This is a genomic window from Nocardia sp. NPDC102475, assembly GCF_055584605.1.
Map to the genome: position 1 here is coordinate 172,878 of NZ_JBVJLS010000012.1, position 54,785 is coordinate 227,662.

At 66.0% G+C, this 54,785-nt stretch carries 59 protein-coding genes and 1 tRNA gene (1 of these 60 only partly in view); 24 read left to right on the forward strand and 36 right to left on the reverse strand.

Going from position 1 to position 54,785, the window contains the following annotated elements; all coding sequences use genetic code 11:
- The 4 genes from ACZ60G_RS22600 to ACZ60G_RS22615 form a co-directional block, all read right to left on the reverse strand.
- Positions 1-222, reverse strand: the start of a protein-coding gene (locus tag ACZ60G_RS22600) for a ferritin (RefSeq protein ID WP_465811993.1). It extends 327 nt beyond the left edge of the window; 222 of the gene's 549 nt are visible here — the first part of the coding sequence; it begins with the start codon at positions 220-222; its stop codon lies beyond the left edge, outside the window.
- Positions 223-232: 10 nt separating this feature from the next.
- Complete coding sequence (locus tag ACZ60G_RS22605) at positions 233-1,621, reverse strand: LCP family protein (RefSeq protein WP_465811994.1); 1,389 nt, start codon at positions 1,619-1,621, stop codon at positions 233-235.
- A 109-nt stretch (positions 1,622-1,730) separates the two neighbouring features.
- Complete coding sequence (locus ACZ60G_RS22610) at positions 1,731-2,513, reverse strand: CPBP family intramembrane glutamic endopeptidase (RefSeq protein WP_465811995.1); 783 nt, start codon at positions 2,511-2,513, stop codon at positions 1,731-1,733.
- A 46-nt stretch (positions 2,514-2,559) separates the two neighbouring features.
- The gene (locus tag ACZ60G_RS22615; RefSeq protein WP_465811996.1) at positions 2,560-3,321 is read right to left on the reverse strand and encodes a DUF2470 domain-containing protein; all 762 of its coding nucleotides are present in this window, start codon (positions 3,319-3,321) and stop codon (positions 2,560-2,562) included.
- Between the two features lie 364 nt (positions 3,322-3,685).
- On the opposite strand from ACZ60G_RS22615, the gene ACZ60G_RS22620 reads away from it, so the two are divergent.
- The 3 genes from ACZ60G_RS22620 to ACZ60G_RS22630 are packed head-to-tail and all read left to right on the forward strand — an operon-like array spanning position 3,686 to position 5,710.
- Positions 3,686-4,126: a hypothetical protein gene (locus ACZ60G_RS22620; protein ID WP_465811997.1), complete on the forward strand. Its 441-nt coding sequence runs from the start codon at positions 3,686-3,688 to the stop codon at positions 4,124-4,126.
- A 10-nt stretch (positions 4,127-4,136) separates the two neighbouring features.
- On the forward strand, positions 4,137-5,051 hold the full coding sequence (gene pheA, locus ACZ60G_RS22625; RefSeq protein ID WP_465811998.1) for a prephenate dehydratase: 915 nt from the start codon (positions 4,137-4,139) through the stop codon (positions 5,049-5,051).
- Positions 5,048-5,710 carry a histidine phosphatase family protein gene (locus ACZ60G_RS22630; protein ID WP_465811999.1) on the forward strand — a complete coding sequence of 221 codons (663 nt, stop codon included), beginning with the start codon at positions 5,048-5,050 and terminating at the stop codon, positions 5,708-5,710. The genes pheA and ACZ60G_RS22630 overlap by 4 nt, the downstream gene beginning before the upstream one ends.
- A 32-nt stretch (positions 5,711-5,742) precedes the next feature.
- On the opposite strand, the gene ACZ60G_RS22635 is transcribed toward ACZ60G_RS22630, so the two are convergent.
- The 6 genes from ACZ60G_RS22635 to ACZ60G_RS22660 all read right to left on the reverse strand — a co-directional run bounded on the left by ACZ60G_RS22635 (position 5,743) and on the right by ACZ60G_RS22660 (position 11,520).
- A complete protein-coding gene (locus ACZ60G_RS22635) occupies positions 5,743-6,573 on the reverse strand; it encodes an ESX secretion-associated protein EspG (protein ID WP_465812000.1) in 831 nt (276 codons plus the stop codon).
- Entirely contained in the window at positions 6,570-7,718 is a 1,149-nt protein-coding gene (locus ACZ60G_RS22640) for a PPE domain-containing protein (RefSeq protein ID WP_465812001.1), read from the reverse strand. The genes ACZ60G_RS22635 and ACZ60G_RS22640 overlap by 4 nt, the downstream gene beginning before the upstream one ends.
- A 51-nt stretch (positions 7,719-7,769) precedes the next feature.
- Positions 7,770-8,081, reverse strand: a complete 312-nt coding sequence (locus ACZ60G_RS22645; RefSeq protein ID WP_465812002.1) for a PE family protein — start codon at positions 8,079-8,081, stop codon at positions 7,770-7,772.
- Positions 8,082-8,249: 168 nt separating this feature from the next.
- Complete coding sequence (locus ACZ60G_RS22650; protein WP_465812003.1) at positions 8,250-8,600, reverse strand: metallopeptidase family protein; 351 nt, start codon at positions 8,598-8,600, stop codon at positions 8,250-8,252.
- Positions 8,600-9,739 carry a septum formation family protein gene (locus tag ACZ60G_RS22655; protein ID WP_465812004.1) on the reverse strand — a complete coding sequence of 380 codons (1,140 nt, stop codon included), beginning with the start codon at positions 9,737-9,739 and terminating at the stop codon, positions 8,600-8,602. The genes ACZ60G_RS22650 and ACZ60G_RS22655 overlap by 1 nt, the downstream gene beginning before the upstream one ends.
- A gap of 89 nt (positions 9,740-9,828) precedes the next feature.
- A complete protein-coding gene (locus ACZ60G_RS22660) occupies positions 9,829-11,520 on the reverse strand; it encodes an aldehyde dehydrogenase family protein (RefSeq protein WP_465812005.1) in 1,692 nt (563 codons plus the stop codon).
- A 92-nt stretch (positions 11,521-11,612) separates the two neighbouring features.
- On the opposite strand from ACZ60G_RS22660, the gene serS reads away from it, so the two are divergent.
- The 3 genes from serS to ACZ60G_RS22675 all read left to right on the forward strand — a co-directional run bounded on the left by serS (position 11,613) and on the right by ACZ60G_RS22675 (position 16,392).
- Complete coding sequence (serS, locus tag ACZ60G_RS22665) at positions 11,613-12,875, forward strand: serine--tRNA ligase (RefSeq protein ID WP_465812006.1); 1,263 nt, start codon at positions 11,613-11,615, stop codon at positions 12,873-12,875.
- Positions 12,876-12,990: 115 nt separating this feature from the next.
- Positions 12,991-14,853 carry a putative bifunctional diguanylate cyclase/phosphodiesterase gene (locus ACZ60G_RS22670; RefSeq protein ID WP_465812007.1) on the forward strand — a complete coding sequence of 621 codons (1,863 nt, stop codon included), beginning with the start codon at positions 12,991-12,993 and terminating at the stop codon, positions 14,851-14,853.
- 111 nt (positions 14,854-14,964) lie between these two features.
- Entirely contained in the window at positions 14,965-16,392 is a 1,428-nt protein-coding gene (locus ACZ60G_RS22675; protein WP_465812008.1) for an MFS transporter, read from the forward strand.
- A 49-nt stretch (positions 16,393-16,441) separates the two neighbouring features.
- Here ACZ60G_RS22675 and ACZ60G_RS22680 read toward each other — a convergent pair whose 3' ends face one another.
- On the reverse strand, positions 16,442-17,086 hold the full coding sequence (locus tag ACZ60G_RS22680) for a TetR/AcrR family transcriptional regulator (protein WP_465812009.1): 645 nt from the start codon (positions 17,084-17,086) through the stop codon (positions 16,442-16,444).
- A 109-nt stretch (positions 17,087-17,195) separates the two neighbouring features.
- Between ACZ60G_RS22680 and ACZ60G_RS22685 the strand changes: the two genes are divergently transcribed.
- Positions 17,196-18,449, forward strand: a complete 1,254-nt coding sequence (locus ACZ60G_RS22685; RefSeq protein WP_465812010.1) for an oxygenase MpaB family protein — start codon at positions 17,196-17,198, stop codon at positions 18,447-18,449.
- Between the two features lie 828 nt (positions 18,450-19,277).
- Positions 19,278-20,234 carry a DMT family transporter gene (locus tag ACZ60G_RS22690; protein WP_465812011.1) on the forward strand — a complete coding sequence of 319 codons (957 nt, stop codon included), beginning with the start codon at positions 19,278-19,280 and terminating at the stop codon, positions 20,232-20,234.
- A 489-nt stretch (positions 20,235-20,723) separates the two neighbouring features.
- On the opposite strand, the gene ACZ60G_RS22695 is transcribed toward ACZ60G_RS22690, so the two are convergent.
- The 3 genes from ACZ60G_RS22695 to ACZ60G_RS22705 all read right to left on the reverse strand — a co-directional run bounded on the left by ACZ60G_RS22695 (position 20,724) and on the right by ACZ60G_RS22705 (position 23,749).
- On the reverse strand, positions 20,724-21,122 hold the full coding sequence (locus ACZ60G_RS22695; RefSeq protein ID WP_465812012.1) for a hypothetical protein: 399 nt from the start codon (positions 21,120-21,122) through the stop codon (positions 20,724-20,726).
- Positions 21,123-21,250: 128 nt separating this feature from the next.
- Positions 21,251-22,789 carry a Rieske 2Fe-2S domain-containing protein gene (locus ACZ60G_RS22700; protein ID WP_465812159.1) on the reverse strand — a complete coding sequence of 513 codons (1,539 nt, stop codon included), beginning with the start codon at positions 22,787-22,789 and terminating at the stop codon, positions 21,251-21,253.
- A gap of 42 nt (positions 22,790-22,831) precedes the next feature.
- Positions 22,832-23,749, reverse strand: a complete 918-nt coding sequence (locus ACZ60G_RS22705; RefSeq protein WP_465812013.1) for a hypothetical protein — start codon at positions 23,747-23,749, stop codon at positions 22,832-22,834.
- Between the two features lie 100 nt (positions 23,750-23,849).
- Here ACZ60G_RS22705 and ACZ60G_RS22710 point away from each other — a divergent pair, with 100 nt between their 5' ends.
- Together ACZ60G_RS22710 and ACZ60G_RS22715 are read left to right on the forward strand one after the other, a co-directional pair.
- The gene (locus tag ACZ60G_RS22710) at positions 23,850-24,602 is read left to right on the forward strand and encodes a lysophospholipid acyltransferase family protein (protein WP_465812014.1); all 753 of its coding nucleotides are present in this window, start codon (positions 23,850-23,852) and stop codon (positions 24,600-24,602) included.
- Between the two features lie 8 nt (positions 24,603-24,610).
- On the forward strand, positions 24,611-25,363 hold the full coding sequence (locus tag ACZ60G_RS22715; RefSeq protein WP_465812015.1) for a lysophospholipid acyltransferase family protein: 753 nt from the start codon (positions 24,611-24,613) through the stop codon (positions 25,361-25,363).
- A 5-nt stretch (positions 25,364-25,368) separates the two neighbouring features.
- Here the strand turns inward: ACZ60G_RS22715 and ACZ60G_RS22720 are convergent, their stop codons facing one another.
- Positions 25,369-26,142 carry a helix-turn-helix domain-containing protein gene (locus ACZ60G_RS22720; RefSeq protein ID WP_465812160.1) on the reverse strand — a complete coding sequence of 258 codons (774 nt, stop codon included), beginning with the start codon at positions 26,140-26,142 and terminating at the stop codon, positions 25,369-25,371.
- A 99-nt stretch (positions 26,143-26,241) separates the two neighbouring features.
- On the opposite strand from ACZ60G_RS22720, the gene ACZ60G_RS22725 reads away from it, so the two are divergent.
- The 4 genes from ACZ60G_RS22725 to ACZ60G_RS22740 all read left to right on the forward strand — a co-directional run bounded on the left by ACZ60G_RS22725 (position 26,242) and on the right by ACZ60G_RS22740 (position 27,853).
- Positions 26,242-27,108: an NAD(P)H-binding protein gene (locus ACZ60G_RS22725; RefSeq protein ID WP_465812016.1), complete on the forward strand. Its 867-nt coding sequence runs from the start codon at positions 26,242-26,244 to the stop codon at positions 27,106-27,108.
- 99 nt (positions 27,109-27,207) lie between these two features.
- Positions 27,208-27,283, forward strand: a tRNA-Gly gene (locus ACZ60G_RS22730).
- 123 nt (positions 27,284-27,406) lie between these two features.
- Positions 27,407-27,637 (forward strand): hypothetical protein, encoded by a 231-nt coding sequence (locus tag ACZ60G_RS22735; protein WP_465812017.1) that lies wholly within the window; start codon positions 27,407-27,409, stop codon positions 27,635-27,637.
- A complete protein-coding gene (locus ACZ60G_RS22740; protein ID WP_465812018.1) occupies positions 27,638-27,853 on the forward strand; it encodes a hypothetical protein in 216 nt (71 codons plus the stop codon).
- A gap of 193 nt (positions 27,854-28,046) precedes the next feature.
- Here ACZ60G_RS22740 and ACZ60G_RS22745 read toward each other — a convergent pair whose 3' ends face one another.
- Entirely contained in the window at positions 28,047-28,202 is a 156-nt protein-coding gene (locus tag ACZ60G_RS22745) for a hypothetical protein (RefSeq protein ID WP_465812019.1), read from the reverse strand.
- On the reverse strand, positions 28,199-28,492 hold the full coding sequence (locus tag ACZ60G_RS22750; protein ID WP_433730158.1) for a hypothetical protein: 294 nt from the start codon (positions 28,490-28,492) through the stop codon (positions 28,199-28,201). Before ACZ60G_RS22750 ends, ACZ60G_RS22745 begins: the two co-directional genes overlap by 4 nt.
- 170 nt (positions 28,493-28,662) lie before the next feature.
- On the opposite strand from ACZ60G_RS22750, the gene ACZ60G_RS22755 reads away from it, so the two are divergent.
- Positions 28,663-29,811: a helix-turn-helix domain-containing protein gene (locus tag ACZ60G_RS22755; protein WP_465812020.1), complete on the forward strand. Its 1,149-nt coding sequence runs from the start codon at positions 28,663-28,665 to the stop codon at positions 29,809-29,811.
- Between the two features lie 278 nt (positions 29,812-30,089).
- Positions 30,090-30,350 carry a hypothetical protein gene (locus tag ACZ60G_RS22760; protein ID WP_465812021.1) on the forward strand — a complete coding sequence of 87 codons (261 nt, stop codon included), beginning with the start codon at positions 30,090-30,092 and terminating at the stop codon, positions 30,348-30,350.
- A gap of 300 nt (positions 30,351-30,650) precedes the next feature.
- On the opposite strand, the gene ACZ60G_RS22765 is transcribed toward ACZ60G_RS22760, so the two are convergent.
- From ACZ60G_RS22765 to ACZ60G_RS22775, 3 genes are all read right to left on the reverse strand, one after another.
- On the reverse strand, positions 30,651-30,932 hold the full coding sequence (locus ACZ60G_RS22765) for an ArsR/SmtB family transcription factor (RefSeq protein WP_465812022.1): 282 nt from the start codon (positions 30,930-30,932) through the stop codon (positions 30,651-30,653).
- A gap of 47 nt (positions 30,933-30,979) precedes the next feature.
- Positions 30,980-31,945 carry a ketopantoate reductase family protein gene (locus ACZ60G_RS22770; protein ID WP_465812023.1) on the reverse strand — a complete coding sequence of 322 codons (966 nt, stop codon included), beginning with the start codon at positions 31,943-31,945 and terminating at the stop codon, positions 30,980-30,982.
- Between the two features lie 823 nt (positions 31,946-32,768).
- On the reverse strand, positions 32,769-33,671 hold the full coding sequence (locus ACZ60G_RS22775; protein WP_465812024.1) for a LysR family transcriptional regulator: 903 nt from the start codon (positions 33,669-33,671) through the stop codon (positions 32,769-32,771).
- Positions 33,672-33,821: 150 nt separating this feature from the next.
- Here ACZ60G_RS22775 and ACZ60G_RS22780 point away from each other — a divergent pair, with 150 nt between their 5' ends.
- Positions 33,822-34,133: an EthD family reductase gene (locus tag ACZ60G_RS22780; RefSeq protein ID WP_465812025.1), complete on the forward strand. Its 312-nt coding sequence runs from the start codon at positions 33,822-33,824 to the stop codon at positions 34,131-34,133.
- Positions 34,134-34,468: 335 nt separating this feature from the next.
- Here the strand turns inward: ACZ60G_RS22780 and ACZ60G_RS22785 are convergent, their stop codons facing one another.
- Complete coding sequence (locus ACZ60G_RS22785; protein ID WP_465812026.1) at positions 34,469-35,494, reverse strand: GlxA family transcriptional regulator; 1,026 nt, start codon at positions 35,492-35,494, stop codon at positions 34,469-34,471.
- 74 nt (positions 35,495-35,568) lie between these two features.
- Between ACZ60G_RS22785 and ACZ60G_RS22790 the strand changes: the two genes are divergently transcribed.
- Positions 35,569-36,408 carry a dienelactone hydrolase family protein gene (locus ACZ60G_RS22790; protein WP_465812027.1) on the forward strand — a complete coding sequence of 280 codons (840 nt, stop codon included), beginning with the start codon at positions 35,569-35,571 and terminating at the stop codon, positions 36,406-36,408.
- Between the two features lie 485 nt (positions 36,409-36,893).
- Here the strand turns inward: ACZ60G_RS22790 and ACZ60G_RS22795 are convergent, their stop codons facing one another.
- The gene (locus tag ACZ60G_RS22795) at positions 36,894-37,448 is read right to left on the reverse strand and encodes a hypothetical protein (RefSeq protein ID WP_465812028.1); all 555 of its coding nucleotides are present in this window, start codon (positions 37,446-37,448) and stop codon (positions 36,894-36,896) included.
- A 7-nt stretch (positions 37,449-37,455) separates the two neighbouring features.
- Positions 37,456-38,121, reverse strand: coding sequence for a DUF6973 domain-containing protein (locus ACZ60G_RS22800; RefSeq protein ID WP_465812029.1), 666 nt, complete (start codon positions 38,119-38,121; stop codon positions 37,456-37,458).
- On the opposite strand from ACZ60G_RS22800, the gene ACZ60G_RS22805 reads away from it, so the two are divergent.
- Entirely contained in the window at positions 38,099-38,680 is a 582-nt protein-coding gene (locus ACZ60G_RS22805) for a hypothetical protein (protein ID WP_465812030.1), read from the forward strand. The genes ACZ60G_RS22800 and ACZ60G_RS22805 overlap by 23 nt on opposite strands.
- Here the strand turns inward: ACZ60G_RS22805 and ACZ60G_RS22810 are convergent.
- From ACZ60G_RS22810 to ACZ60G_RS22840, 7 genes are all read right to left on the reverse strand, one after another.
- Positions 38,677-38,970, reverse strand: a complete 294-nt coding sequence (locus tag ACZ60G_RS22810; RefSeq protein WP_465812031.1) for a type VII secretion target — start codon at positions 38,968-38,970, stop codon at positions 38,677-38,679. The genes ACZ60G_RS22805 and ACZ60G_RS22810 overlap by 4 nt on opposite strands.
- A complete protein-coding gene (locus tag ACZ60G_RS22815; RefSeq protein ID WP_465812032.1) occupies positions 38,967-39,224 on the reverse strand; it encodes a YbaB/EbfC family nucleoid-associated protein in 258 nt (85 codons plus the stop codon). The genes ACZ60G_RS22810 and ACZ60G_RS22815 overlap by 4 nt, the downstream gene beginning before the upstream one ends.
- A 439-nt stretch (positions 39,225-39,663) precedes the next feature.
- Positions 39,664-40,101 carry a DoxX family protein gene (locus ACZ60G_RS22820; protein ID WP_465812033.1) on the reverse strand — a complete coding sequence of 146 codons (438 nt, stop codon included), beginning with the start codon at positions 40,099-40,101 and terminating at the stop codon, positions 39,664-39,666.
- Positions 40,102-41,301: 1,200 nt separating this feature from the next.
- Positions 41,302-41,868, reverse strand: a complete 567-nt coding sequence (locus ACZ60G_RS22825) for a hypothetical protein (RefSeq protein ID WP_465812034.1) — start codon at positions 41,866-41,868, stop codon at positions 41,302-41,304.
- Positions 41,869-41,934: 66 nt separating this feature from the next.
- A complete protein-coding gene (locus ACZ60G_RS22830; protein WP_465812035.1) occupies positions 41,935-42,360 on the reverse strand; it encodes a DUF2871 domain-containing protein in 426 nt (141 codons plus the stop codon).
- A 48-nt stretch (positions 42,361-42,408) separates the two neighbouring features.
- Positions 42,409-42,834 carry a DUF4267 domain-containing protein gene (locus tag ACZ60G_RS22835; RefSeq protein ID WP_465812036.1) on the reverse strand — a complete coding sequence of 142 codons (426 nt, stop codon included), beginning with the start codon at positions 42,832-42,834 and terminating at the stop codon, positions 42,409-42,411.
- A 309-nt stretch (positions 42,835-43,143) separates the two neighbouring features.
- Complete coding sequence (locus tag ACZ60G_RS22840) at positions 43,144-43,503, reverse strand: antibiotic biosynthesis monooxygenase family protein (protein ID WP_465812037.1); 360 nt, start codon at positions 43,501-43,503, stop codon at positions 43,144-43,146.
- Between the two features lie 78 nt (positions 43,504-43,581).
- Here ACZ60G_RS22840 and ACZ60G_RS22845 point away from each other — a divergent pair, with 78 nt between their 5' ends.
- Entirely contained in the window at positions 43,582-44,070 is a 489-nt protein-coding gene (locus ACZ60G_RS22845; protein ID WP_465812039.1) for a MarR family winged helix-turn-helix transcriptional regulator, read from the forward strand.
- A gap of 409 nt (positions 44,071-44,479) precedes the next feature.
- On the opposite strand, the gene ACZ60G_RS22850 is transcribed toward ACZ60G_RS22845, so the two are convergent.
- The 4 genes from ACZ60G_RS22850 to ACZ60G_RS22865 form a co-directional block, all read right to left on the reverse strand.
- Positions 44,480-44,902, reverse strand: a complete 423-nt coding sequence (locus ACZ60G_RS22850; protein ID WP_465812041.1) for an NUDIX domain-containing protein — start codon at positions 44,900-44,902, stop codon at positions 44,480-44,482.
- Positions 44,903-44,933: 31 nt separating this feature from the next.
- Positions 44,934-45,767, reverse strand: a complete 834-nt coding sequence (locus ACZ60G_RS22855; RefSeq protein WP_465812043.1) for a class I SAM-dependent methyltransferase — start codon at positions 45,765-45,767, stop codon at positions 44,934-44,936.
- A 359-nt stretch (positions 45,768-46,126) separates the two neighbouring features.
- A complete protein-coding gene (locus tag ACZ60G_RS22860) occupies positions 46,127-46,858 on the reverse strand; it encodes a MerR family transcriptional regulator (RefSeq protein WP_465812045.1) in 732 nt (243 codons plus the stop codon).
- A 43-nt stretch (positions 46,859-46,901) separates the two neighbouring features.
- Entirely contained in the window at positions 46,902-48,269 is a 1,368-nt protein-coding gene (locus ACZ60G_RS22865) for a serine hydrolase domain-containing protein (protein ID WP_465812047.1), read from the reverse strand.
- Between the two features lie 387 nt (positions 48,270-48,656).
- Here ACZ60G_RS22865 and ACZ60G_RS22870 point away from each other — a divergent pair, with 387 nt between their 5' ends.
- The gene (locus ACZ60G_RS22870) at positions 48,657-49,811 is read left to right on the forward strand and encodes a hypothetical protein (RefSeq protein WP_465812049.1); all 1,155 of its coding nucleotides are present in this window, start codon (positions 48,657-48,659) and stop codon (positions 49,809-49,811) included.
- Positions 49,812-50,253: 442 nt separating this feature from the next.
- Positions 50,254-50,571, forward strand: a complete 318-nt coding sequence (locus ACZ60G_RS22875) for a DUF222 domain-containing protein (protein ID WP_465812050.1) — start codon at positions 50,254-50,256, stop codon at positions 50,569-50,571.
- Positions 50,572-50,860: 289 nt separating this feature from the next.
- On the opposite strand, the gene ACZ60G_RS22880 is transcribed toward ACZ60G_RS22875, so the two are convergent.
- A complete protein-coding gene (locus ACZ60G_RS22880; protein WP_465812052.1) occupies positions 50,861-51,973 on the reverse strand; it encodes an FAD-dependent oxidoreductase in 1,113 nt (370 codons plus the stop codon).
- Positions 51,974-52,060: 87 nt separating this feature from the next.
- Here ACZ60G_RS22880 and ACZ60G_RS22885 point away from each other — a divergent pair, with 87 nt between their 5' ends.
- On the forward strand, positions 52,061-52,783 hold the full coding sequence (locus tag ACZ60G_RS22885; RefSeq protein ID WP_465812054.1) for a TetR/AcrR family transcriptional regulator: 723 nt from the start codon (positions 52,061-52,063) through the stop codon (positions 52,781-52,783).
- A gap of 312 nt (positions 52,784-53,095) precedes the next feature.
- Here the strand turns inward: ACZ60G_RS22885 and ACZ60G_RS22890 are convergent, their stop codons facing one another.
- Positions 53,096-53,710 carry a GNAT family N-acetyltransferase gene (locus ACZ60G_RS22890; protein ID WP_465812056.1) on the reverse strand — a complete coding sequence of 205 codons (615 nt, stop codon included), beginning with the start codon at positions 53,708-53,710 and terminating at the stop codon, positions 53,096-53,098.
- 250 nt (positions 53,711-53,960) lie between these two features.
- On the opposite strand from ACZ60G_RS22890, the gene ACZ60G_RS22895 reads away from it, so the two are divergent.
- Complete coding sequence (locus tag ACZ60G_RS22895) at positions 53,961-54,779, forward strand: TetR/AcrR family transcriptional regulator (protein WP_465812058.1); 819 nt, start codon at positions 53,961-53,963, stop codon at positions 54,777-54,779.
- The last annotated feature ends 6 nt before the right edge of the window (positions 54,780-54,785 follow it).

The following is a 54,785-nucleotide window of genomic DNA, read 5'->3' on the forward strand; positions in this document are numbered from 1 at the left end:
TACCTGCACTTGTAGATTGCGGTCCAGCAGGTACTGCACCATGCGCAGGGCGTGTGAGCGGTGCTCGGCGGATTTGCCGTAGCTGTGTCTGGCCAACTGCGGCAGGCGATTCGAATCGAAGTAGACCGCCGCCGCCAGATACTGCTGTGAGGCGGTGAAGCCACGACGGATCTGGTCGCGCAGTAGGTCCGGGAACGGCTCGTCGGCATCGGTATCGGGCATAGGCCCGACGCTACCTCGTCAGCAGATCGTCCGGGATCGGTTGGTCCTTCGCGAGGTCGTCGAAGAATTGACCCGCACGTTGCTTATCCCACAGCAACACATTTCCGCTATCGGTATCGGTGAAGCCGCCGATCGGGACGGTGGTCGCCACGGTATCGCCGCGCATCGCCCAGCCGAGCTGGCCGAGATTCCAGATGTGATCGCCCTTGTCGACCTTCAACGATTTCGCGGTATCGCCGGCCAGTGGCCACAGCGTGAACGGATTGACCAGCGTGCCCGCGCTGGTCGCCTTCTTCAGCAGGGCCGCCATGAACAGGCGCTGGTTGTTCATCCGGTCGATATCCGCGAGGGCGGTCGCCCGGCTGCGGACGAAACCCAATGCCTGCGGGCCGTCCAGGGTTTGGCAGCCGGCGGCCAGATTGATGCCCGCGAGCGGATCGTCGATGGCCTTGGGTACGCAGACATCGATGCCGCCGAGGGTATCGACGATGCCGGCGAAGCCGCCGAATCCGATCTGCGCGTAGTGATCGATGTGCACGCCGGTCGCGGTTTCGACGGTCTGCACCAGCAGCGGCGCGCCGCCGAAGGCGAAGGCGGCGTTGAGTTTGTCCTTGCCGTGGCCCGGAATGCTCACATACGAGTCACGTGGCAGGCTGACCAGCGTGGTCGCACCCGATTTCGGAATGTGCACCAGCATGATCGTGTCGGTGCGCTCGGGGCCGACCTCACCGCCGGTGGCGAGTTCCTGTTCCTGATCGGCCGTGAGTCCGGCCCGGCCGTCGGAGCCGACGAGCAGCCAGTTCGTTCCCGGGGTATCGCCGACGCGGTCGGAGTAGTTGGCGAGTGCGTCGATCCGGCTGAGCGAACCGTCGAGTTTGATGACGGCGCCGACCACCGCGAGGACCAGCACCACCAACAGCACGAGGAACCAGCGGAAAAGGTGCAGTTTGCGGCGACGGCGCGGTGGGCGGGGTGCGCGGTCGCGGCGCGACGACGGCGGCAGTGATGGCGGCGGCGGGGGTCCCTCGCGGCGCGGGCGCAGGTGTCGCGCGTCCTGGTAGGGAACCGGCTGCTGGGGTGGCGCATAGCCGGGGACACCGCGAGGCTGGGGTTCGTGATACGGGTGCGGCTGCTGCGTCGGTGCATGGGGTGGCCGGGAATTGCGCGGCGGCATTCGTGTTTCGGGCGGTACCTGCGAATATGCCAATGGCGGTGCGTGATTCGACCCATCGCGGCGGATGACCTTGGTGGGGTCGATGTGCCTCGGGTCCGGCCCGGGTCCGCGACGACCCGGCGGATGGGGGTCGCGGCGCTGCGGCATTGATGGTGCACCGGGATTTCCGAAGGGTTGCGGCTCCCGGCGCGTCCGGTCGTAGCGCTGGGGGTCGTAGCCGTTCATCACACAGACTCTACTGTTCGAGGGCCGTCGGGGGGCTTGACGAGCGGCCGGAAGTTGGTGCGCTCGAGTGAGCGCTCGTCGATAAATTCGCCGCAGGGACCGGCGGGTGTTACGGCAACCAGGAAACGTGACCGCGTAGCAATGGATAGCCGATATAGGCGACCGCATCGATCGTCGCGTGCGCCAGCACCAGCGGCCACAGCCGGTTTGTGCGCTGCCAGAATCGGCCGAAAATCACACCCATGACCAGATTGCCGAGCCCGCCGCCCAAGCCCTGATACAGGTGATAGCTCCCGCGCAACAGTGCCGAAGCGAACAGTGACCGGTTCTCCGACCAGCCGAGCCTGCGCAGTCGGGTGATGAGATAGGCCACAACCAGGATTTCCTCGGCCGCCGCATTCGCACAGGCGGATATGATGAGTGCGGGCAACCGCCACCAGTGGTCACCGAGCGAACTCGGCACGATCGTCACGCTGAACCCCAGCGCATGCGCGGCCAAGTAGAGCCCGAGCCCGGGCAGTCCGATGACCGCCGCGAGGATCAGCCCCGGCAGCACATCGGAACGCCAACGGACCCTGGCCAATCCGATCATCCGCGGCCCTATTCCACTGCGCCACAACAGATACAGCCCGAGCGCACCCCACCCGGCCAGCCGCAACGCACTGAGCAGCTGGAAGAGCAGGTCGATGGTCGATTGCGCCGCCCGCGTCGGATTCAGCGCAACGGTCTGCCCGCCCACCCCGCCCGGCGACAGCGCGCTCTCGAGCAACGACAGCGCCGCATTCAACCCACTCAGCCCGAACGTCACCACCAGCACGACCAGGATCTCGAGCCGAATCCCCAGCCGCTCGCGATCGGTCAGCTCGGGCTCGTCCCCGGTCTCAGCGCGCATGCGTCCGAATCTATTGCCCGCGCGGCTCCGACGTGCGCTGGGCGCGTCAGATGCGGCGGAGGCCGTTCAGGAAGGGGCAGCCTGCGAGGGTGCGGACGGCGCGGCCGAGGGATTCGATGTCGTCGGCAGGGGCGGTGAAGGGGAGGCGGAAGTCGTGGTCGCCGTCGTGGCCTTCGATGCGCAGGGTTACGCCGTAGCGGTCGATGGCCAGTGGGTGCACCGCACCGGTCTGCAGGCGCGGCGGGAGGTGGCGGGCGAGTTGGGCGATGATGTCGGCGTGGTCGGCATCCATATGCTGCAGCCAGGCGGATTCCAGTGCGCAGAACGGATCCGGTTGCGCCAGTCGGAGTTCGTCGACGCAGACGGATTCGGCGCCGGTCGAGTCGGCCACCACCGCGGAGTTGATGACCACGCGCAACAGGGTCGCACCGTGGCCGACATCGAGCAGGTCGGGATGCGGATGATCCTTGGCGACCTGGGTGGCCAGTGCCCGCAGCGCCTGCGTCGGTACCGCCCGCACCGACCCGCGCAGCCACACCAGCGCCCGCACCGGTTCCCGCAGCGGCAGCGGCGCATGATCGGTGAGCTCCAGCACCGCCGGTGCACCGCTCTCACCCGAATTCCCGGCCAATACCGCGGCCATGGACGCGGTCGGCACTGCGATCACCGCATCCCCGCACTGCCGCACGTGATGCACCGAAATCGGCGTCGGATCAATACCTGGCATCGCCAACACCGCCTGCTCCGCATGGGCGCACGCACTCCGAACCCGCTCAGCGGTTGACGGTGCAACAGTCGGCTTCAGCATGCAGGCCTCCATACGAGTCACGCGGTGCAATTAGGTTACCCTAAGCTAAGTCACGACTCTCGGTTTCCGCAACCGTTCCCCGCACCCGAATCCGACAATTCCCCGCCCGCGAGCCTCGATTTGCGGCAGGACCGGCGGCGCGCGGCCCAACCCTTGCCGCCATCCTTCGCGAGCAGGCGGAATGCGCGTGTCGAAGCCAGCGGGCGAAGGTGGCACTGAGGCGAGTGCGGGCCATCGGGCGACCCGGTGCCAGCGGGTGGAGGCGCGTCGGGTGGCCGACCGCCGTGAGCGGGCGGGGATTGGGCAGGTGGCCCCGCGAGCCCAGGCGAGTGGGGCCGTCAGCGGGCGTGGCTACGGTGGACGTATGGCGGATGGAGTGCGGGCGGCGCATGGCGTGGCGGGGGAGCCGGTGTTGCTTTCGTTGGCGGCGCCGTCGGCGGCGCGGCGGAGTTTGGAGGAGGGGCTGGTGCGGGCGGTGGGGACCGGGGCGGCCGGCGTTCGGGTTCTCGACGCGGACGTGAGCGATGCGGAGATCGCCGGTTTTCTGGTCGAGGTCGCGCACTCGGATGGCGGATTCATCGCGCGCACCTCCGATGGGCAGCGGGCGCTGGCTATTGTCGCGGGAACGGTTGCGGCGTTGTGCGGTGAGGATATTCGGGCGGCGTTGGCTCGGCCCGATATCGCCTTTCTGACCTCGTTGAAGCCGCCTGCGGTCGAGGCTGCGCGCAGCGTGTTGCTGGCGATCGAATCCGATGCACCCGACGATCTAGCTGGAACTCTGAGCATCCTCCGCGCACGCAAGTAATGTCGTAACCGTGCCGCGAATCGCGTACTTCGGGCCGTCCGGAACCTTTACCGAGATGGCCCTCGCCGAGCTCGAGTCCTCGCAAGCCTTCGACGGACCGGTCGAGCGGATTGCCGCGCCCAGTCAAGGTGCGGCGCTGGACCTGATCCGGTCCGGTGATGTCGAGGGTGCCGTCGTGCCGATCGAGAGTTCGGTCGAGGGCTCCATCTCGTCGACCCTGGATTCGCTGGCCATCGGTCCGCGGCTGCAGATCATCGCCGAAACCGAGCTCGAGGTGAGCTTTGCGATCCTGGCCAGGCCGGGGACGGAGCTGGCGGATGTTCGCACCCTGGCCGCCTATCCGGTCGCCGGGGCACAGGTGCGGCTGTGGATATCGCGCACGCTGCCGAATGTCGAGATGTACACCTCGGCCTCGAATGCGGCTGCCGCCGAGGATGTCGCGGCCGGTCATGCCGACGCCGCGGTCTCCACCGCGCTGGCCGGAGAACGCCTCGGTCTGACGGCCCTGGCGTCGGGTGTCGCCGACCACGAGCAGGCGATTACCCGTTTCGTGCTGGTCACCCGTCCCCGAGTCGCGCCGCCCGCAACCGGTGCGGACCGCACCTCGATCGTGCTCGAGCTACCCAACAAACCGGGCTCGCTCATGCGCGCGTTCGCCGAATTCGCCACCCGCGGCATCGATCTCACCAGAATCGAATCTCGGCCCACGCGAACAGGTATGGGCACCTATCGCTTCTACCTCGACTGCGTCGGGCATATCGACGACACCGCGGTCGCCGAGGCACTCAAGGCATTGCACCGCACCGCGCGGATCCGTTTCCTCGGTTCCTGGCCTGCGACCTCGGCGACCGGAACCCCACCGCCCTCGGATGAACCGGCCGCCGAGTGGATGACCCAATTGCGTAAGGGGGTGGCCGACCTATGACCGGCAGACTGATCCTCGTTCGCCACGGCGAGACCGAAGGCAACGTAGCCAAAATCTTGGACACCCGTATCCCCGGCCTACCGCTCACCGAACGCGGTGCGGCCCAAGCGAAAACATTCGGCTCGAATCTGTTGAGGCCGCCGAAGGCGCTGTTCTGCTCGGCCGCGCTGCGCGCCCGCCAGACCGCCGGATACATCGAGGCGGCAACCGGCGTACCGGTCGAGGTGCTCGATGACATCCACGAAGTTCAGGTCGGCGAGATGGAGGGTCTGAACACCGAGGAAGCCCACGCGTACTTCCAGCGGATCTACCGCGCCTGGCACGAAGGCGATCTCGCCGAACGCGTCCCCGGCGGCGAATCCGGATACGACGTCCTGGCCCGCTTCCTACCGGTCGTCGAGGAACTGCGCGCCAAATATCTGGCCGACGGCAGCGACGGCGACATCTTGGTGGTCAGCCACGGCGCCGCCATGCGCTTGGTCTCCCGGAATCTCAGTGGTGTGGCACCGCCTTTCACCACCAACAACCACCTCGACAACACCGAAACCATCGAACTCGTCCCCCGCCCCGTGGGCGGCTGGGAATGCATCCGCTGGGGCCGCTTCACGCCACCCTTCGCCTACGAAGTGGCCCCAACCGCCGACGACCCTATGGGCTGAATCCCTTTGGGGCACAGCGCCCCGCTCAGCCCTCAGGCCAACGTCGGACTCCTCGAAAACTCTTCCCGCTCCGGCAAGGAATGGATCAGATCCTCCACGGCGGCGCGCAGGCGGGCGGGAGTACCGCTGGCCAGTGACGACCACTCGGTGCCGTCGTCGGCGACGCTCGCCGTCGAGATGAATCGCCCGTTGCGGGTGTTGAATACGGCGATGTGCTTGTCGACGATGTCGCGGGTGCCGTCTCCGTACAGCACGGCGCTGATCTGCGCATGCGAATGGATTTCGACCACGGCCGAGGCGAGGGTTTGCGCGTCCTGCGCGGGATTGCCGACCTTTGCCAGTCGTTCGGCGGTGGCAGTGGCATCGCCCAGGTCCTCGAAGATCGTGGCAAGCTCCTCGGTCGGTGCGTTCATGCCGTAGAGCTCGAGTGGCGGGGCCGTGCCGAGCGCCGCTATCACGGTGCCGGCCAGGTCGATTCCCACTTCGTCGATCACATACGAGTCCTGCCCGCGAAGGGCGACGACGGAAAGGTCGTCGCTCTTCGCCAGACAGAAACGACTCACGTACCCCTCGACGATCAGCCGCATGGTGACAATCCAGTGCGGGCGGTTCAGCACCCGCAGCCGGTCCTCCAAGTCGGGCTGAACCATGTTGTCGATCAGCAGATCCCGTTGTTCGAGCGACTCGGCCGCGTCGGCCATTGCCGCCTGATGTGCGGGCACACTGTCGAACCGGGCGTATGCGTTCAGCACAACCGGAAGGTCATCGAGATCCAGCTTCTCGCGGAGAAACTGGACCTCGTCGAGCGACAGCACAACCGCCTCGAGTGCGGAGGGCCCACCACTGGTACCGAGGACGGTCACCCAACCGTCCCGGGGTGGGCGCCGATCACCCCGTCGGCGGCGAAGCGGCCGTCGGTGAAGTGATCAGACCGCAGGTCGACCTTGCTGTCGTGCTCGTCCTCGTCGTCCTCGTCGCCGCGGGCCTGGTTCCCCAGCAGCGGGTTGCCCGCGCTGCTGTTGCTCGACCGGGCCGGTGCGGCTTCGACAGATGCGACCGTCTCGGGTGCCACTGTCGCGGTGTTGCCGCCGATCACGCTGCCCGTACCCCAGCCTTCCGGCAGTTTGAGCTGGGTGCCGCCCGCCGCGGCCGAAGTTCCGGAGAACGAGACCGCACGGGTCGCGGCCGCGCTGCCCGCCGCGGCCATCGCGCCACCCATCGTCATCGGTGCCATGGTGGACATCGGCGTGCTTGCCGCGGCGGTGACCGCATTGGTCGCCACACTGCCGACCGTCGACACACCGGTGCTGACCACCGAACCGACTGCCTGTGCGGCCTGCGTGGCGGCACTGGCCACACCCGGGTTGGATACGAACGCCTGCACGGCGGCCACCGCCGTCGAGATCGGGTCGGTGGGCGCTTCGAACGCGGCGTCGGCATTCCCGCTCGGATTGGCCTGGCCCGCGCCCGCAGCGATCGGCGGCGGCATCAGGAACTCGGCGGGTGTGGCCAACATCGCCGAGGTCGCCGCCTCATAGGTTTCCATCACCAGCGCCGCGCGGATATCCATGGCATTCCTGGCGACCTCGGCGGCCTCCATGGCACCGGTGACGGCGCCGGCCGGGTTGGTCGAAGCGGCCAACGCGGCATTGACAGCCGCGATTTCGGGCGGGCTCGGCATCGCGAGCGCGGCAACGCCGTAAGCGATGACGTTCGCCGCGGCCTTACCACCCATCGCCGCGGCCTGCACGCCCTGCTGTTCGGACCAGCCGAGGAATCCGGTCAGCTTGCCGAGCGCGGCGAGACCGTTGATGCCCTGCATGCCGACACCGAGCTCGGCCATGACGCGTGCGACGGTGGTCGTCGCGTCGACCCAGGCGGCCGTGAGCCCGCCCCACGCGGTAGCGGCGGCCGAAATCGGGATCGCGTGTGCGCCCGCGTGAAGGGTGGCCGAGTTGACTTCGGATGGCCGGGCGATCCAGACGACCCCGGTAACTCCTGCAACCATGCTTGTAACTCCCCTGAATGTCTGAATGGTGGTTGAGGACAGCGGTGTGGGCTAGACCTGAATTGCGTTGACTCCGGCGGCGCGCACGACGTCGCCGGCGATGTGCTGAGCCAGCTGCATTCGCAGTGTCTGGGCAGCATGGTGCAGTTCGAGAATGCCCTGGGCGATGGCATGATCGTGGCTCACCGCGCCCTGGTTGAAGTGGCTAGCGGATACGAACGACACCTCTTCGGCGCCGGATGGAATCACGTGCGTCGCCGGCGCGGTGATCATGGACGCTGCGGAAAGCCGCTCGGCGACCAGATCGAGTTCGGCCGCCGCGGCGAGAATGGCTTCGGGCGAGATCAGTACATGTCCAACCATGACTCGACTCCTTCTAGTGGCTGTGGGGCGGAACCACGAGAATTCCCCCTTCGAGTGATAGGACGCGACAGCAACGCGATCGGTTCCATCGAATCCCCAAGTTTCTTCCGGTCATCCGTGCTGGTTTCGCGCTCGACGAGCCGAGCCCGAAATACAGCTTGGATAAGACTAGCCCCATCCCAACTCATGCAACCGGTCTTCGTCAATGCCGAAATAGTGTGCAATCTCATGGATCACAGTGATCGCGACCTCCTCGACGACCTCGCGCTCATCACCGCAGACAGCGAGAATCGCCTCGCGATAGATGGTTACCGTGTCGGGTAGCGAGCCGCCGTAATGACTGTCGCGTTCGGTCAACGCGATCCCGTGATACAGCCCGAGCAGATGTGGATCCTCCGGATTGCGCGGTTCGATCAGCACGACCACATTGTCGATGGCGCGAGCCAACTCCGCCGGAATGAGATCGAGCGCATCGCCGACCAGCTCCTCGAACCGGTCCGCGGACATGGTCACCGCCATCAGCGCGGTTGCGGCTGTGGTGGCAGCGGTGCGGCACCGGGCAGCGGGGCGGGCGTGGAGCGTCCGGAATTCGGCGGCGGCACCGGAGCCTGGCCGTTGATCAGGATCTCGCCCTTCGCCGATCCGGTGATCGGTGCGAAACCCTCACGGTCGGTGCCCTTTCCGAGCATGCAGTCCAATTTGCGGCTGCCCGCCAGCCAGCTGCGCGCGTCGAGGTAGTCGAAGAACAGCGTCAGCGTCTTATTGCGCACCGCGTCGGGTGAGCCGAGGTAGTCGTTGGCCGCCCTGGCGCACTCGTCCTCCATGAACTTGTCCTGGTCGTCCTTGGCGGGCGGGCCACCGGAAAAGTGCTGGCCGAGATCGACGGTGGACACGATCTCGACGGCATGCGCCTGCGCGCAGTCCACCGGATCGGTGGGCAGGTTCTGATTGATACCCAGGCAGGTGCCGGGCTCGAAGACCTTCGACTGATCGTGCTCGGTAGCGGCGCCGGTGGTCGGCAGCGGAGTGCCGGTGCTACCGGAGAACTGGAGTCCGCAGCGCAGTGTTCGATCGCCGTGCTTCCACCCGTCCGGACTCGGGTACATCAGGCCGACGACATAGCGGCCGCGCGGATCGAACTTGCCGTTCAGGTACTGGTCGACGGCCGGGGTGCAGTGCTCTTCCTTGAGTTCGGTCAGTCGCAGCGAGTCCGGAAAGCGTGAGCCTGGACCGAATTCCACGCCGGGATATTTGGCCATATCGACATCGGCCGCGACCTCGAACAGATGCTTGTTGGAGCAGGCGACCTTCACCAGATCACCGCGGTCCTGTTTGTTCCAGCTGAGGCAATCGCCCCTGGCCGCGGTGCCGAACTCCTTGTCCAAGGCGGTCTGGCCGGGTGAACCCGGATTGTGTGCCTCCAGACCCTTGTCGTTGTCGTAGCCGGTGATGAACAGACCGACCAGCGAGATGATGACGGCGCCGGCCGCCGCGGCGAGCAATACCCAACGCAGCTTCGGCGCGGACAGATGCAGCTTGCCGTCGGCGACGGCGTCGCGGTCGATGATCACCGACTGCGGGAACGATTCCGCCCGCGACGATTCGCCCGAGGGCGGCTCGGATTCGTGCGGGTCCATGGTCACATCATCAGCAGACATCGCGACCCATCATGTCAGCGTCTGATCGCTGGTGCCACGACCTGGTCGAATCGATTCGAAGCGCCCCGGTCGTACCTATGCGCGGTGCGTCATCCGCGGAACGCGGACAGGAACAAACCGGGCAACCGCGCCGGATTGGCGGTCGCGTAGAACTCGGTCAGCTTACGTCCCGTCGCGGCCGCGGTCGCATTGTCGACGAACCACGGCGGCTTCGGTGACAGCGCCAGTTCGCCGCGCAGCAGCGACCGCGGCGACGGCCGGAACGGTCCGCGCACCACCGTGCGCTCCACATCGTCGAGCAGGAAGGCGTTGTGCACCACGCCGATTCCGCTCTGCACGTCATCCAGGGTGTGGCCGGGGTATGCGCCCCAGGACGCGCGCGGGGCCAGGAAGGCCAGTGCGGTCCAGGCGTTCACCGCGATGGCGCCGTAGCGCAGCCGCTCGACGGCGCGCTCGAAGGCGCTGCCGAGCCGTTTGATGGTGTTCGGGTGCGCGATCACGTTGACACCGAGCGTCCCGATCACCTCGTCGTTCGCGAAATCGACCGCGCGCTGCAGGAATTCACCGCCGGTATGCGGCAGTTCGACCACGCCGAGCACCGGCGAGAAGTATTCGGTGCGCAGCAGCGGCGTTTCGGTCGACGGCAGATTTTCCACGAGCACGCGTCCGCGATCCGGCCCGAGCCGCTCGGCGTCCGGATACGAATCCAGTGCGGCGGCGACCCGATCGTCGCTGCCCGGGTAGTAGGCCCGCCGCTGTGGCGCGCGCTCGATCGCGTCCCGAAGCTCTGCGAGGAAACGGTCCTTCTGCGGCCACTCCGCACTCACCACCACCGCCTGGGTGGCGACGCAGTTGTAGCCGCCGTTGTGCAGTCGCTGGGTCGCGACGTGCTCGGCCTGGAAGCGCAGGTCGGCATCCTCCCATTCGCCGGGCACCACGATGGTCGGCGAGACGCCGCCGAGTTCGCTGGTGATCGGCTTGTCCAGCAGCGGCCGGCCCGCGGCCTTGCCGTCCGGACCCCAGACGATCGCGTCGTGGGTTCGCATACTGCCGGTCATGTGCACATGCGCGACGTCGCCGTGGTGCACCAGGTGCCCGCCCGTCTCCGCACCACCGGTCAGTATCCGCAGTACGCCGAGCTCGATCAGTGGTGCGAAGACCATCTCGTACACCGTGAACAGAGGGTCGGTGATCGGATTCAGTTTGAGTGCCACCACCCGGTTGTGGGCGTAGAGCTCGTACAGCACGTCCAGTGGGGGAATGGAGGTGATATTGCCCGCGCCGAGGACCGCGCCGACGCCGCCGGTCGCGGTGGGATCGAGCTGGGCGAGTCCGGCGCGTCGGCGGGCGGTATCGGCGTCGACGCCGGGACGCAGCCACACCTCGCCGTGAAAGCCGCTGAGCAGCAACCGGTCGTAGAAGTCGAGCGGCAGGATCGGCACCGCGACCCGTTCGCCGGGAGCCTCGGTCAACGTGACCCCGTCGAGCGGACTGCGCCCTTCCTCCAGCGCCGAGAGCGTGGCCGACAACGCGGCGGTGGCCTGCAGCAGCGTCATCGGACCCGACATCCACTCCTCACCGACCAGCGGCGAGTCCGGATCCAGGCCCTTGATGGTGCGCGCGGCCCGCACCCATTCGTGGGAGAAGCGGCCGGTACGGGCGTGGATATCGTCGAGAAGTTCGCGGCGCCGCCGCAGCGGGGTGTGTGCCCACGTTTTCTCGCCCGCGACCAGATCGGCCACTGCGTTATCGATAGCGGTTTCGTCGAAAGTTGTGCCCACAAGCCAACTATGCGCGCGTTCATCCCGGCACGGTCCGCATCCTGGGATATCGGCGTGAAACAGCAATATCGCGACCATTAGGCTGGACACCCATGATCGACCTCCGATTCCTGCGGGACAACCCCGACGCGGTCCGCGCCTCGCAGCGCGCCCGCGGCGAAGACCCCGCCCTCGTCGACGCGCTGCTCGAGGCGGACGCGGCGCGCCGTGCGGCGGTGGCCAACGCCGATAACCTGCGCGCCGAGCACAAGGCGATGGGCAAGCTGATCGGCAAGGCGAAGCCGGAGGAACGGTCCGTCCTGCTGGAACGGGCGCAGGAGATGTCGGCGAAGGTCAAGGAGGCCGAGGCCGCGCAGCACGCCGCCGACGCCGATATGGACATTGCGCACCGTGCCATCTCGAACGTGATCCAGGAAGGCGCCCCGGCGGGCGGCGAGGACGATTACATCGTGCTCGAGACCATCGGCACGCCAAGGAAATTCGACTTCGAGCCCAAGGACCATGTGGAGCTCGGCGAATCGCTCGGTCTGTTCGATATGGAACGCGGCGCGAAGGTTTCGGGCGCGCGCTTCTACTTCATGACCGGTTACGGTGCGCTGCTGCAGCTGGGTCTGTTGCAACTCGCCGCGCAGAAGGCGGTGGCCAACGGGTTCACCATGATGATTCCGCCGGTGCTGGTGCGCCCGGAGATCATGGCCGGAACCGGATTCCTCGGCCAGCACAGCGCCGAGGTCTACCACCTCGAGGAAGACGAGCTGTACCTGGTCGGCACCTCTGAGGTGCCGCTGGCGGGCTACCACTCGGACGAGATCCTGGACCTGAGCGCCGGCCCGAAGCGCTATGCGGGCTGGTCGTCGTGTTTCCGGCGCGAGGCGGGCAGCTACGGCAAGGACACCCGCGGCATCATCCGGGTGCACCAATTCGACAAGGTCGAAATGTTCGTGTTCACCAAGCCCGAGGAGGCCGCGGCCGAGCACAAACGTCTCCTCGCCTGGGAGCAGGACATGCTCGCGGCCGTCGAGGTGCCTTATCGAATTATCGATGTCGCCGCGGGCGATCTGGGCAGTTCGGCGGCGCGCAAATTCGACTGCGAGGCTTGGGTGCCCACCCAGCAGACCTACCGCGAGCTCACCTCGACCTCGAACTGCACCACCTTCCAGGCTCGCCGCCTCGCCGTGCGCTATCGCGACGAGAACGGAAAGCCGCAGATCGCAGCCACTTTGAACGGAACGCTCGCGACCACCCGATGGATTGTGGCGATCCTGGAGAACAATCAGCAGGCCGACGGTTCTGTCCGGGTGCCCGCCGCGCTGGTACCGTTCGTCGGTACCGAGGTGCTGACACCACCGCGATAAATCACGTCGAAATAGCCCGTCCCACATTGCCTACAGGTAAATAGCTAGGGGTTCGCCATGCCGGATTCACAGGATGTGGCAACTGTCGGTAATTTCTATGTCTAGGCTATTCCCCGTGCGAGGAATCGGGTCTCGCGGCGATACCCGAACCCGGGTGCGGGCCGCGTCTGCGTTGGCGACGGCAATGGTCATGTCCCGGACCACCGGCGCCTTCTATGTCATGGGGGGCGCGCTCGGCCTGCTGATCACGGGAATCGCCCCGGGCAGCGAAGGCAATCGAGCACTGGTGGGTACCGCCGCCGCGGTGGCGCTGCTGCTCGGACTCAGCCTGCTCGGCTGGGGTCCGCGGTTGCCGCATGGGATTCACCATGGTTATGTCGCGATAGCGACGGTATTGGTGACAATCGCGGTATATGCGTTCCCGAATACCGTCGGCGCGATCAGTCTCGCCTCCTTCTATGTATTCGTGGCCTGTGATGCCGCATTGTTCTTCGCGTGGCCGCAGGCATTCGCGCACATAGCGTTCGCTATGGCCATGTGCCTGTGGGTGATGCCGATGCGGCCGGTGCATCCCACATTGCCGTGGTGGTCCGGGTTGATTCCGGCCGGTGTGACGTTCGGCGTCGGCGTGGTGGTCGGCATCCTGACCCGAATGGCGTCCGAGGCCGATATCGATGTGCTCACCGGACTGCTCAACCGGCGCGGTTTCGACCGGGCGCTGAACGGCGCGATCGAAACCGCCACTCGCACCGGTCAGGGGCTGGCGCTGGTGCTGGTCGACCTCGACCGCTTCCAGAAGATCAACGACCACCTCGGCCATCGGGCGGGCGATGCGGTGCTGCAGCGGGTCGCCGATACCTGGTCGAAATTGCTCGCTCCCGATCAGCGACTCGCTCGCTACGGCGGTGACGCCTTCGCACTGCTGCTGCCGAATACCACCGAGCAGGCGGCGATTCTGCTGACCGAGCAGTTGCGGGCATCGGTGACCACCGGCTGTTCGGCCGGTGTCACCTCCTGGCAGCCGGGTGAGTCGGGTTCGCTGCTGGTGAGCCGGGCCGATGTCGGTCTGTATCGGGCCAAGCAGGCGGGCCGCAACCGGACGGTGCTGGAGTCGTCGCGGCAGTTGCCGCTGGCGGTCGAGTTGCGCGAGGCGATCGACCGTGGCGCGCTCGATGTGCACTACCAGCCGATCGTCAGCCTGACCGAGGGCGGCGGTAAGGCGGTCGGTGTCGAGGCGCTGCTGCGCTGGTCGTCGAGTGCGCAGCCGGATGTCACCACCGAGGGACTGATCCGGATTGCCGAGGAATACGACCTCATCTCAGATCTGGACGAGCTGGTGTTGCGTCGGGCCTGCGCGGACGCGGCTCGCCTACAGGAGACCTTCGCGCAACTGGATCTGACGCTGAACGTCAATGTCAGCGGCCTGGAACTGGCCGAGACCGGTTATGCGGACCGCGTCGCCAATATCCTGGCGAGCACCGGCTGGCCAGCCGATCAACTGGTGCTCGAGGTGACCGAGAGCGAACTGGCGGCGGAATCTCAAACGGCCATCGGCAATCTGCACATCCTGCGCGAGCGTGGCGTCCGCATCGCGATCGACGACTTCGGTACGGGCTATTCCTCGCTGAGCCGCCTGGCCACCCTGCCCAGCGACATCCTCAAGGTCGACCAGTCCTTCGTCGCCGCGATCCGTTCGGACTCGCCCGCGCCGCCACTGCTCGGCGTGATCGCCGCACTGAGCAGCGCGCTGGACCTGCAGGTGATCGCCGAGGGCGTGGAGACCGAATACCAGGCCGCGGTGCTGACCGAACTCGGCTTCGCATTGGCACAGGGCTATCACTACAGCGATTCGCATCCGGTCTCGGAGCTGATCACCGATCTGAACGAGCATCAGGGGCGGGTCGGCCCCGGGCTCAACGATCGGGAACTCGGCGATGGGGACCTGCATGCCGCCAACGGGTGGTTGCCGCTCGGCTGAGTGCGTCCGGAAAATCGCTTGACGCGCTCGGGGGCGGGTCGTCAGGCTGACGGTATGCGTTTGCTTATCTACGGTTATTGATTCGATAGGTCGCGGACCGGCGGGATCGATGTGCGCGCGCTTACGGTGCGGGCGGTGCTCTTCAAGGGCATCGGTGATCTCATTCCGCTATATGCGCTGTACGCGGTGCTGTTCGCCGATCATGGTTTGAGCACCGGGCAGATCTCTTCGCTGCTGGCGATGTGGTCGGTGACCGCCTTCCTGCTCGAGGTGCCATCGGGTGCCTGGGCCGATACGGTGTCGCGGCGTGGGCTGCTCGTAACGAGCGGTGTGCTGCTGACCGCTGGTTTCGCGTGCTGGACAGTGCAGCCGACCTATCTGGGTTTCGCGGTCGGTTTTGTGCTGTGGGGCACCTCGGGCGCGCTGGTGTCGGGGACGTTCGAGGCATTGCTCTACGACGAACTCGTCGCCCGGAACGAGCAGCGGGCGTATCCGCGCATCATCGGTTATGCCAGGGCGGCATCGGAAGCCGCGATCGTGATCGCAATCCTCGCCGCCACGCCGTTGTATATCTGGGGCGGCTACCCGTTGCTCGGCTGGTGCAGTGTCGCGTTCGCGGCGGTGCACACTCTGGTCGGGCTGTCGTTGCCGAGCGCGCCGAAGGCTGTATCGGCCGCGGCGGTAGAGGATCTGGATGATTCGGCCGACTCGTCCGGGATATCGCGAACAGCCGTTGCCCCGGCCGGGGAGTCGGTCGGCGCCGTGGTGCTCGAGCCGGGTGCGTCCAGGCTCGTGGATGGTGACATCGGACCCTCCGGACCTCATGCTCGCCGCTCTGCGGACAGTGAAAGCCCGGGGCGGGACACTGCCGATATGGCTGCCTCGATATCGACGGAATCGCGGCCGTTCGCGACGTATCTGAACATGCTGCGCACTGGTGTCGGTGAGGCGATTCGAGTGCGGACCGTGCGCAACGGGGTGGCGCTGGTGGCGCTGCTGTCCGGGGTTACCGCATTCGACGAGTACTTCGCATTGCTCGCCGCGGAGGTCGGAGTGGCGACCGCGGTGGTGCCGGTGTTGGTCGGTATTACGGTGATCGGTTCGCTGGTGGGTTCGGTTTTGGCCGGGCGCACCGAGGGAATGTCGGCGCGCATCATGGCGATCGCGGTGGGGCTGGGTGGCCTGCTGTTCATCGGCGGCGCAGTGGTCGCCGGTCTCGCCGTCCGCTGGCCGGGCGCGGTGTATGTGCTTGCGGGCGTGGGTTTTACGGCGATCGGCGCGTCCTACGGCATCGTCTACAACGCCGGTGTCGTGGCGGGGGCTCGATTGCAGGATGCGATCGAAGGCCCGGCACGTGCGACGGTCACTTCTGTGTCCGGACTCGCCTCGGAGGCTGTCGCGCTGGCGGTATTCGGTTTCGCCGCGGTCGCGACGCTGTGGCTGTCGATGTCGACAACGGTCGCGCTGCTGGGTGCATCCATGCTCGCGATAGCCCTGCTGATTCCTTCCTCGCTACCGCGTCGGAAGTCCGATTCGTAGGTATCTTCGCGTAACACCGCTGCCGATGGGCGGCACCATCACCCGTTCGTCAGCTGAGCCTTGATTCGATGAGATGGGTCGCGGTCAGCAGAAACTGATCGGTGGAGCGGTCGATCAGCGTGTCGCGGGATATCGCGAGGGTGCCCGCCAGCCAGCTGTTGGTGGTCTCCCATAGCCCGCCGAGCAGGTGGGTAGCGGAGAATTCCGCTTGGTCACCGGCACTTTCGACGATGTCGGCACCGATCTCCTCGGCGCAGACCGCCATCATGATGCCCGCGAACGAGCGCATCACCTCGGCCCGGCGCATGAGCAGCGGCGGATTCAGTTGCGCCTCGACGGTCACGATGCGGGCCTTGCGTGGATCGTCGGCGATCAGGTCGACGGCCGCGGCGATGGCTGCTCGGGTCTTGGCGCGGATGTCGGCATCGGTCCCCATGAATGCGGTGACCGCGGCTTGGCCGATCTCGTCGACGATGCGCTCGAATAACTCGCTGAACACGGTGTCGAGGTCGCTGAAGCTCTCGTAGTAATAGCGCTCGGAGAGTTTGGCCTGGGTGCACAGTCCGGAGACGGTGAGCTTGGCGAATCCCGAGGTCCCGATGATTTCCTGCGCGGCGTCCAGCAGTGCGGCGCGGCGGCGGGCGCGGCGCTGTTCGATCGGTATGCCGCCGTAGGACCGCGAGGTAGTAGCCATTGCGCTCCATTCTGGCATAGATCCTTGCCAGATATTCGAATTTGTGAGACGGTCTTGTCAGAATGTGCTCGGCCCGGGCGCGAACCTCTCTTGCGATGGGTGAAATGCAATGACGCATGACAACCAGCTCCTGCCCACTCCGCCGCTGTTCACGGAGTTCCCGTTCCGGTACGCGGTGCCGGTGCTGGCGCCCGGCGATCTGCGTTGCACCGCGGCGCAGCGGGATTCGTTCCGCCGGTTCACGCAGGTCGGGGATCCGCTCGCGGACGATGTGGTCGCGATGTTCAAGCGGCTGCCCGTCGGCGAGGGGCGGCGGATGTTCGAGATGGCCGTGGAGCGCGGTATCGATGCGGTGCCGGATGCGCCCGCCGAGTTGACGGCATTCTTCGGTCGGGTCGAGACGGACCCGTACTGGCTGGACCGTACCAAGATCGACCGCGGTGCCCGGGTCGTGGAACGCACCGGCGTCTGGGGTGGCATCGCGATGGGCATGTTCGCGCTGATGGGCGGCTATCTGGCCTCCCGCGCGGACAAGACCCTGGTCGGCACCGGCGACCTCGACGCCATGGCACCGCGCCGCGTGGCCGAAACCACCCAGTGGTGGCTGGATGTCACGACTCCCGGTGGGCTGCAACGCAATCAGGTCGGCTACAAGAGTGTGCTGCGGGTGCGGCTGATGCACGCGCTGGTCCGGGCGGGTATGAATCGACGTCCCGATTGGGATTACGAAGCCTGGGACCATCCGGTGAATCAGGTCCTCACCGTCGGCACGCTCGGGCTGTTCTCGATGGCGAATCTGGTTGGCGCACAGGCGCTCGGACTGCGTTTCTCGGCGCAGGAGAAGGATGCCGTATTCCAGCTCTGGCGCTACGTCGGCTTCCTGCTCGGCATCGACGCCGAAATCCTGCCGACCAATGAAACCGATACCTGGCGCGCTTTCTGGATCCTCGCCGATACCGAATTCATCCCGGACGAGGACTCCCGCCGCTTGGCGCAGGCCCTGGTCCCGGCCGCGGGCGGCCTGTTCATCGGCACCGACACCGCAGCTCAGCGCGTTATCCGCCGGGTGATCACCAGTTATATGGTCGCCTACAGCCGAATCGTCCTCGGCCCGACCAACTCCGATTTCCTCGGCCTGGAGAACAGCAAATTCTTCCAGAGCGCCGTCATGGCCACCGCCGTAGTCAACGGCGCGTTGGAAGTGCCCCGCCAGCTCATCCCCGGCGCCACCCGCTTCCAAGAACGACTCGGTGCCCGCATTCGCGCCCGCCTGGTCAGTGGCTCCATCGCCCGCAATGGCGGCGACCGCACCTACGCTCGTCACGACACCTACGCCGCCCGCACCACCCTGCGCGCCGGGTAACCGATGGCCTGTGCGCTAGGTGGTCGGCCTGCGGCTCGTTCTGACCGATGCCGCCGTGGCATCACCGCGAGCTCTCGCGTGACCTTCGGTGGATGGCCGCGGTCAGTGCTTGGCCACGAGTCGCCCTGACAGTGGCGGCTGCCAGCTCGCTCGAAGCACTCTGCACGCAGCGATGCAGCCGGATGACGGCGCATATCGTGTGATTGCCTCGCATAGGTTGCGCGGTAGTTGTCAACCTGCCTGGGACAGGTGTGCGTTGATTCCTTGCTGGTGGGTGTCGTCGGCGCTGGAACCGTTCGGGGTGGGCGGTCTAGTACCGGTCCATGGTTGTTTGCCGCTGCCGGTGGACTTCGGTGGCGGTGTTGTGGTGGACCGTGGCTGGGGTGTGCGGCCCAGGCCGGTGTGGCGGTGCTCGGTGGCGTAGCGGTGCAGGAAGCCGCAGGGCCAGTGGGCGGCGGAGTGCGGCGGCGGCCCGGGCTGTTGCCGCGGTGGGCGTGCACGAACGTCGCTTGCTGGTAGGTCGGTGCCATCGGTGCGCTCCGGATCATGCAGGCTCGCGGGCGTGATCCGCGTCCGAGCGCTCGTATTGCCGCTCGGCTGGTTGGGGGCGGCGCTGTTGGTGGCTGCCGGTGGTCGACTCGGCCGATGGTGCAGCCGTCAGAAGCATCGGACGAACATTCCCTTGGCCGACGTGCATCGAGGGTGACCGGCCATTCCGGGGCGAATTCGGGGCTGCGATCTCCAGCGAACGGGTGTCTGATCCGGCCGGTGCGGGGTCGCGGTGCTGGTCGCGGTCGGGGGATGCGGGGGTGGCGGTACGGTGCGGGGATGGTGGCGCGGGCGAAGGTTGGGTTGGCCTTCGGGTTCAGCATCGGGGTGGGGGTGGCGGTGCAGGGCCGGATCAATGGGGCGTTGGGAGTGCGGTTGCGGGATGGGATCGCGGCTGCCTGTATCAGCTTCGGCCTCGGTCTGGTGGTGTTGCTGATCGCGTTCGCGGTCAGTCGGCGATTGCGGGACGGGCTGGTGCGGGTGCGGCGGGCGGTGGCCGCTGGTGAGTTGCGGCCGGTGCAGTTGTTCGGTGGGCTCTGTGGTGCGTTCTTCGTTGCGTGCCAAGGACTTACCGTTGCGGCGATCGGCGTCACGGCCTTCACCGTCGCCACGGTCGGCGGTCAACTGCTGAGCAGTCTGGTGGTGGACCGGCTCGGATTAGCGCCGAACGGCCGTACCCCGGTCACGGTTTCGCGTGTCGGGGGGGCCGCGCTGGCCATGGTCGCGGTGGTCCTCGCCGCGGCGGGAAGGTCCGGTGCGCCGGTCGGTTCCGCGGCGGTGCCCGAATGGCTGCGCACCGGCCCAACCGCTGCGCTGATCCTCTTGCCCGCGCTCGCCGGAATCGGGCTGGCTTGGCAGCAGGCGGTCAACGGTCGCGTCGGCGCGGTCGGCGGCGCGTTCTCCGCCACCCTCGTGAACTTCGGCGTCGGCACGGCTGCCTTGTTCGCCATCGAGGCCTGGATCTTGGTCGGCACCGGCTGGCCGTCCGAATTCCCCAGTGAGCCATGGCTCTATCTGGGCGGACTCATCGGCGTCGCCTTCATCGCCCTTGCCGCCGTCACCGTGCGCTGGATCGGCGTTCTGCTGCTCGGCCTGACCTCGGTAGCAGGCCAACTCCTGGCCTCGATCACCCTGGACCTCCTCACCCCAACCGGTGCCGGACTGTCACCAACCGCCGTAATCGGCTGCGCCTTGACCTTCATCGCGGTCGTCGTCGCCACTCGTTCGCGAGGCTGACCCCCGCATCCGCGCTCCACGTTCCGGCAGGCAGTCCCTGCCTGCAGTTCCGGTAATCGAGGTGTCGATGTCTAGGCAAACGCTTGCCAGGCCGATCCCAGTGTCTCGCCCGGCGATTTCGACATGCTCAGTTGCCGACGCGTATTGCGAAGCCTGCGGGACAGGCTCAGTCGACACGCCGATGTGCGCGCACGACCGAGCGCGTGGGCCGATCTCAGCGTCCGCGCTCCGGCACCGAGGGGCTGTCCCACGCTCCGGGTCATCGACGCGTCGATAAGCGAGCTGCGTTCATGCGCGCACGAGGGCGACCCCAGCATCCTGAGGCCGTCTTGTATGCGGATGGTCTCCCGGCACCGGGTCAGTTCGGTTGTCGCACTTGCGTGTTCGCGGTGAGGCCTAGCGCGAGGGCATATGCGAACAGTGGTCACCCAGCGACGTCACCGCAATGGTCGCCTAGACGTCTACCTCGCGACGGCCGGATTCGTTCTGTCAGCTGCTGCCGAACCAGCCCGGGGGGAAGAACCACTGGCTCGAACCGCCGCCGTAGCCGCACTCGTCGCCAAAACCGCCCCACGGGTTGCCGTAGCCTCCGCCCCACGGATTGCCTTTCCATGGTTTGCCATGGCCGTTCCACGGTTTGCCGTCGTCGGTCCACTGGTTGCCGTAGCCGGAGTCGAAATCGTAGTCGCAATCGGTCTGCACTACACCGGGTCGAGGCGTCGGCGCTGCCATAGCGGGAGCCGCCACTGCAATCATCGGAACCGTCATTGCCGCTCCAATGAGTGCGGCCTCACCGAGTAGTCGGCGCGTGGCGTTGCCGCGCGCTTTATTGGTGCTCATGATGCCTTCTTCCGGCGAGTCGTCGCGCGGATCTGACTCGCCGATCATCGAGTTACGAAATTCCCCGACGCTCCCGATTCTAGGAGCGCGCGGTAGGTCCCACCAGCACGTCAGCGCCCGAATTGCCTCGAATTTCAAAACCGACCGACAGTCGGCACAATACCCCGGAGCGGGGTTCAGACGAGCTTGCGCGAGCGCAGCTCATGCCCCTTGGAGGTTTTGCACCGGCCCGATTCCAGGTCCCACTGCCACCCATGCAAATTGCAGGTGAGGTTATTTCCTTCGACCACGCCGAATTTCGACAGATCCGCCTTCAGGTGTGGGCAGCGGCGCTGGATTTCCCAGCCGGCCAATTCCGTTGAGGCGGAATCGTCGTGCGCCTCGGCGAACCAGCCGTCCGCGTAGGCGATCCGCTCATCGGTGAGGCATTTGAAGAAGGTGTACAGGAATTCGTTGTAGCCGCCGATGCGCCAGGCCTGGAATCGGGTGGACAGGAAAATGGTGTTCACCCAGTCCGGCTCCTCCTCGCGCAGCACGGTGCGCACCAGTTCCGGCGGGATCCGGAAGCCGTACCGGTACTTGCCTTCACCCTCTACCGGCCCGCGCACCACCCGCTCGGGGAAGTCAAGCACCACGGTTTCGTCACCGATGACCAGCCCGACCGGATAGCCGATCCCGTCGCAGATCAGATCGCTCTGCTTCATGATCGGCTCGAACAGCGCCTGCAGCGGTTCAAGCAGTCGCTCGTCACCAGTTGCCCACGCAGCCTTTTCGGCCGCCAGCACGGGCGCGAAACGCTGTGCCATCAACTCGATGTATTCGGCCTTGTTGTCATAAATCAGGCCCGGCTCGAACGGATGGGTCAGCGAGAGTTCCGCACCGTGCACGTCGGCGACCGAACCCGGAATCATCAGAATTCCGCCCTCGTTGCCATGGATCTGCATCTGTTCCAGGAACACCATCTGGTCCGGGAAGATATTGCCCTCGTCGCCGCGATCGTCATTGAGGTAGCGCAACTCGTCGTCGAGGAATACCGGCGGACCGGCCGAGGGCACCACCCAGGTGGCGCCGACCTGCTCGATATAGCTGCGCGCCCGGTCCATTCCGCGCTGACGCTTCTGCTTACCGAAATTCGACTTGGTCCGCGAAGGAATGTCGTAGACCATCGGATACCAGATCGCGCCCGAGTACTGCAGCAGGTGGATATCGATGTGCCCGAATGCGTCGTGCAGCACATCCATATCCACCGGACGGGCATCGTTCATATTGAAACAGGTGGTCTCGCCGTCGGAGACGACCAGCCCGGAGTCGCCGATCGGTCCGTCGGCGGGTGCGCGCAGCGCGATGATCATGATGTCGATCTCGCCGCCCGGTCCGGCCACCCGGTGTTTCACCGAATCCTCGGTCTCGAAGAACTTGTGGAAGCCGAGCTTCTCCAGTTCCCGCTTCAGATCCGGCACCGGGTAGTCCGGCAGCAGCACGGTCGCGTCCTTGTTGACGTGCTTCGCCAGGTGCGCCGCGTCGAAGTGGTCGCGGTGCAGATGCGAGACGTACAGGAAATCGCAATTGCCCAGCTCGTCCCAGTCCAGCTGGGTGTTGTCCGGAAACGGGAACCACGAACCGAAGTACGCGGGATTGACCCAGGGATCGCAAAGGATCGACCCGGCCGCGGTGCGGATATGGAATCCGGCGTGTCCGACGCTGGTGATCTGCACGAGCTGTTCCTCCTGACCGTTACCAGCCATCAAGGGTAGTGGTTAGGCAGAAACGTCGCCGATGCAGTAGCCCTCGTTGCCCGCGGTCAGGGTGAAGGTTCGGGTCTGCGTCACACCCGAGGAGTTCGTGACCGGAACATCGACGGTGACGTAGCCCGCGCGCAGCCGCTCCGAGCGGATCTCCTGATCGGTGAATTTCGTGGTTCCGGTGAGCCTGCCCGGGTTGTTGGCCAGCGGCGGAGCTGTCGGACTTCCGGTTCCGCTGGGGTCCCAGTTCGCCGGGCTCGCCTTGCAGACCAGTGGGTAGGTGCCCTCTTTATCGGCGGGATCCAGCGGGGTGCCGACGAAGCGGGACAAATAGCGCCGCACGGTATGCCTGGCGTCGGCCTCGTTGGGTCCGGCGTCGGCGCCGTCCTGCGCGACCCATGGGCAGACGATATGGGACGAATTCTTCGTGGCCGCCACGACTTCGTCCCGATCGAAGGCGACGGTCGTGCCCGCGTTCTGCCAGGTGACGGTGTTCTGGGTGGCGGTCGCGGGTTGTGCGAGGGCGCTGAGGATGGCCTTCTGCTCGGTGGCCATATCGGCCACATTGCCCGGCGCCAGCATCCAGCACTTGGACCGTAATTCGGCGGGCGTCGAGCCCGCCAGGACGGCCCCGAAGCGCGCCGCGACATCCGTCGCGCCGGGCAGGCCGGGGACCGCGCCGACCGGCACCGCGAACGCCTGCGCCACGACCATAGGAGTTGTGGTCGGAACCGCGGCGGCTTGCGTGGTGGCAGTCGGCGCCGATGTTTGCTCCGGCTCGTCGCCGGGAATGCCGGATACGGAATCACAGCCGGTGAGCAGGACGGCGCCGGTCAGCACCAGACCACCCATGATGGCCACCAGCCCTCTCCGGTCGCGTTCGCGCGGGTCCTTCCAGTCGCGTTCACGCGGTATCGGGCGGGCGCGTTCCACTTCGAGGGTCCTCTTTCATAGACGTTGAGCGACGGGTCAGACGCGCGCAGTCGCGGCGGCTCTGCCGGATGGGACAGTCAGCGACTACGCTAGCGGAATTGTGGAACCCGTCTACCGGACGATAATCGGGCTTGCCCGTACCGTCTTCTTTGTCGAAGGTTTGAAGTTCAGCGTCAAGGGCGCTGAACATATTCCGGCGCGCGGTGGTGCCGTCCTCGCGGTGAACCACACCGGCTACATGGACTTCACCTACGCGGGCCTGCCGGTGCGCACCCCCAAGCGGTACATCCGCTTCATGGCCAAGAAGGAGGTGTTCGACAACAACATCTCCGGCCCGATCATGCGGGCGCTCAAGCACATTCCGGTCGATCGGTCCGCGGGGGCCGACTCGTACCAGGCGGCACTCGAATACCTCCGCAAGGGCGAGTTGGTCGGCGTCTACCCGGAGGCGACCATCAGCCGCAGCTTCGAGATCAAGGCCTTCAAATCCGGTGCCGCGCGCATGGCGATCGAATCGGACGTGCCGATCATCCCGATTGTCATCTGGGGCGCCCAACGCGTATGGACCAAGGGCTTCCCGAAGCGTCTGGGCCGCACCAATACTCCGATCTCCATTGCCGTCGGCGCACCGATCCAGCCCTATGAGCCCGCCGCCGAACTCACCGCCCAACTCCGCAGCACGATGCAGGCCATGCTGCTGGATCTGCAGAAGGACTACGTGCACGAACCCGGCGCGTATTGGGTACCGGCACGTTTGGGCGGCAGTGCGCCTACCCTCGAAGAAGCTGATGCCATGGATGCCGCCGAAGCCGAGGAGAAGGCGGCGCGCCGGGCAGGCGAGGATTCGTTGTAGGGGAAACTATGTCGCGGGAACCGGTCTATGACATTCTCACCGCTTTGGTTCGCACGATGTTCGCGGTGCAGGGTCTGCGCATCGACATCACCGGCCAGGACCGGATCCCGCGCACCGGCGGCGGCGTACTCGCCGTGAATCACACCGCCTACCTGGACTTCATGGAGGTCGGGCTGGTCGGGCGCAAATCGCGGCGCAATGTCCGCTACATGATGAAGGCCGAACTCGAGCACGGCATCGTCGGCTTTCTCATGAAGCACTGCAAGGCAATCGGCGTCGATCGCGCTGCCGGAGCGGCGTCGTTCCGACGTGCCGTCGAGGCGTTGCGGGACGGTGAACTGGTTGTGGTCTATCCGGAAGCGACCATCAGCCGCAGCTTCGAACTCAAAGAATTCAAATCCGGTGCGGCCCGCATGGCGATCGACGCGGACGTGCCGGTCATTCCGATCGTCATCTGGGGCGCGCATCGCATCTGGACCAAGGGTTTCCCGAAAAAACTCGGCCGCCATCGTTTCCCGATCAATATCCGCATCGGCGATCCGATCCCGCCCGCCGAATCGACCGACAACCTGACCGCCGAAATCCGTACGCGGATGGGCGAATTACTCGAACAGGCGCAAACGGGCTACCCGATGCCCGAGGGTGCGCCTTGGGTTCCGGCCCGGCTCGGCGGCAGTGCGCCCACTCTCGCCGAGGCCGCGGTGCTCGAGCGGGAAGAGCTGGCCCGACGTCGCGCTGCGGCACAGCGCAAAACTCGCTGAGTTCGTCAGGCAGACCGGCACGGGGTCGGTGCGGGCAGCCGCCCCTGGAAGAACTTGGCGGGTGGCACGCCCATCAGCGCTTTGAAGTCCGCCGACATGTGGGATTGGTCGTAGTAGCCGTGGACGGTTGCGACGTCGGCCCATGAAACCTCTGTGTTGCTCGCATCGACGAGGATCCGGCGGACGCGGCCGATCCTGGCGAAATGCTTTGGGGAGATACCGATTCCGTTGGTGAACAGGTTGCGTAGTTGACGTTCGCTGACGGCGAGGTGGGTGGCGAGGTCGTGGACCGTTGGCGCTGCGGATATAGCGGCTACCGCATCGCGGAGAAGTTCGCGGTGCGCGCGCTGTGTCGCGTCTTCGGAGATGCGTTGCGGGATAACCTCTTCCAGAAAAGGCAGGACCTCTTCCGTTGGCAGCGTGGCGAGTTCGTTCGCCAATTCGGCGGCGACGCCGGGGACATCGGCGAGGCGGACGACACGACCGGCGAGCTCGGCGGCGGGGACGCCGAGCAGTTGACGGGTTGCGCCAGGGGCCAGGCGCAGGCGGGCGCAGCCAGCGGGTTTATCGGCATTGGAGTACGAAGCGCGGGTCTGCGGGCCGAGGACCAATGCGTCGGGGCGGTCGGCAGCACGCAGCACGATCGTGGTCCCGGCATGCGGCACATGTGTGAACGGCAGGGACGCATCGGAGGCGGTGGGGAACCGTCCCAGCTCGGTGATCCACGGACGCAGTGATTCCGGTGCGGGCACCGTGGCTTCGATCAGGTCTACCTGCATCACCCGACCCACTGTAAGCACCTCACAGCCGGATGCAGCGCCCGAAGCCGTGCCGAAATTTCCTATCGAACCAGGTGGCGTCGGCGGCACGCTCTCTTCATGATCGTCATCACCGGTGCCACGGGCACCATCGGCAGTGAAATCGTCCGTCAGCTGGCCGCCCGTGGGGTGCGGGTCCGCGCGGTGACGCGGAATCCGCAGCGGGTGCCCGCCGGGATCGAGGTGGTCCGGGGCGATTACCACGACCCCGACTCGATGGCCGCCGCGATGACCGGCGCTGACGCGGCTTTCCTCGTCGGTGTCCTCGGCCCCGACGACGCCGAAACCGATCGCGAGCTGGTCCGCACGGCTCGCGACGCGGGCGTGCGCCGGATCGTCAAACTTTCCGCCATCGGCACCGGCGATCCGGAACTCGGCCGTGTCGGCACCTGGCATATGACCGGCGAGCAGGCCGCCCGAGAAAGCGGTCTCGAATGGACGATCCTGCGTCCGACCAGCTTCGCCTCCAACACGTTGAGCTGGGCCGATCCCATCCGATCCGGCCGGCCCGTGCCGAATCTCACCGGTACCGGCAGCCAGGGCGTCATCGATCCACGTGACGTCGCCGCAGTCGCCGCCGAGACTTTGCTGACACCCGGCCACTCCGGACGCATCTACACTCTCACCGGTCCGGCGCTGCTCACCTGCACCGACCAGGTCGCCACACTGGCGGCGGTCCTCGGTCAGCCGCTCGATGTGGTCGACGTGCCGGAAGACGTTGCGCGCGAACACATGATCTCGTCAGGCATGTCCCCGGAATTCGCCGACGGAGCACTGGCCGGCCAGGCCTATGTCCGCGCAGGCGGCAACGCAACGCTCACCGACGACGTCAAGCAAGTCCTAGGCCGCGCACCACGCAGTTACGCGGAATGGGCCGCCGACCACGCCTCCTTCTTTGCAGCGCTCGCCGACCACAGCGCTCCTTGATGCGCCAACGTCGAATATCCGATTTTCATTTGGGCGCGATGACGGACTACAGTTTTGGACGCACGCCGTTGCGACCCTCCCGGGCCCAACGAAGCGCATGCGGATGTAGCGCAGCTGGTAGCGCATCACCTTGCCAAGGTGAGGGTCGCGGGTTCGAATCCCGTCATCCGCTCCACGAAAACACCAGGTCAGTAGCATGAGCTACCCTGGTGCAGACGTTTTGTCACCACCTGTGTCACCACATCACCACTTGCGGTCACGACAGCTTCTCAGGGCACCCATCGGCTCTGGAGGCTTCATGCTCACACCCCGCCCGCGACCCCGTAGCAACGGCTCGATCGCCTGGCAGGTTCCCTTCCACTACTACGACGAGACCGGTCGTCGACGCTCGACCTCGGAGACCTTCGACGATTTCGAGGCCGCGGCGCGCTGGTGTGAGCTGGCCGAGGTGGTCGGGGTCGCCGAGGCGCGCAGGATCCGCGAGATCCAGCTCGGCAGTGCGGTCGGCTGCATGACGCTGGTGCAGTGATTGCGCAAGTACACCGCGCGCCTGACCGGTATCGAGGAACGCACCCGCGCCGACTGCCTGCGCTACATCGACGTCGATATCGAACCGTTCATGGGCTCCTCGCTGCCGCGGACATACCGCGGGCAGCTCAGTCCGATGCACACCGATCGCCAGGTCGAACAGAGCACGGCCGCTGCCGACTTGGTCGTCCCACAACATCAGCCGACTGTCAGATAGTTCATCTGACAGTCCCAACATCCCGCCGTCCGCCGAGGACTAAAGATGGACCGAGCGCGACGTTTCGCCTTCACGCCGTGAACTACGACGCCACTTGCACGGTGGTATCCGCGCGGCTTCGTCCGGCTCATATCCATCCTCGCAAGGTTCTGACCGCCGATAAGCGGGCGCTGTGTGCGGTATCAGCAACCGATCAGGGCAGGCTGCGCGGCGGATTGTCCTCGTCCTCGATGCGCTGCCGAATCGTCTGCACCGTGCGGTCTTTCGGGATGCGCTGCGGCCAGCAGAGAGCTGCGATGAACACCGTTAGCGGCAGGCCGAACACGATCGCCAACCCGAGCGCGATCATCGGTGCACCCCGCCGAGCACGGACCAGCGAGCGAAAGACTCACGCGGGCACGCGCATTCGACATCGGCGAAGCCCATCAGTCGATTCAGGGTTTGCGCGTCCAGATGCGCCGACGACGGCAACAGCACCACGTCGACACCGAGCCCGGCAGCCTGTTCGACCAGACCGAGCACCGAACCCGCATCGGCCCAATGCAGCACATACCCCAACCGCCGCGCCAAACGGCGAATCTGGCCCGCGTCCCATTCCGACGTCGGTGATGTCGGGTCTAACCATGCGAGCGCTTCCATTTCCCCTGCGCCTTCCGCTGTCCGGTTGGTAGGCACCCACCGCCGAGGCAAGGCAGTACACCCGGCGGCGGGGCTGAAATAGACGCTAGGCGTGGGTTTTTCGACCCATAACTGTCTTGCCGTCTACAACCGTCTACATCGGAGGACAACGCACGGTTACCGTTGGACTCATGTACCCCAGCGGGGAGAACGTCACGGGTGAGCGTCTGCGCACTGCGCGTGAAGCGGCGGGGCTCAGCCTTTCCGCTCTGGCCGCGCGCACGCACTACAGCAAGGCTCTGCTCGGACTACTGGAGACCGGGCAGCGCCAGGTCAGACCCGAGCACGTTCGCGCCTACGCCGATGCCCTGGGGATCGGATCGGCACTGTTTGTCGAACCGGCGGATGGTGAGCAGGCGGCGGCGGAGTGGATTCACCGGGTCGCGGCATCGGATATGGGCGGGGACACCTTGGATCGTCTGGAGTCGGCGGTGGACGACTTGGCGGCGGGCTACCCGACCACTCCGCCAGGGGAACTGCTCGTGCGGATACGACAGCATCTGGGCTACGCCGGACGCTTGATGGACAGCCGCAAGACTTTGACGCAGCACCGCCGGTTGCTCGTCACGGTCGGCTGGCTGTCGCTGTTGGCCAGCACATGCCATATCGACCTGGGCGAAACCTCCGCCGCAGCGGCACGAGGACACCTGGCGTGGAGGCTGGCCGACGAAGCAGGACATCCAGAGATCGCGGCATGGTGCCTGGAAACACGAGCATGGCAGCAACTAATGGGCGGGGAATTCGTAGCGGCGGCGGAGCTGTCCCGCGCTGCGCAGTCTCTTGCCCCGCATGGCAGTTCGGCGTTCATCCAAGCCACGGCCCAGGAGGGCCGCGCGCTGGCACGACTCGGGGACAGTAAAGGCACGTACGGTGCGCTGCGGCGCGTCGCCCTGGTGGTGTCCGGGCTGAGCACGCCTGACCGGCCGGAGCATCACTACCGCTACGACCCGGCGAAATCGGATGCCTACGTGGCGACGACGCTGGCATGGCTCGGCGATCCAGCGGCGGAGTCGTACGCGCGGCATGTCTTGGCGGATCTTGCGAGCGCCGAGGATGTCCGACCGCGCCGGGTCGCGATGGCCAACCTGGACTTGGGTCTGGCGCTCGTTGCCGCCGACAAGCCAGACGAAGCGGCACACGTTGCTCTGGCAGCGGTGGAATCAGGGCGACTGGTCCCGTCGCACTACTGGCATGTGACCGAGGTGGTCGCGGGAATAGAGGGCCGGGGTGCGCCCGCGGCCACGGTGCGCGAAGCGTTCCACGACACTTACCAGGCGTAGCGGCTCGGAATGTTACGCATCATGTTGCCGAACGGGTCGGCTATGCACAGCTCAGGGGCTGGTTTCGCGTTTCCGACCTCTGGCAGCTGCGTCGACACTCTCTACATCATCGAGGTCGACGGCTCGAACCTGCAGTACCACAGCTCGATCAGTCGAGATCGACCCGAGCCTTCCCGGTGGGCTCCGACATCGCGCACCGTCATCGCGCCGGCCCCACGATCGAGTAGGTCACTACCCTAGCGGCTCCGAATCTCCACAAACAGACTGTTCCGTATCTGATGCTCGACACAACGACCGAAAGGACAGCCATGAACAAGATCGCCACCACCCTCGCCACCTGTCTCCTCGCGGTCGGCGCCAGCGCCGCCCTCGTCACCGGCATCGCCGCGGCCAACCCCGGCGGCACCTACATCGGCAACTACGCCACCCTGTCCGCCTGCCAGGCCGACGGCCAGTCACCCAGCACCGGAGGCACCCACTACGTCTGCGAGCTGCAGGCCGACGGCACCTACGACCTGTATACCGGCGTCCCCGCCTGACCCGGTCCACGACCAGGCGCTCAACACGCCATCCCGTTCGGGGGCACCGTAGTTTCCGCCGAAAATCCAACGATGTTCGGCGTAGCCGCTGATCAGACCAGATAGAAGGTCTGCGCTGGCCGCTCGCATCAGCTGCGAGAGAGTCGCATCCAATGCGAACTCGCGGGGTGTCGTGTCCGCAGACCTTCGTTTCCGATCCAGTGTCGGCAGGTGCTGCCGAGGGGTGTCGGTCCGGATCCGTGATATATCCGTTGCCCGATCTGCAGGGGCAACGGACCTACAGACAGACGCCGGGCCCGGTCAGCGCTCGACCTGCTCGGCGAGGCATTCGGTGATCCCGCGCACCATGTCGATCAAGGGTTCGAGCGTGCCCGAGCCGACCTCGAGGACATAGCGCCGCGTTGTGCCTACACGCTGCACACCCAGCACGCCAGCTTCGCGAAGGATCTTCAGGTGATGTGACACAGCGGGCTGTGAAAGTTCGATGGCATCGGCGATCTCGCCAACACTGAGCACCCCGCCGGCCTCGATCAACCGCTGCACGATTTCCTGACGGCGTTCATCGCCGAGCGCGGTCAGCAACGGCCGGGCTGCCCGGAACAATGCGGGGATATCGTGTTTGGGCATTCTCATATTGTTTCGGGTCGTACACGGGGCGTCGCGAGGGGTGGCATCGCCGCGGCGAGTGTGCGCAGGTGCGTCACCGGTAGCCCGCGTTGTTCTCCGAGATCGGCCCAGCCGGACAGCATCGCCCGCGTTTGTGGTCCGATCTTGGTGCAATGCAACCGCCAGAAATTCTCGACGTCGAACGGTGCTATGACGGGCAGTATCCGCATCATCGCTCGCATCCGCCGATCGAGCACCCAGCGGCTCGGCGGCGCGGGCAGCCCGCGCTCAGCCGCCACTATCGTCGCGGCCTCGAACGTCGCACGGGAAGCCAGGGTGGTGTCGGCCCGCAGCGCACTGAGTGACCAGCCCGCGATCTCCAAGGACGCCACATACGGCACGGTCTGCGCGGCATAGGCAGCACCCGTGCCGATGCGCCCGGATCGGACCAGAGTGCCCGCATCCCGCAACACGGCACGCAGGGCCGCGACCCGCTCGGATCTGCCGGCCAGCACTGCAGCGCCCCCCGGCGGGCGGTAGTAGGCGGTGCGGTCAGGGTGCTCGGCGCCGAGGGGCGCGGCCCACGCCAGATCCGCGACGGTCAGCGCGACCAACTGATCCTCGGGCCACACGGCCGTGAGCGCGGGCCGGTCGCCGAGGCTCTGGTCCAGTGTGACGATGGTGCTCTCGCCCACAGCCTGACGCAATGACTGCAGCCACGCGCCGTGCAGTGCCGTCGAGTCGATCAGCAACCAGACGCTGTCCCATTCGGTGTCGGCAACCGCAGCAGGGTCTGTGTACACGCGCGCCGGCACCACCGACGCGGTAGCTGCGCCACGTAAACGGCGCAGCCGCGTCACGGTCATTCCGGCGCGCACCTCTTCGGCCTGTCCGGGTTTGACCAGGTAGCTGATAGTCGCTGCGCCGCACGCCAATTCGGCACCGTAGACCTGGCCGAGCGCACCCGCACCCACAATCAAGATGTCCATATCAACCATCCAAAAATTGAAACATTTGAATTTATGGATACTAGTCGGATTCCGGCTTCGAGGCACGGCTCGCGGACAATGGATGACCCCCAGCGCAAGCTTGGCGAGTGACGGGGGCTGTTTCCGCTATGCAGTGACGGCGTGGCCCCGACATCCAACAGTGCGAGAACACCGCCATCTTCCGCTGCGAGTCACAAACACCGCTGAGAACGCCTGCGGGTGTTGAGAATCGATCGATTCTCAACACCAACAAATGGGATGGCCAGAAACTCGATGCGGCCCCGCCTGTGACGGCTCGAGCATCGCTTGATTGAGCTCCTACGTGCTTTGGTTCGGCGAGGTGATGTTCGGGAACCCGCCAGTATCGCGCTTGCGCGGTCTACTTTCCTCGCACCCCTTACCCGTATCAGACGAGCATGAGGAGCCCCTCGCGCAACGTGCGCGTCACGAGGACGTCGGGCGGGCGTGAGCCGTGCTGGGGTGCCCTTCGAACGCACTGAAATGCCGAATGTGGGGCATCCGTTCGGGCGGTTCGCCGGGACCGCGGCATCGTGGAGGATGGCTACCTCCTCTGCTCTGGATGTCACCTTTGCCGGTGACGACCTCGTGCTCCGGCTGCCCGCGCTGGCTTACCTCGCTCGCTTCTCCGCGGTCTCACGCATCCACACCAAATCCGAACTGCGCCTGTACTTCTACTGGTGCAGCCACCACCAACTCACCCACTCGCGGTGCCGGGCGACAGACGGGGCGTATCCGGACCTGGCCGACTTCACCATCGATGACGCCGGGCGGCAGACGTCGGTCTCGCGTGACCTGCTGCGCGTCAGTCCGGCAGCCAGTGCAGCTCGTGTGCCAGGGTTTTGGCGACGGTGCGGATGCGGCGGTGTAGTGGTGACTGCACGCGCGGGAGGACCAGGTGGATCGTCAAGGTGGGTGCGCCCCGCAGCGGTCGCCACGTGAGACCGGCCGGTTGTGTCGTGACCGCGGCTTCACCGGCCGGGGCGAGGGTGAGCCCGTCGCGTAGGTCGCGCTGAGACATGTCGAAAGAGACTGGGGGCGTGTGGAATCGGGGGTTCGGCCGGGTGTCGCGGAACAGTGCGGACAGCTGATCGTAGATCACGGGGTTGGCCGTACGGTCGGGGAGTCGCAGCGGATACGCGGCCGCATCGGCGATCTCGATCTCCGGGTGTTCGGCCAGCGGATGATGCTGTGCCAATTGGACCCCGACGCGCAAACGCCGCAGCAGGAACCGGCGCACGCCACGACCCGGCTGTTCACCGCGGGTGATCCCCGCATCGATGCGGCCGTCGGCGACCGCGGGGGAGATCTCCGGTGTCGCCATCGGGACCGCGCCGACCTCGAGTCCCGGGCTGCTGCGAATGAGCCTGTCCACCAGGGCCGGTGCCGTCTCGGCCCCCGCGCTGAGGCTGTATCCGATGCGCAGCGTGCCCAGTTCACCGGCCCCCGCATTCCGGGCGGTGTCCCATGCCCGGTCCAGCGCCGCCAGCGCGGGCGGCGCGGACTCCGCCAAAGCCGCACCGGCCGTGGTCAATACGACGCTACGCGTATTACGAACCAGCAGGCTCGTGCCGAGTTCCGCCTCCAATCGGCGCATCCGGGCACTGAGTGCGGGCTGCGCGATACCGATCCGCGCGGCCGCGCGGGTGAAGTTCAACTCCTGCGCCAGTACCAGAAAGTACCGCAGGCTCACCGTATCCGGCGCCACATGCCCTCCCTGCCGATTGATAATGATCCGTTCTGAGTCTATCCCGTCCCGGTCTTTCCCCCGACCACACATCAAGCCCTAACCTGCGCATATGACGATTCAACCGACCGCGGTTCCGGACACCGCACTCACACACACCGGGAGGCAGGCATGCATAAGTTGCTAGTCCTGTATCCCAAGCCCGCCGACCCTGACCACTTCCGCGACTACTACGTGACCAACCACCTTCCACTGGTCATGAATTGGCCCGGCCTGCTTGCGTGCCGCTACAGCTTCGACGTGGCGGTGACCAAGGGAGAAGCGCCGTATTTCGCGGTCTTCGAAGCCGACTTCGCTGACGCCGCCGCCATGGCCGCGGCGCGGTCGTCGCCGCAAGGCCAGCGGCTGTCCGCCGATGTCGTCAACTACGCCACCGGCGGTGTGGTCGTCATCGACTATCCGGTGCAGGACGGCACCAGCTGAGGCAGGACGGTACGCTCCGGGGCGCGTTCGGTCGGCCGTTGCGGCCAGGTCCCGGCTATCGGCGGAACGCGGTTCCCAGTTGCCGTTTCGTAGAGCGTCAAAGGTGGGCCGATGTCCTGGCCGGCGAAGACGAAGTTTCCCAACCAAACTGGTCAGCCTCGGGCAAGGACATCGTCGCTTTCCAGGATGAATAAGCAACGCCCAACTCGCTAGCTCGAACGCACTACATTGCCGCGACCCGCGCGTTCGGAGTCGATGCCTGAGGGCGTCGGCAAACGATCGTTTTGCGACACCTCATTTGAGATTGGATTCTGCGACCACCGACCTTCAGCAGTTCATGGCACGGAATCTTCGCCCTTCTCTGGCACGTTGAGGTAGGTCGATTCGGCCGCGCGGGTGCGGGTGGCGGTCGGTGTCTCGCCGGTGTGCCTGCGGTAGATGCGCCGGAAGGCGGCCGGATCGGCGTAACCGACCGCGCTCGCGATCACGTCGACGGGTTTGCGTGTGGTCGTGAGTAGGGTGGCCGCCTGCCCGACCCGGAGGCGATGCACGTACTCCGTGGGTGAGACGCCGAGACGGTCGCGGATGCGACGGGTCAGGGTGCGCGGAGAAACCGCTGCCACCCTGGCCAATTCGTCGAGAGATAGTTGCCGATGCAGATTGGCGTGCACGTGCTGTTGCACCGCGCGCAGCGCCGGGTCGGTGGCCCGTAGATGCTCGAGCACCATGTAGCGCGACTGCGACATGCGGGCGTCGAGCACCAGGTAGTGGGCCACCTGCTCGGCCAGTGCACCGCCGCCGAGGCGGGCGACCAGCGTCAGCAGCAGATCTGTGTGGGCGAAAGCCGCACCGGCGGTGAGTATTTCGCCGCTGTCGACCACCATGCGATCGGCGTGCACGGTGACATCCGGGAAGCGGCGGGCGAACAGGGGCGCCAGCCACCAGGTAGTGGTGGCGGCCCGGCCCGCCAGCAGCCCCGAGGCCGCTAGCACGAAAACGGCCGAGCAGGACGCGGCTACCGTAGCGTCGGACTCGGCGGCGCGCCGGATGATTTCGACGGCCCGCATGGTCTGGGGGCTCATCAGCAGTTCGTCGACCCGCGCTTCGCTGAACGCGGACGGCCCTGGCAGCACCAGAATGTCGCCAGGTTCGAACTCCGCTGAGCCGAGTTGGGTTTCGGCATCGACGCTGATCAGTCGCCCGCCGCTGGATCGGACCGGCAGCCCGTCGAGTGATGCGACGCGCTGCCGCAGCCGCCCGCCCGCTGTGTCACCGGCGATCCCAGCCGCCGTGTCGACGATGTCGATGCCGAGGCCGAGCGCACCCTCGAGCACACCGTCGAGCGCGAGGTGGGTAATCATGTGGCGAGATTAGACCGAAAAGTGGCGATCTCGCCAGTGGCGGTGTGCTGACGTGCTGCGGCAGGGTTTCAGGTGTGCAGCAATCTCCCCCACAGGATTCTCTCGACGACAACCTCGCCGATTTCGCACCCCGGTCGATCACGCTCAACGGAGTAACCCGCACGGTGTACGTCAGCGGCATCGGACCGGCGGTCATCGTCATGGCGGAAATGCCCGGCATCAGCCCCGATGTGGCCCGCTTCGCCCGCTGGGTGCGCGACGCCGGTCTCACCGTCTACCTGCCGTCACTGTTCGGCCGCGACGGTGCCTATCCGGAGGCCGAGGCCGGTGTGGAGGTCTTCAAACGAGCCTGTGTCAGCGCGGAATTCCGGGCCTTCGGCGCGGGCAAGTCCAGCCCGATCGCGGTGTGGCTGCGTGCGCTCGCAGCCCTGGCTCATCGCGAATGCGGCGGTCTCGGCGTCGGCGCGCTGGGTATGTGCTTCACCGGCAATTTCGCGCTCACCATGATGCTCGAGCCCGCGATGCTGGCGCCGGTACTGTGCCAGCCGTCGCTACCACTGGATGAGCCCGGCGGACTGGAGATTTCGCCCGGTGAGCTCGCCGCCGTGCGGGAGCGGCTCGATCGCGATGATCTCGTGGTGCGCGCCTATCGCTTCGAGGGTGACCGCTTCTGCACCGAGCAGCGTTTCGCCGCCTACGCCGAGGCACTGGGCCCGCGCTTCGAGCCGCGGGTGCTGCCCACCGAGGCAGCCAATCCCACTCCGCCGCCGTTCTTCTCGCAGATCGTCGGCTGCCCGCACAGTGTGGTCACCGCGCACCTGGTCGACGCCGCGGGGGAGCCGACCGCCGCAGCCCGTGACGAGATCATCGCCTTTCTCGTGGCCCGGCTGACTGCGGGCGTTCCGCAGCAGTGACATAGCGTCTACCGAGCGGGTACTCCTGAGGGATTAGATCGCAGGCCACAAACCGCCGACGGGCCGCGATATCGAACAGCGTCAGTTCCCGCGACAGGTGCTAAGCCGCCAGGACGCGGTAATCGCAGCTCCGGCAATACCATCCGGGCTCACCGGCCACCTGCGCCGCGTGCAGCATCTCCCGTACTCGGGGCACAGCGGCGGCCGATCCACATCCCACCGGTCGATCGCATCGACCAGCGCCGCCCCGAATCCGGCGACCGTGAGCAGCTCGACGGAGCGGTCGAAGATCCGGATCTCAACCCATTGATCGCGGGTTCGAGCCGCCCGCCTCGCAAACCGTTATCTACCAGCTGAAATGCGTTCGCGAACCCCTGCTATGCGCTTCCGGTGGTGCCGGTCGTCGCAGGGCGGTCAACCTCGCATGGTCGCAGGGGAACCTTTCCGTTTGCCGCGGATGCTATCCCGCTCTCCGCGGATTCGGCTCAATTCGCGGGAGCCACACGGAGTTTGGGGTCGGCGCCGGGGGAGTGGATCGGGGTGAGTACGGTGTCCGGGTACACGACTTTCGTACTGGTCCAACGGAAGTCGAGTTCGTCATCGGTGGGGAACCACCACGTCGCAGCCCGCACGGGGTTCCCGCCACGAAGAAACAGGTAGTAGGCCGTCGTCGGCTTGTCGTCGTTGTACGGGCCGGGCAAGTTCTGCCAGCACATTCCGGGGGTATTAGCGAGTTCGTTCAGCTTGTCGGCTTTCATGCCCGGCGTAACGACCACCATGGTGTCCCACTCGTCCTGGAGACCGGCGGCTCGGGTGATCTCCACCATCTTGACCGGCACCTCACCCGAAGCCGCATGCCTCGCGGCGGTCAGAAGCGTGAAACCGCCACTCGGCGATGATGCGCCCGACCGCACGTCGAACGAAGCACGACAGTCGCTGCCCGTCGCCTCCCGATTACCAGCGGACCCGTCCGACCCACATCCGGCAGCCAGCAGCACCGATACCAAACCGGCGGCAAGGGCCAAGTCCGCGACTTTCATCAGATGATCACTTGCTCCCGGGTAGCGGAATACCAACGCCAGCTGGCGATCCGGTCATCGCCTCGGTCACCCGATTGCTCCAGGTGATCTGCGGGGCGGGCAGCTGACTGCCATCGGCATTCGAAGTCTGAATGACTACTGCCTTGCCATCTTTGATCTGCTGTCCGACCAGCGCGGCCAATTCCTCCGGAGTGGCTTTGGGGTTGGCCGCCCCGATCGCACGCCCGATTTCATTGTTGTAGAGGTCCATTGCTTCACGTTGCGGTGTATTGCCGCCGGTCTTTTCGTGGGCCGTGGCGTAGGTTTGCGCCCAGTCCTCACCGAATTGTTGCGACATGAGAGCGTTCCAGTACATGTGCCGATAGGCATCACCTTGACCATCGGCCACCGAGTCCGGATACTCCGCCAAGGCGGCGTTCCTGGCCAGGTCGGGGAGGGTGAAGGCTTTTGCGACCGCGTCGACGCCCTGGTTCTGCAGCAGATTCTCCATGGCCGAGATCTCTTCGGAGGTCATCAGCGAAGGGCTCACGTTTATGCCGTGATCCTCGAGGATGTCGGCTGGCCACCCGACCGGCCAGAGTCTCGGCAGCCCGGTGGAGACAGCGGTTTGATAGTCCTCGAGGATTTTCGCGAGCTGCGGATCGTCCGGCTTGACGACGAGACCCTGCTTCACCCGGTCGGACCAGCTTCTCGATTTCCTTGATGTAGATCTCCGCGCCTTCCTGATCCGCTCTTTGCACGAGCGTGAAGGCCGCCGAGATGAAGTTGTCCAGACGCCGAGTGACGATTTCCTTCGCAACTACCGCGACATCACCGAACGGGACGTAATCGCGGTAGGTTTCGGCGTTCGATGTGCGGGACTTGACGTGGCCGTCCTCGGTGACGAACAGATCCCATCTCGACTCTTCGGCTTCGGCTTTGCGGGTTCGGATCGTCGAAATATTGGTTTCCAGGGTCGAGACCAGGGAGCTGAGCTTCGACGCCATCTGTTCGATGACGTCCGAGGTCTGAACTGTGTCGGTGCGATCCTCCTGGCCGCGTCGTCGTGCCGCGTCACCGGCCGAACTGTCGAAGTAGTCGCCGGACTGCTCTATAGCATTTCCCGCCGCGGTGGCCTCGGTCTCGATGAACTTATAGGTCTCGTTCATCATGTCGACGACCTGACCGAGATAGCGCAGATCCCAGCCGAGCACCTTGGATATGGTCAGCGAATTGTCATCCGCCATCGCTAGCCCCCCAGCTGCTTGAGCTGGGCAGCCCAGTCGGCATCTGTCTGCTCATAGACACCTGCGGCAGTCTCCACGCTGTCGCAAAAGCTGCTCAGGCGGCGATTGTGGTATGCCAGCACGGTGTCCATCGCCTTCAGTGATTCCTCGACCTTGACGGCGAGGTTCGAACCCGCCACCCGTTCCCGGGCCAGATCACGGCTCACCTTCGCGATCGGCGTCTTCGTCGTGATCCTGCCCGCGTTCATGCGTACGGACGTGGCGAGTGCGCGCATCTTCACGGGGTCGACGTTCACCTGGACTCCTCGAACAGTTGCACGGCTGCGGCTTCGGCGTTGCCGAGTGCGGCACGGTGACGGTCGATAATGAGATTGGCCAGGTGCTGAGGGCCATTGTCCATCGCATAGTCGGCGATGTAGAGGTCGATGATCCGACCACCTGCATCCGTCTCGATGCTCACGCTGCCGTCTCTGGAACGCGCGGAGCCACGCACCGCCGCGAGTCGCTCATTGATCCGCTGGATCTCGAGAATTCGCTCGTCGCTATTCATCGCTGTTCCCCCGTCGAGTGGCGCTCCCCGAGAGCCTACCTAGACCGGGCTTCGGCTACTGCCTGGGGCCGGGTTCTTCGCGCGGTTGCGGCAAGGGCCATACGGCACTCCGTATTTCATCAACTGGCAACGGACAGATGCTTTGTTGCTGGTGGGTACGGCCTGGAGGCAGGTGCAGGGCAACACCTGGCGGTCTCCTCCAGACCGTGCGGTTCTCTGCTGCGCTGTCGGCTTTCAACGCGGCAGGGTGCTCATCGGGTGTTGTGCTGGGGAGGAATTCGTCGGCGAGGCCGGCCACCTGGTGCGGCGCCCGGCCGGGCGCCGCGGACCAGATGGCCGCTGGATCGATCGCTGCCAACCCGACGGGCGATCGATCGGGGAACGCACGACCGGCGATCGGTGGGTAGACCACCGATCGCCGGTCGTGCTTATGGATGTGTCATCGCGACAGCGAGGTGCGCAGATCGGTGATGGTGGCGCGGCGCTGGTAGGCGATCCAGGCGAAGATCGCGGCGAGTACCAGTGGGAAGATCCCCATCGAGGGCTTGTCGGCGATGAAAGCCTGCGTCGCTGCGGCGAGCACGGTGAGAACGGACAGACCCGCGGCAGCCAGGGCACTGAGCCGTGGCACCATCAGACCGATACCGCCGGCGACTTCCGCAACTCCGATGAAGATGAGCAGCCCGAGGGGGATGGTCAGATTCTCGGGGGCGTTGTCCATCAAGGCGTTGGGCATCACGAGCTTCGGCCCGCCGGAAGCGATGATGAAGAACAGGCCGAGCAGGATCTGCAGCGTCCACAGGACGCGGTTGCCGATCTTGCCGGGGCGGTCGTTGACGTCGTTGGAGAAGTCGGCGGTGGGGTTGGCGGTGGTCATTTCTGGTCCTTCTGGTCGGTCGCGCCGGGTTGGTGGCGCGTTCAACAGATAGGACGGAGCACCGTCGGAGGAATCATCGCTGTCCGCGAAGATTTTCGGAACCGCTGCTGAACCACCAGTTTGGGTTGTACTGGCTCGGGGCCGCGTTATCTGCGGTACTGGCTCAGCGCCGGATTCCGTAGAGCTGCACATTGTCCGGCGAGATCTCGGCCCATGAGGTCACCGGATGTCACCGGCGTCACGTGGCTCGAATCCCAGCACCAGCACCGATCCACTCCCTTCCGCACCCTGCTGACCTAGCTCCCTGGAAATGAGACTCTGGCCTGCTGCACCTCGGGGTTGCGTCACCAATCCGGCAGAAACCGACCGCGACAATCTGCACATACCTGACGTACCGCAGCTCATCGGCGAGACCACACACCAGATCAACTGGCAACGGACAGATGCTTTGTTGCTGGTGGGCACGGCCTGGAGGCAGGTGCAGGGCAACACCTGGCGGTCTCCTCCAGACCGTGCGGTTCCCCGCTGCGCTGTCGGTTTTCAGCGCGGCAGGGTGCTCATCAGGTGTTGTGCTGGGGTGGAATTCGTCGGCGGGGTCGGCGGCGTGGTCGTCGTTGTTCGGGGTAGTCGGCTTCGTCGGTCGTTTCTGGTGAGGGTGTGCCGGCCGGGCGGGGGAGCCGCTTCGTTGGTTTGCTGGTTTGGTCTATTGCGGCGGTGATGTCGGAGGCGGTGAGGAACCACGTCCGGCCTGCCTTGTGTCCCGGTAGGTTCCCTGTTCTGAGCTGAATGAGGTACCAGCGTCGTGATTTGCCGAGAGCTCGCGCGCCTACTTCGACTGGGTATGTGGGCTCGTGTGGGGGTGATACCTCGTGACCGACTTCGGTGGATGGTTCACGTGGACGACTATCCATCTGCGACAACCTGATTGGGTGCCGGGTGAGACCGTCGCAGGTGTGAGGTCGAAGGCGGTCTCTCGGTGTCGGCGAGCGATAGGGGAGGCGCTGCAGCGGATTCTGAGGGATAGGAATCTGGCCAGACGCGGGTCAGTGACCTTTGCGTCCGGAAAACGCTTGTTTGCATTGAGTTGTGACCTCGTTACAGGCCGATCCGCGCGTCTTCCCCTATAGCAATGAAAGCGTGTTGGACGCGGATTCGCCAGTCCGAGTGCGGCGGTTGGTTCAGATATGTGCGGTATTGCCTTTACGCGTCACGTCTTTGGCTGCGCGACAGGGTGTTTCGTCTTTCGGCGATTACTCCCGGGACCCCGGATCGGCAGGTTTTCGTTCGCGGTGGCCTGCTCGGCTTCTTCGAGTGCGCGGTGAGGGAGGCGACGGAGGGGTGTTTGCCCGTGTTCTTCCCGGTCTTGATGGTGAGCTTGTTCGCGATGTCGGAGACGGGGACGCCTTTGTCTTTCAGGGCGAGGGCGAAGGTGAGTATGTCGTCGTCGATAACCTTGGGGCGTCCTCCGTGGTTGCCCTTTGAGGTGGCGATGACCTGGCCTTCGAGGGTCTTTTCCCGGATGTAGTTGCGCTCGATCTGCCCGAAACACCGGACATCCTCACCGTCCACGAACTCAAACGCCCGGCCGGCAACGCCGCCGAGCTGATGGCGCTGTCCGCAGAACTCCAAACCGGCGGCATCCAACTCGAACTTCTCACCGGCATCTACGACCCCAACGGCATGGGCACGATGTTCTTCGCGGTCCTCGCCGTCGCCGGGCACGCACACTGCGCTTTTCGTCATTGCAGATCTGGAGGCATGCGCCACGCTCGGATTCTCTGCCGCGCAAAGCAACTGGGTCCGTGGTATCGGGTGGACATGCAATACCGGAGGTCAGGAGGGAACCGACTCCTCGCGGCGCGTAGTGATGGCCTGGTGCAGGGCGAGGAAGAACAGCACGAATCCGATCGTCAGCAGGATGTGACCGCCGCCGGCCAGGTGTGACAGCGGCTTGTATTCGTCGTATCCGAGGACGGTCCGGCTGCCGATGATGGTCATGCACGACACTACCCAGAGGACACCGGTGTTGTAGACGGCGAAGAACCAGCGGTAGGCGCGGGTGCTCGACAGGGTGAGTTGTTGTTCGAGCGCCACGACGATCAGAAAGAACAGTGTTCCCAGCGCCAGCAGGTGAGTGTGGACCACGGCGAGTTCGGTCTTGCCGGTGAACTGGTGGGCCTTGGTGAGTTCGCGGTAGAACAGGCCCGACGGCAGTCCCAGTGCGGTATAGGCGACGGCGGCCCAGTAGAGCTGTTTCATCGATTCCTCGTTCGTGAAATATGTTGCGGTCGTTCGGGCGTGCAGACGTCAGGCGCGCTGCGCGGCGGGCGCGCCGGCGGCCTCCTGGGTCTTGCTGGTCTCGCGGAGGATCAGCAGGCCCGTGACCGCGATCAGCGCCGAGGTCAGGCCGTGGACGCCGAACGCGGTGGCCGTGGAGCCGTGGTGGGCCAGGACGTTGACCATGTCGCCGAGCGGGGCGACGGCCGTCATCAGCAGGACCCAGCCCAGGGCGCGGCGCTGGCCGGTCACCAGCAGGATGCCCGTGCCCAGGCCCATCGCGAGTTCGCGGCAGCCTTTCACGATGAGGAAGCCACCGCCGTCGCCAGAGGGCCAGGTCGGCAGGCCGAAGCCCGGGGCCGACGCAGCGGGGGTCAGGACGAAGGACAACGCGAGGTAGAAGGTGAACCCGACGACGGCGGTGGCCAGGACGGTGTTGAGGTTCTTGCGCGACATGGTTCTTCTCCTTGATGTTCAGGCAGATCGGGGCAGGGGTTCAGCCGCGGACACGGCAGATGGGGCGGGCGTAGCGGGGCCCGATGACGTGCCAGATGACGCGGACCGAGGCCGCGGACGCCGCTAACGGGGATGGCGCTCGGCAGGGTTCGCGTCTTCCGGGACGCCGCCCGACCCGTTGAACGCCGGTTCGGTCCCCGGTGAACTGTTGTCCGGCAAGGCATCCGGCCCCGAGGAATACATGCCCGGCCGACTGCTGTCTCGTACGAGTCGGCCGGGGCGCTGAGATTCCGGATCAGCGATCGGCGGTCACAGCACGTCGCCGGGTGCTATGTCGAGGGCAAGACGGTAGATCATCGGTCGTGCGGTGAGATCGAGATCGTCCTGGATTCGCTGACTCAGCTGGCGCCATCGTGGAGTGTCGAGGGCGCTACGCAGGGCGGTGCCGCTGTCCCAGTCGCCGACGTTGACGAAGACCGCCTCGGCGGCCTCGCCGACCGCCTGGAGCATCCGGGATCGGCGGAAGCCGGGCGCGGACGCCATGTACTGGGCATTGTCCCGCCAGCGCTGCAGGAACAGGTCCCGCTGTGCCGCGGGTACGGCCATTGTGTTGATCACTGTGACCGGGGCATCGGTGTCAGGGACGGTCGGGTTGTTAGGAGCTGTCATATTGTCACCTTAAATGACAGTATTATTAAGTGTCAATCCAGTTATATGGCAGTCATGTTGGGTTGCTAATGTGATGTCATGGTGAACCGGCCGCTGGACTCGCGTGGGGTATTTCTGTTGTCGCAGATCGGCCATCACGTCGCGTACCGGTTCACCGAGCAGCTGGCGCGATTGGATCTGGATCCGGCCCACTTCGCGGTCCTGGGCCACCTGGCAGCCGCGGATGGCCGCAGCCAGCAAGAACTCGCGGATCTGCTACGGGTTCACCGCAACGCGATGGTCGGACTGGTCGACGAGCTACAGGAGCGCGCACTGGTGACCCGGCGCCCGCATCCGGACGACCGTCGCGCACACGCGGTCCACCTCACCGATCACGCGCGCGAAATACTCGAGGCGGTCCAATCCGAGGCCGATGCACTGGAATCGGAAATTCTCGCACCCCTCGACGACAGCGAGCGAACCCTGCTCCTCCCGCTCCTTCATCGCATCGCCGCACACGCGGACCTCCCCGCCGGAATCCACCCCGGCCTGCAACGACGGCGCCGCGCCCGCCGAGAACCACGGTGAATTCAGCCTGCTGAGCACCCCTCGAGCGCGGTTCGAAACGACCACAGCTGGGATGTCAGGCAGACCGTGACGTCAGATATCAGAACAGTGTGTCGCGCATGCGTGGGTCGCACGGCGTTGGCGAGACTCGGCGGACCGTGGTGCGCTGAGCTGCGCCTGGGCGGTCTCGCGCAATTCGTATCGTTCGCTGTCCCGGTTCAGCTCGATTAGGGGACAGTGCTGTCGCCTGCTCGACAACCTCGATGTGGCTCAGGTCATTTCGCGTGAGTGGTCGTGGTCGGTCATTGATGCTTTTGGTGGAGTGAGCGATTCGTTGCGGTTTTCGATTCGTTCCGCCGCTGTGTTGCATCCGCTGGCGTGATGTCGTGGTTCGTCTCTGTCGGATTGGGGTCTGCGGACCGCGGCCGGGCTATTTGTCGTTGTTCCAGCTGTGCCAGAACGATCTGGTGCTGCTGGCGATGACGGCTTTCAGAGCGCTGGGGCGTAGGTCTGTGGTGTCGATCTGGTCTATTGGGAGCCAGTCGAATTCGAGGTGGTCTTCTTGGCTGATCGGTGTGCCGTCGAGTTCTGTTTCGAAGATGAGATTGAGTTCGTGGTGTGCGTTGCCACGATCGGTGTACCCGTGCTCGATTACACCGACGAAGCCGGTGATCCTGCCTGCGGTTCCGAGTTCTTCGGCGAGTTCGCGGATAAGTGCGGATTCGACGGGTTCGCCGGGTTCGACATGTCCGCCGGGGAGGAAGGTCCACGTTTTGCCGCGTTCGCGTGCCACGAGGAGCTGGCCGCTATCGCGGATGATCGCGCGGGCAATGATTTCGGTGGCGGCGCTCATCGGTGGCTCTTCGTGTCGCAGGTTGTTTTTATTAGAACCGGAACCGCACGATGCGGGTGGACCGTTTCATGCCCGGCAGCAGGTTCAAGAGGCGGTACATGCGGCGTATGTTCGCGGGTGCCTTGGCCATCAGCACTGGTGAGTCGTTCATCGGCGCTTCGTCGACGTATTCGAGCAGCGGGTGCCAATTGGCCAGCGCGGCTGGATCGTTGAAGCCGCATCGGAACTGGGTGTCGTATTTGCGCAGGATGGGGTCCCATTTCGAGGTGCGCCAGGCCCAGACCGGCACCGTGTCGAACTGTATTTGGCCGGTGGGGAAGGCGTCGACGACGCTGGTCAGCAGCTGCCGGAGGTCGGTCTCGGTCAGGTAGGGCACCAGTCCCTCGGCGATCATCAGCGCGGGTCGGTCGCGGGGGATACGGTCCAGCCAGGTCAGGTCGGTGACGCTGGAGCCGATCAGGGTGTAGTGCTCGCGTGGTGGCAGGAATTGTTGTCGCAGTTCGATGATGGTGGGGTAGTCCAGGTCGTACCAGTCGACGGCGGCGGGTGGGTCGATCCGGTATACGCGGGCGTCGAGGCCGCAGCCCAGGTGCAGCACCACTGCGTCGGGGTGATCGGCGAGGAAGCTTCGGGCCCAGTCGTCGTGGGCCTTGGCGCGTACCACGGCGGCGAGGCCCATCTGGCTGGTGCCGAATCTGCGGTTGTCGTAGTCGGGGTCGAGGCGGCGCATCGTCTGCTCGGCGTATTTGTCGCCGAGGATTGGGTCTAGCAACCGGTTGTCGAGTGCTTTGGCCCTGAGGACGGGGTTGACCGTCTTCTGCACTCCGACGAGTCCGGTGTCTTTCACGCCAGCGACAGTACTCATATTGTCGGCGCCGCCTATTGAGGCGACGCCCGGCCGCCACCGCCCGATGCCGGATCGTTTCTACGGGTGTTCGCTGGTGTGGACGAGCCGACGACTGTATTGATGCTGTGCCCAGCGGTCAGGGGACGTCTACGAGGATGGCCCCAACACGGGCCCCGGCCGATCAGCACCCGTCGCTCGCTCCCGTTTACTCGGCGCCGAGTGTTGACCGCAGGCTGCCTATTGTCTGGTGCGACAAGCCTGATTGGCCGAGATCCGATCGGCCAACGCACAGTTATGCCCTCGAACCCGGCAGGTTCTTCAGTCGCGGGGTCTTCGCGGCATCTATCTGCGGGCTACCCGGTGCCGAGGCAGAGGTGCTATTCGGCGGCTGCCTTGTGCGCGAGGTGTGCCAGCTGTTGCCAGGCGGGTGAGGTGATCCCGACCGAGTCGTTGACCAGGCGAATCAGTGCGGGGTCCAGCTCCGGGGTGGTCCGGCCTGCCCTGGTGCGCCGGTCTGCCAGCCACCGCTGGGTGCGGTCGGCCAGGTCCGGCAGGCGCGGGTCGTCGGTCGGCCAGTCGAACGCTGCGTCGTAGTCGAGGTATATGGCCTGGAATTGCGGATTGCCGATGGAGTCGAGCTTGTCGGTGATCCAGTCCGAGGCCTGCTCGGGGGCGACCGATTGCAGCAGGATCCAGATGTCGCGTTCCATCTGGACCGCACGCTCGCTGACGCCGAGTTGCCGTAGGCGGTGCAGGTATTCGGCGACGTCGGTGGACACGAACAGGCCGTCGCCGCGGCCGAGTTCGGCGATCTGCTCACGGGTGCGGCGGATCTCTCGGGCGCGTTCGGCGAGCTGGTGGTCGATCTCGCTGATCGCCGCGGTGAACTCGCCGGTGCTCGCGGCGAGCAGTTGTTTGACTCGCGCCAGGGGGACGCCTGCCCGTGCCAGTGTCTTGATCTTGACCAGTTGGACGGCGTCTTCGGCGCGGTAGCGGCGGTAGCCGGAGGAGTCTCGCTCGGGCTCGGGGAGCAGGCCGCGGTCGTGGTAGACGCGCACGGCTTTGGTCGTCACGCCCGCATACCGCGCGAGCTGTCCGATGGTGATCATGCGCGTTTCCTTTCACCAATGCACCGGTCGCCTGCGGCTGGTTTCACGCCCGGGCGAACAGCCGGCCGGCGAGATCGATCCCGGTGACGACGCCGTCCTGGTCACGGGTGAAGAACCCGCGCTGTCCGACCAGGCCTCCGTCGGTGACGATGTAGTCGCCGGTGTCGCCGGGCAGCAGGCCGAGGGTAGCCGGTGGCAGGTCGGGCGGCAGTTCGGTATCGGTGGCGGCGCGGGACTCCGGTTTGATGGCGCAGGCGATCGTCAGTCCTGTCCCGTCGCTGTCGAGGGTGAGCCGCATCATCTCGTTCTCGTAGTGCCCGACGATCTCTGCTGCCCGCGCCTGGTCGTAGGGCAGCGGTTCGGGGTCGCGTTCGACCACCCCGAGGTAGTGTTCCAGCGCCCAGGTGACCACGGCTCGGTTGAATGCGAGTCCGGCGTCGGGGCCGGCATTGGACACCACGGTGACAGCGAAATCGTGCTCGGGCACCAGGAGCAGGTCGGCGAACTGGCCGTTGCCCGATCCGCCGTGCCCGATGGTCGCGACACCGTCGATGTCGCGCAGGAACCAGCAGATCCCGAACGCATCCCCCAAGGTGGTCCCGCGCAGTTCCACGGTCTGGTTGCGCATCCGATGCAGCTCTTCGGTGGGCAGCAGGTGCTCACCGGACTCGGTGCGGCCGTCACCGAGATGGAACCTCGCCCACCGCAGCAGATCACTCACCGAGGTCGCCACACCGCCGCCGGGGTTGTTGGAGCGGTTGTCCTTCCACTGCCGGGCCACCGTGAACTTGCCGTCGGCGTCGGCGTTGTGGCCGACCGCGAACCGCCGAGTCATCACATCGTTGACCGCGTAGCAGCTGTGTGCCAGCCCGATCGGCTCGAACAACAGCGAGGAGACGGCTTGCTCGAAGGTAAGCCCGGTGACGTTCTCGACGATGCGTCCGGCCAGGTTGAACCCCGCCTGACTGTAGGACGCTCGACCTCCCGGCTCCGCGATCAGCGGCGTGGCCGCGAGCTCGGCCGCGTGCCGCGCCAGCGCATCGTCGCCTTCGCCGGGATCGACGCCGAGCTTCCATTCCAGCCCAGCCGTGTGGTTGAGCAGCTGCAACACGGTGATTTCATCCGCAGTGGCGAATTCCGGAACATAGCGGCGTACAGGCGCATCCAACTCCACCCGGCCGTGGGCGACCAGCCGCATCAACGCGGTCGCGGTGAACGTCTTACTCACCGACCCCACCACGAACATCGTGTCCGCATCGACCGGCAGCGGGTTGACGATGCTCGTCACCCCATGGCAGGCGAAGCCTTCGCGCCCGTCGGCCAACACCCCCACGGCGACACCCGGCACACCCAGCTGCTCTGCCGCACCGGAAACGAATTCGATCAGTTGCTGCTGTGTTTTCTCGTTCATGCCACGATGCTCGAGCCTTGCCCTTGGGGCAAGGTCAAGTCCTTGACCCGGACGCCTCGGGTCGCGTCCCCACTCGGTCCGGGCCCCGATCCCACGGCGCACCGACCCGATCAGCGCAATCAACCATTGAGCTGCGATGACGGCGTCGGCGCAACCGGCGCAGAGGGGTACTGCTGCACCTGCGCCGTCGCGCACTGGCTATATCTGGAACGAGTGAGCGCCCATAGTCGATGACCGCGCACGCAGAAGGGTAGCGCCGTCTCGGGATCGGTGTACCGCGGCCCGGCGCCGTGACAGGGCTCGAAAACCACAGAGATCTCTCGCAAGTCATGGGAGCGAGGCCCGCCCCGGCCCAGTAGCGTCCAGGGCGGACGAAGGAGATCGAACATGACTGGTGGGCGCAACGGATTCCTGCTGCTCGGTGGTGCGGCGTCGGTCGGGGCGGGTGCGTTGCACCTGTTCGCCGCGGGACTGCATACCGAGCATGCCACTCTCGCCCGGCTGATGGTCGTGCTCGCGGCAGCACAATGCGCGGCCGGGCTGCTGGCGTCGGTGAGCACGCGAAAGGCCATGCCGGTCACGGTGATCGGGGTGAACCTCGTCGCGATGGTGATCTGGGGGTACACCCGGTTCGCGGGGCTGCCATGGCCCGATGGCCTCGATGCGGCGGAGGCGCCGCAGTTCCTCGACAGCACGTGCGCGGCGCTGGGGCTGCTCGCGATCGCCGGTGCAACCGTCGCCCTGGCGCGCCCCAGGGCGACACTGCCCACGGCACCGACCGCGACCGCCGCGGGTCTGGCCGGTGCCCTCGCCGTCGCGGCGATGCTCGGCGGCGCCGGACACGTGCACAGCCACGACGCCGGCGCCCATACCGATGCCGGTGGCGACCACACCGACCATGGGACCGGCACCGCATGGCCGCGGCCGTGGGATCCGGCGACCCCGGTCGATGTGTCCGGCGTGCCGGGCGTGACCGCCGCGCAGGAGCGGCGCGCGACCGCCCTGATTCGCAGTACCCTCGACCAGCTGCCTGCGTTCGCCGACGTCAGTTCCATCGGCGCACTGGGCTTTCGCTCCATCGGTGACTCGGCCACCGGTTACGAGCATTACATCAACACCGGCTACATCCGCGACGACCGATTCCTCGACGCCACCCACCCAGAGTCCCTGGTTTACCGGGTCGACGGCGCCGATCGGACCCTGGTCTCGGCGATGTACATCGCCAAGGGCAAGAAGATCGACGACACCGAGCTGGTGGACTACGGCGGGCCCCTGATGCAGTGGCACGTCCACGACAACCTCTGCTGGAAGAGCGGCGCCGACGGTCCTCAGGTCGCCGGTGTCACCGACGCCCAGGGCGCCTGCCCGCCCAACTCGATCAACCCCGGCGCGGGGAATCCGATGGTCCATGTCTGGATCACGGCCAATCGGTGCGGACCGTTCGCGGCCCTGGAAGGCCACGGCGCGGGGCAGGCAGCCACCACTGTGGACGGCCGCTGCACCGACACCTGCTCCCACGATCACACCGGCGGGCACCGCTAAGTGGCCCCTCGCCCTGGCGTGAACTCGTATGCAGCCCGTTCCTCCCGAAAAGGCCAGCGCTGCTGCGGAACTCACTAGATCAACGAGTGACAAGCTGTCGGCGTCGCCTGCAGCGGGAGCACCACGGAACTCGCCAGAGGTTGGACTGCGACGCGACACCAGGCACCGGCACTCCCCACGCTGACGCCGAACGCACCCTCATGCCGATTACCGCGTGTCAACCGGCTACCCGAAATGGGTTGGCTGGCATCGTTTCCCGATGCGCATTCTGTCGATCTGTGAGCGGCGAGGTCGGATTCGGCCTAACCTCGGCACGGCGCGCATCAACAGCCCGAGCATCCAGCCCGGCCATCACTAAACTCAGTCGCGGTGCTGCCAACACGGCGTACCCAGCCAAACCGATTATCGAACACATGTTCGAGTATGAGGTAGGCTGGTTGAGGTGAACACACATTCGACTGCAGTGGCACCGGATGCTCCGGCACGGAGATGGTCGGAACTGGCCGATGTCGACTTGCTGCGCACCCTCGTCGAAACCGAACGCCGCCGGCGTCGACTGGGTGCGGCTATGGTCGCGGCCGTCGCCGAGGCCGAGCGCCGCGGTCTCGCCGCCGACACCGGCTACCGGGACACAGCGGAGCTATTGAGTGATCTGCTGCGGATCAGTGCCTCCGAGGCTCGTCGGCGAATCGAATACACCGCTCCGCAAGCCCGCTCGCGTTCCAGAAAGGCGTGGAGGGCACTGACGGCGGCAAGTTGAGGCCGAGCCTGGGTGCGGGACGGTGGATCTAACGGTGTTTCCGGCCCGATTCGTTGAACCCGGTTCAGCTGGGACGGGGGCGGCCGGCCGCCGCAGCCGATGAGGTAGCGGTTTCTGTTCGAGCTCGAGGCGCGGCTCGAACTGCCGCTGGACGGCCAAAGGTCAACGCGGCGAGTCATCTCAGCCAACGTGCGTGCACTGAGCGTACGAGACATCGGTTTCGCGGCCTCGTCGCGGAGCAGTCCCGACCGAGTGGGTGCGGGTTTGGTGATCTTCGTCGAGCCGAGGGTCAGGGCTGTTTCGTCTGCGGGGTGTAGGCGGGGAGGGCGGCGAGGCTGAGGCGGACGGCTTCGGTGCCGTAGTCGAGCATTTGGCGTTCGTAGTTGTCGACTGCGTCGAGGAGGGTGGGGGCCTGGGTGAGGGTGCGGCGGAGGAGGTCGGCGTCGCGCAGGGCGGTGTTGGCGCCGTTGCCGCCGGTCGGTGATGTGGCGTGGATGGCGTCGCCGAGCAGGGTGACTGGACCGGGGGTCCAGCGTTGGCCGGGTTCGACTACTCGGATGGAGAGCAGGGTGCTGTTGTCGGGGTTGGACTGTTCGATCAGTGCGCGCAGGTCTGGGTGCCAGCCGGGCATTCTGGACAGCACGGCCTCCTGCGGGGTTTCGGTGCCGAGCGAGCCGTTCGGGGGCAGGATCATGGCCCAGCGCACGTAGTCGTGGATGTCGGGCAGGGTCACTTCGGGGGCCAGCGCTTCGGCGGCTTCCTTCGGTGGGGTGCGGAAACGCATCGCGCCGAGCAGGAGACTCACTCCGTCTCCGGCGATCTTCGAGCCGAAGGCTCGGGACAGGCTGGTGAACTGCTCGGTCAGCGGAGTGCGGCCGATGACGAACCGGACGCCGGTGTCGGTCGGGGTGGTCTGCGGGGACAGGACTGATCGGACGGCGGAGTTGACGCCGTCGGCGCCGACGAGCAGGTTCGCAGTGGCCGGGTCTCGATCGGCGAACCGGGCTTCGACCTGGCCGTCGGCCAGCAGGTCGTAGCCGGTCAGTGCGGCGCCGGTGTGCACGGTCAGGCCGGTGAGCAGCAGGTGGCGCAGCATGTCGCGGTCGACCACGATGGCGTTGCGGCCGGGTTCGAGCTGACCGATCTGGTTGAGCTGCGGGTCCAGGATCAGGCGCTCGCCGTAGGCGTCGCCGACGACGGCGTCCAGCAGCGGGTGCCAGCGCCGCGGCAGGCAGCCGCGCAGCGCGTCGAAGCCCACCGGGTTCAGCACAAGCCGGTAGCCCTGGAACCGTGCGGTGGTCGCCGGATCCCGCTCGAACACCTGGGTTTCGATCCCGGCTCCGCGCAGGCCCTGTGCCAGGCACAGGCCGCCGAGACCGGCTCCGATAACGGAAACTCGCATCACGCACCTCCGTACGAACTAAGTTCTATATTTACGAACATTGTTCTACTTGGCGAACTAAGTTCGTGTCAAGCTATAGTGGCTGGCATGCCCGCAGCTCCCCGCCAGCGCCGAGCGGCTCGTCACGCCCGATCCGCCGACGACACCACGGCATCCTCGCCCCGCAAGGAACCCATCACGGTCACTCGGATCACCGATGCGGCACTGGAGGTCGTCGCCACCGAGGGGTACGACGCGCTGACCATCCGCCGGGTCGCCGCGGTGCTCGGCACCGGGCCTTCATCGCTGTATGCGCACATCGTCAACAAGGACGATATCGACGATCTACTGGTCGGCAGGCTCAGCGCCGAAATCGTGCTGCCCGAACCGGATCCGGCCGAATGGCGCGGTCAGCTCCTCGACGTGTTCAGCCAGATCCGCGACCAATACCTGAGATACCCCGGAATCTCGCGCGCCGCACTGGCCATGGTCCCCACCAATCTCGAGGCACTGCGAGTCCGGGAGGGATTGTTCGCGATCGCGATCGCGGGCGGAGTCGAACCCCGCACCGCCGCATGGGCATTGGACGCGATCTCCCTCTACGTCAGCGCCTACGCCCTGGAGCAATCGCTGGTCCAGCAGCGGCGCAAACACCCGGATCAGGAGTGGGTCGTCAGCCGCGAGGAGCTGGTGCGCCGGTTCACATCCCTCCCCGCCGACACCTTCCCTCAGACCCGGCGCTATGCCTCCGAGCTCACCTCCGGCACCGGACCCGACCGCTTCGCATTCACCCTCGCGCTGATCCTGGACAACCTCTGCCCGTCGGCCTGACGCGTCGGGCCGCCTATTCCTGCCAGTCCAGGGAGGATCATCGACGCCCCTGAACGCACTACTTCACCGCGACGCCGTGGGCACGCCACATCGAGTCGACCTCCGCCAAGAACAAGACGACCCGGCATCCGAACCTCGATGACCATGCCACTCATGCCCGACGCCCTTACGGCAACTAATCCCCAAGTCAATTCGCGCCAGCACCGGCCCCTCCATTATTGCGGCGCCTCGGGCAGGTTCGACACATCTCTCGGGATCGCCGATGGGCGATGGTGCGCAATGCGCTTCATTGCGCTGATTTCGGTGCGGGGCTCAGCCGCGAAACCACATCGGCCACAGGGTGGGGCCGCCATCGGGGAGCGGGAGCGCCGCACCCGTGCGGGCGAAGCCGAGGCGCTCGTAGAGCTGCGACGAGCGAACCGTACTGGCCTCCAGATAGACCGGAAGACCCTGCGCTGCTGCCTCTTTCAGCTTACTGCCGATGATGGCCGCACCCGCGCCGTGCCCGCGCCACTGCGGCACGGTGGCAATGGCGTAGAGGTAGCGGTGCGGGAACTCCCGCGGATGGTGTTCGGCGAGCAGGGCGGTGACCGCCGACATCCGGTGCAGCGGTCGCAGGTCGCTGCCCTCGGCCCTGGTCCTGGCCTGCGCCGCCTCTTCCTGGTACCGCTCGATCGAATCCACCTGCTGCCACAGCGAAACCGCGCGAATGTCGCTACCGGTGCCCGCGATCCACACTTCGTCCCGGCCGATGGTCTCCTCGATCAGAATGGGCGCATAGTCCTTTTCGAAGGCCGTCATGATCTCCGGGTGCCCGTCCGTCACCCAGGCGGAGACCGCCTCATCCCGGCTGGCTTCGGCGAAAGCGGTCGCTACCGCGGCGACTTCGGACAGCTCTGCTCGGCGCACCCACTGGCCGTCGGTCATGGCGTACCTCCTGAATTCGGAACACTGTGTGTACTGGCAAAAGTAGATGGAAAACCAGGAATTGCTATTATTTCGTCACACTTCCGGAGTGTGATGAAAAAGGGATCAGAACATGCTCTGTGCGAATTGTGGCGGCGCGATCGCCCAAGCCGCCAAGGGCCGTAGGCGGCGGTACTGTTCCCGCTCCTGTCAGGCCAGGGCGTACCGGGCTCGCCGGGCCGAACTCCCCGCCGCCCCGCGACGTCGCCCCGTGACCGAGCTCACCACGGTGGGCATTGTCCGGGGGGCGGTGGAGCTGGCCGACCGGGCGGGGATGGACGGGCTCTCCGTCCGGCGCCTCGCCACCGAGATGGGCATTGCCACCACCGGGCTCTATCGCCACTTCTCCGATCGGACCGCGCTGCTCACCGCGATGGTCGACCTGGTGCTCGCCGAAATACCCAACCCACCCGCGGAATTGACGCACTGGCGGGACCGGATCGGGTACGAGGCGCGCCAGGAATGGCAGCTGTACCACAGGCATCCATGGATGCTGCCCACGCTGGCGCGCACCCGCCCGCCGGTCGGCCCGGCCCTGCTCGACATCCTGGAACGCACTTTCGCCGCGCTGAATCAGCCCGGCGTGCCACGCGAGGCCGTGCTGTCGACCTACCTCTCGGTGTCCGGCTTGGTGCAGGGACTGGCGATGCTGCCCCTGTCGGAGGAGCGGCGAACCGAGCGCACCGTGCTGGAACCTTCGGAGGAAACCTGGCGCGCGATAACGGAATTGGTGACGCCGGACAGCTATCCGATCCTGCACGAGCTGACCGACTTCACTGGTCAGCGGAACGGGACCGGCATCAGCACTACGTCGCAACGCGCCGCCACAGCAGCGCCCGGCCCCGAATCAGCCGGGCTCGCACTCGAATTCGACGATCTCTTCGAATCCGCCCTGGCCCTGCTCCTCGATGGGATCGCGGCCCGCTTCGGCCTACCCGAACCCGCTGACGCTCGAGCGGATTCGGCCCCGGAGCCCAAACGCGGAAAGGGCGCGGTGGAGAAAATGACCTCCACCGGCACCTCGAAGTAGGCCGCG

Bases quoted from the DNA above. Each gene is read 5' to 3' on its own strand.
- ACZ60G_RS22605 (WP_465811994.1), bottom strand. From the start codon at position 1,621: ATGAACGGCTACGACCCCCAGCGCTACGACCGGACGCGCCGGGAGCCG.
- ACZ60G_RS22610 (WP_465811995.1), bottom strand. From the start codon at position 2,513: ATGCGCGCTGAGACCGGGGACGAGCCCGAGCTGACCGATCGCGAGCGG.
- ACZ60G_RS22615 (WP_465811996.1), bottom strand. From the start codon at position 3,321: ATGCTGAAGCCGACTGTTGCACCGTCAACCGCTGAGCGGGTTCGGAGT.
- ACZ60G_RS22620 (WP_465811997.1), top strand. From the start codon at position 3,686: ATGGCGGATGGAGTGCGGGCGGCGCATGGCGTGGCGGGGGAGCCGGTG.
- ACZ60G_RS22630 (WP_465811999.1), top strand. From the start codon at position 5,048: ATGACCGGCAGACTGATCCTCGTTCGCCACGGCGAGACCGAAGGCAAC.
- ACZ60G_RS22640 (WP_465812001.1), bottom strand. From the start codon at position 7,718: ATGGTTGCAGGAGTTACCGGGGTCGTCTGGATCGCCCGGCCATCCGAA.
- ACZ60G_RS22645 (WP_465812002.1), bottom strand. From the start codon at position 8,081: ATGGTTGGACATGTACTGATCTCGCCCGAAGCCATTCTCGCCGCGGCG.
- ACZ60G_RS22650 (WP_465812003.1), bottom strand. From the start codon at position 8,600: ATGGCGGTGACCATGTCCGCGGACCGGTTCGAGGAGCTGGTCGGCGAT.
- ACZ60G_RS22655 (WP_465812004.1), bottom strand. From the start codon at position 9,739: ATGTCTGCTGATGATGTGACCATGGACCCGCACGAATCCGAGCCGCCC.
- serS (WP_465812006.1), top strand. From the start codon at position 11,613: ATGATCGACCTCCGATTCCTGCGGGACAACCCCGACGCGGTCCGCGCC.
- ACZ60G_RS22680 (WP_465812009.1), bottom strand. From the start codon at position 17,086: ATGGCTACTACCTCGCGGTCCTACGGCGGCATACCGATCGAACAGCGC.
- ACZ60G_RS22685 (WP_465812010.1), top strand. From the start codon at position 17,196: ATGACGCATGACAACCAGCTCCTGCCCACTCCGCCGCTGTTCACGGAG.
- ACZ60G_RS22690 (WP_465812011.1), top strand. From the start codon at position 19,278: ATGGTGGCGCGGGCGAAGGTTGGGTTGGCCTTCGGGTTCAGCATCGGG.
- ACZ60G_RS22695 (WP_465812012.1), bottom strand. From the start codon at position 21,122: ATGATCGGCGAGTCAGATCCGCGCGACGACTCGCCGGAAGAAGGCATC.
- ACZ60G_RS22715 (WP_465812015.1), top strand. From the start codon at position 24,611: ATGTCGCGGGAACCGGTCTATGACATTCTCACCGCTTTGGTTCGCACG.
- ACZ60G_RS22720 (WP_465812160.1), bottom strand. From the start codon at position 26,142: ATGCAGGTAGACCTGATCGAAGCCACGGTGCCCGCACCGGAATCACTG.
- ACZ60G_RS22725 (WP_465812016.1), top strand. From the start codon at position 26,242: ATGATCGTCATCACCGGTGCCACGGGCACCATCGGCAGTGAAATCGTC.
- ACZ60G_RS22735 (WP_465812017.1), top strand. From the start codon at position 27,407: ATGCTCACACCCCGCCCGCGACCCCGTAGCAACGGCTCGATCGCCTGG.
- ACZ60G_RS22745 (WP_465812019.1), bottom strand. From the start codon at position 28,202: ATGATCGCGCTCGGGTTGGCGATCGTGTTCGGCCTGCCGCTAACGGTG.
- ACZ60G_RS22750 (WP_433730158.1), bottom strand. From the start codon at position 28,492: ATGGAAGCGCTCGCATGGTTAGACCCGACATCACCGACGTCGGAATGG.
- ACZ60G_RS22755 (WP_465812020.1), top strand. From the start codon at position 28,663: ATGTACCCCAGCGGGGAGAACGTCACGGGTGAGCGTCTGCGCACTGCG.
- ACZ60G_RS22760 (WP_465812021.1), top strand. From the start codon at position 30,090: ATGCTCGACACAACGACCGAAAGGACAGCCATGAACAAGATCGCCACC.
- ACZ60G_RS22770 (WP_465812023.1), bottom strand. From the start codon at position 31,945: ATGGACATCTTGATTGTGGGTGCGGGTGCGCTCGGCCAGGTCTACGGT.
- ACZ60G_RS22780 (WP_465812025.1), top strand. From the start codon at position 33,822: ATGCATAAGTTGCTAGTCCTGTATCCCAAGCCCGCCGACCCTGACCAC.
- ACZ60G_RS22785 (WP_465812026.1), bottom strand. From the start codon at position 35,494: ATGATTACCCACCTCGCGCTCGACGGTGTGCTCGAGGGTGCGCTCGGC.
- ACZ60G_RS22795 (WP_465812028.1), bottom strand. From the start codon at position 37,448: ATGAAAGTCGCGGACTTGGCCCTTGCCGCCGGTTTGGTATCGGTGCTG.
- ACZ60G_RS22815 (WP_465812032.1), bottom strand. From the start codon at position 39,224: ATGAATAGCGACGAGCGAATTCTCGAGATCCAGCGGATCAATGAGCGA.
- ACZ60G_RS22820 (WP_465812033.1), bottom strand. From the start codon at position 40,101: ATGACCACCGCCAACCCCACCGCCGACTTCTCCAACGACGTCAACGAC.
- ACZ60G_RS22830 (WP_465812035.1), bottom strand. From the start codon at position 42,360: ATGAAACAGCTCTACTGGGCCGCCGTCGCCTATACCGCACTGGGACTG.
- ACZ60G_RS22835 (WP_465812036.1), bottom strand. From the start codon at position 42,834: ATGTCGCGCAAGAACCTCAACACCGTCCTGGCCACCGCCGTCGTCGGG.
- ACZ60G_RS22840 (WP_465812037.1), bottom strand. From the start codon at position 43,503: ATGACAGCTCCTAACAACCCGACCGTCCCTGACACCGATGCCCCGGTC.
- ACZ60G_RS22845 (WP_465812039.1), top strand. From the start codon at position 43,582: ATGGTGAACCGGCCGCTGGACTCGCGTGGGGTATTTCTGTTGTCGCAG.
- ACZ60G_RS22850 (WP_465812041.1), bottom strand. From the start codon at position 44,902: ATGAGCGCCGCCACCGAAATCATTGCCCGCGCGATCATCCGCGATAGC.
- ACZ60G_RS22855 (WP_465812043.1), bottom strand. From the start codon at position 45,767: ATGAGTACTGTCGCTGGCGTGAAAGACACCGGACTCGTCGGAGTGCAG.
- ACZ60G_RS22860 (WP_465812045.1), bottom strand. From the start codon at position 46,858: ATGATCACCATCGGACAGCTCGCGCGGTATGCGGGCGTGACGACCAAA.
- ACZ60G_RS22865 (WP_465812047.1), bottom strand. From the start codon at position 48,269: ATGAACGAGAAAACACAGCAGCAACTGATCGAATTCGTTTCCGGTGCG.
- ACZ60G_RS22870 (WP_465812049.1), top strand. From the start codon at position 48,657: ATGACTGGTGGGCGCAACGGATTCCTGCTGCTCGGTGGTGCGGCGTCG.
- ACZ60G_RS22880 (WP_465812052.1), bottom strand. From the start codon at position 51,973: ATGCGAGTTTCCGTTATCGGAGCCGGTCTCGGCGGCCTGTGCCTGGCA.
- ACZ60G_RS22885 (WP_465812054.1), top strand. From the start codon at position 52,061: ATGCCCGCAGCTCCCCGCCAGCGCCGAGCGGCTCGTCACGCCCGATCC.
- ACZ60G_RS22890 (WP_465812056.1), bottom strand. From the start codon at position 53,710: ATGACCGACGGCCAGTGGGTGCGCCGAGCAGAGCTGTCCGAAGTCGCC.